Below are 56,033 nucleotides of genomic sequence, written 5' to 3'. Positions count from 1 at the left end.
CGAAGATCGCGAAGCCGACCGGGCTGGTGTCGATCGCATCGAGCGCCTGGTGCGACGAGGCCAGCGTGCCGTTCTCGGCGCCCAGGAACAGCTCGCGGCTGCCGCTGCCCGGGGCCAGGCGGCGGATCACCATCAGGTCGTACCAGGAGGTGTCGCCGAACTGCGAGGGCAGCTGGGTGTTGAGCAGGTCGCTGACATGCAGGTCCACCAGCGGCGCGCCCACCCAGCGCTGCAGCGCGCCTTGCAGTTCGGCCAGGTGGACCTCGAACTGGCGCCGCCCGGCGCCAATCCACAGAAAACCTTCGGTGGGCAGCACCGACGGCAGCGCCTGCAGCTCCTGCAGACGGTCGGCGGTGACGTGGAAGATGCGCATCAGCCCTGCTTCAGCAGGCGCGCGGCATCGAGGGCGAAGTAGCTCAGCACGCCGTCAGCGCCGGCGCGCTTGAAGGCCAGCAACGCCTCCATCATGACCTTGTCGTGGTCCAGCCAGCCGTTCTGCGCGGCGGCCTTGATCATCGCGTACTCGCCGCTGACCTGGTAGGCGAAGGTGGGCATGCGGAACTCGTCCTTGACCCGGCGCACGATGTCCAGGTAGGGCAGGCCGGGCTTGACCATCACCATGTCGGCGCCTTCGGCGATGTCCAGCGCCACCTCGCGCAGCGCCTCGTTGCTGTTGGCCGGGTCCATCTGGTAGGTCTTCTTGTCGCTCTTGCCCAGGTTGGCGGCCGAGCCCACGGCGTCGCGGAAAGGGCCGTAGAAGGCGCTGGCGTACTTGGCGCTGTAGGCCATGATCCGGGTGTGGATGCGGCCGCGGGCCTCCAGCGCGTCGCGGATGGCGCCGATGCGGCCGTCCATCATGTCGCTGGGCGCGACGATGTCCACGCCGGCCTCGGCCTGCACCAGCGCCTGCTCGCACAGCACGGCCACGGTCTCGTCGTTCAGGATGTAGCCGGTGTCATCCAGCAGGCCGTCCTGGCCGTGGCTGGTGAACGGGTCCAGCGCCACGTCGGTCAGCACGCCCAGCTCCGGGAAGCGCGATTTCAGTGCCCGCACCGCGCGCGGCACCAGGCCCTCGGGGTTGGTGGCCTCGCGGCCGTTCGGGTCCTTCAGCGAGGGGTCGATCACCGGGAACAGCGCCATCACCGGCACGCCCAGCGCCAGGCACTGCTCGGCCTGGGCGAACAGGCGGTCGACGCTCATGCGCTGCACGCCGGGCATGCTGGCCACGTCCTGCACCTGGTTCTGGCCGTCGAGCACGAAGACCGGCAGGATCAGGTCGGCCGGGGTGAGGAGGTGCTCACGCACCATCGCACGGCTGAAGGCATCACGGCGCAGGCGGCGCGGACGGGCGGCCGGGAAACTGGGCAGGCTCATGGGACGGCAGAAAAAAACGCAGGATGCCGAAGATGCAACAGCCCGCGGGGGTTCGTGGAGCCCCTATGGTACAGACGCGACGCCTGGTGTTAAAGTTCGCATTGAGCGTGGCCTGCGAGGGTCATGCTCCCTGCTTTTCCTCCCTGAGCAGGTGCCTTCACGTGATGACAGCGTCAAGGCTTTCAAGCCCCGGCCCACGGCCGGGGCTCTTTCTTATGGGCCGCCGGATAATGCGGCGCATGAGCTACCTCTGGGTCAAGGCCTTCCACATCGTCTTCGTGGCCAGCTGGTTCGCCGGGCTGTTCTACCTGCCGCGGATCTTCGTCAATCTGGCCATGGTGCCGCACGACAGCCACGCCGAGCGCGAGCGGCTGCTGCTGATGGCGCGCAAGCTGCAGCGCTTCATGATGGTCCTGATGATCCCGGCGATCGTGCTGGGCACGGTGCTGTGGCTGGGCTACGGCATCGGGCGCGGCCCGGGCAGCGGCTGGATGCACCTGAAGCTGCTGCTGGTGGTGGGCGTGCTGGTCTACCAGGAGGTCTGCCGGCGGCTGCTGAAGGATTTCGAGGCGCTGGCCAACCGCCGCAGCGACCGCTGGTACCGCGTGTTCAACGAGGTGACGGTGCTGCTGTTCATCGCCATCGTCGTGCTGGTGGTGGTCAAGCCCTGAGGGGCCGGGGCGGGTGGTGGCGCGTCGCACCGATGGCCGCTCGGCGGCCGCGCTGGCCCTGGCCCTGACCGGCCTGATCGTCTACGCCAGCCTGTATCCGTTCACCGGCTGGCAGTGGCCGCTGGGGTCGTCGCTGCTGGACCTGCTGGTCCTGCCGCTGCCGCGCCGGGCACCGCCCTTCGACATCTGGGCCAATCTGCTGGGCTACGCGCCGCTGGGCGCGTTGCTGGTGCTGGCGCTGCGCGGCCGGGGCAGGGCCACGCTGGGCACGGTGCTGCAGGCGGCGCTGGCCTGCGCGGCGCTGTCCTACACGATGGAGACGGCCCAGCACCTGATCCCGGGCCGCTTTCCGTCGCTGCTGGACCTGGCCCTGAACAGCGCCGGCGGCCTGCTGGGGGCGCTGCTCGCGGTGCTGCTGCTGGCCACCGGCTGGCCGGGCCACTGGCAGAGCTGGCGCCAGCGCTGGTTCATCGGCGGCGATGCGCCGCTCGGGCTGCTGCTGGCCTGGCCGCTGGGTCTGCTGTTTCCGGCGCCCTTCCCGATGGGGCTGGGCCTGGGCTGGGAGCGCATCCAGGACGGTCTGGTCGGGCTGCTGCTGGACGTCGACTGGGCGCAGGAGGCGCTGGAATGGATCAGTGACGTGCCGGCGCCCATCGAGCGGCCAGTGGCGGTGGTCTCGGGCCTGGGCATGGTGCTGGGCCTGCTCGCGCCCTGCCTGATCGCCTGCGCGGTCACCGCGCCCGGCTGGCGGCGGTTGCTGCTGTTCGGCGGCGCGGTGGCGCTGGGGCTGGCGACGACCACGCTGTCGGCGGCGCTGAACTTCGGCCCGGCCCATGCGCTGGGCTGGTTGGGCCCCGAGGTGTTTCCGGCGATGGTGGCGGTGGGCGTGCTGCTGCTGTTGCTGGCGCCGCTGGGCGCGCGCCTGGCCGCCGGCCTGGGCGTGGTGGTGCTGGTCGGCCTGGTGGTGCTGGTGGCCCAGGTGCCGGCCGACCCGTACTTCGCCGACAGCCTGCAGGCCTGGGAGCAGGGCCGCTTCATCCGCTTCCACGGTCTGGCGCAGTGGATCGGCTGGTTCTGGCCCTACCTGGCCCTGGGCTGGCTGCTGCACCGGCTGGCCGCCCAGGACTGAGCAGGCCACTGCCTACAATCCTGCCATGAGCTACTACAAGCACCATCTGTTCTTCTGCCTGAACCAGCGCGAGCCGGGGCAGGACTGCTGCGCCAACCAGGGCGCGCAGGCGGCCTTCGACCACTGCAAGCAGGCGGTCAAGGCGGCCGGCCTGGCCGGGCCGGGTGGGGTGCGGGTGAACAAGGCGGGTTGTCTGGACCGCTGTGCCGGCGGTCCGGTCGCGGTGGTCTACCCCGAGGCGGTCTGGTACACCTTCGTCGACAACGCCGACATCGACGAGATCGTCGAGTCGCACCTGAAGAACGGCCGCCCGGTCGAGCGGCTGCAACTGCCGCCCACGGTGGGCCGCTGATGAACGCCCACACCCGCCGGCTGCTGATGGCCGGCCCGGCCGGGGCGATCGCCCTGGCGATCGACGACCCGGCCGCCGCGCCACGCGGCGTGGCGGTGATCTGCCACCCGCACCCGCAGCATGGCGGCACCATGGACAACAAGGTGGCCCAGACGCTGGCCCGCGCCTTCGTGCAGCTGGGCTACCGGTCGGTGCGCTTCAATTTCCGCGGTGTCGGCGGCTCCGAAGGCGCCTGGGACGAGGGCCGCGGCGAGATCGACGACGCGCTGGCGGTGATCGCCCAGCAGCGCGACCCGGCCCTGCCGCTGGCGCTGGCGGGTTTTTCGTTTGGCGCCTATGTGGCCTCCCAGGCCGCAGCACGCCTGGCCGACAGCCAGCCGGTCGAACGCCTGGTGCTGGTGGGCCCGGCCACACAGAATTTCCAGGTGGCACCGGTGGCGCCGGGAACCCTGGTGATCCACGGCGAGTCCGACGAAGTGGTGCCGCTGGCCGCCACCCTCGAATGGGCCCGGCCCCAGTCGATGCCGGTGGTGGTGGTGCCGGGCGTCGGCCACTTCTTCCACGGCCAGCTCGCGCTGCTCAAGTCCATCGTCACCGACGCCTGGCACCGCTGAGCGGTGCTGCTTCCGCTGTGTGTTCCTGTTGACGCGGCCGCCAGGCCGCGCTCCTGCCTGATTCCCATGAAACGACTGCTGTCCCTGCTCCTGTCCACCCTGTTGCTGGCCGCATCCGCGGCGCGGGCCCAGAGCCCGCAGCCCCCTGAGGTGGCGGCGCGCGGCTACCTGCTGCTCGACATGAGCGCCCGCCAGGTGCTGGCCGAGCGCAATGCCGATGCGCCGGCCGAGCCGGCCTCGCTGACCAAGCTGATGACCGCCTACGTGGTGTTCCAGGCGCTGAAGGACCGCAAGATCGCGCTGGACCAGCGCCTGCCGGTCAGCGAACGCGCCTGGGCCGAGCGCAAGGGCGGCGGCTCGCTGATGTTCATCGACCCCAAGATGACGCCCACGGTGGACGAGCTGCTCAAGGGGATGATCGTGCAGTCGGGCAACGACGCCGCGGTGGCGCTGGCCGAAGGGGTGTCGGGCACGCTGGAGAACTTCGTTGCCCAGATGAACCGCCAGGCCGAGGCCTGGGGCCTGAAGAACACCGCGTTCAAGAACGTCACCGGCCTGACCGAGGCGGGCCACCGCAGCACCGCGCGCGAGCTGGCCGAGATCGCCCAGCATGTGATCCGCGACTTCCCCGAGCGGCATGCGGCCTACTACGCGATGAAGGACTACAGCTTCAACAACATCCGCCAGCCCAACCGCAATCTGCTGCTGGCGCGCGACCCGTCGGTGGATGGCATGAAGACCGGCTTCACCGAGGCGGCCGGCTACTGCCTGATCGCCACCGCACAGCGCGACTTCCCCGGCGGCAAGCGCCGCCTGCTGTCGGTGGTGATGGGCGCCGATTCCATGCAGGCGCGCGCCAACGAGAGCCAGAAGCTGCTCAACTGGGGCTACACCGCGTTTGATGCGGTGCGCCTGTTCGAGGCCGGCAAGCCGGTGCAGACGGTGCCGGTCTGGAAGGGCACGCGCAACACCGTGGACCTGGGTGTCGATGGCGCGCTGGTGGTGGCCGTGCCCAAGGGCGAAGCCGAGCACCTGCGCACCGCGGTCGAGCGCATCGATCCGCTGGTGGCGCCGCTGGCCAAGGGCCAGCGCGTGGCCACGCTGAAGGTCAGCACGGTGGGCGGCACGCCGGTGGCGGCCGTGCCGCTGCTGGTGCAGGACGAGGTGCCGCAGGCCGGGCTGCTGGGCCGGGCCTGGGACGCCCTGCGGCTGTGGATCAAGTGAACCCACCGGCGTGGACCGCGCAGCATCGAATCGGAGTAACCTGAGTGCCACGGAGGACGCCATGACCGCTTCACTGCCTGATCTCCTGTGCGACCTCAACGGCACGATCCAGCCGCTGGCCGAGGCCAAGGTGTCGGTGATGGACCGCGGCTTCCTGTTCGGCGACGGCGTGTACGAGGCGATGCCGGTCTACGGCCGGCGCCTGTTCCGCTTCGACCAGCACATGGCGCGGCTGGCGCGCAACCTGGACAAGCTGCGCATCCCCGCGCCGCTGGACCGCGATGGCTGGCTGGCGCGCATCCGCCGCCTGATCGACGCCCAGGCCGCCGACGACCAGATCGTCTACCTGCAGGTCACGCGCGGCGTGGCGATGCGCGACCACGTGATGCTGCCGGGCCTGACGCCCACGGTGTTTCTCTTCAGCCAGCCGATGCGCCCGGTCCCGGCCGAGCAGCGCCACCACGGCGTGGCCTGCGTCACCGCACGCGACCTGCGCTGGGCGCGCGGCGACATCAAGAGCATTTCCCTGCTGGGCAATGTGATGGCGCGCCAGGTGTCGGCCGATGCCGGCGCCGCCGAGACCCTGCTGCTGCGCGACGGCGAGCCCGGCGGCCCCTGGCTCACCGAAGGCGCCTCCAGCAACGCCTGGATCGTGCACGAGGGCGCGCTGCTGGGCCCGCCAATGGACGGCCATGTGCTGGAGGGCATCCGCGTGGCCCTGCTGCGCGAGCTGTGCGAGGAGGAGGGCATCGCCTTCAACCTGCGCCCGCTCAGCGAGGCCGACCTGCGCGCCGCCGACGAGGTGCTGCTCAGCTCCACCGGCAAGGAGGTGCTGGCCGTGACCCGCATCGACGGCGAGCCGGTGGGCCACGGCGCGCTGCGCGGCAAGCCGGGCCCGGTCTACGCGCGCCTGTTTGAGGCCTACCAGCGCGCCAAGCGCGAGCAATCCATCTGAGGAGCCCCGCGTGGCCGAGATCCCGCCCGAGCAATCGCTGATCGAGTACCCCAGTGCCTTCCCGATCAAGGTGATGGGCGCGCATGTCGAGGGCTTCACCGAAGCCATCGTCGCGGTGGCGATGCAGTTCGACCCCGGCTTCGACGCCGCCACGGTGGAGGCCCGCCCCAGCAAGGGCGGCAACTACCTGGGCCTGACGATCACCGTGACCGCCACCAGCCGCGAGCAGCTGGATGAGCTCTACCGCACGCTGAGCACGCACCCGATGGTCAAGGTGGTGCTGTAGCACCCGCCGCGGTGTCGGCGGCGTCCATCGCCTTGAGCTTCCAGGGCGCGGCCTCGTCACCCTGGCGGGCGGCGGCCTCGTACCAGTAGCGTGCCAGCCGCAGGTCCTGCGGCACGCCGTCGCCCTTCTCGTACATCGTGGCCAGGATGTACTGCGCGCCTACATCGCCCGCGGCAGCGGCGCGGCGGTACCAGCGGGCGGCCTCGGCGGCGTCGCTCGGCGTGCCGCGGCCCATCCAGTGCGCGGTGCCGGCGGCGACCTGGGCTTCCACGCTGCCGGCCTCGCCGGCGGCCTCCCAGGCCTGCAGGGCCTTGGGCAGGTCGCGCGCGCCCAGGCGGCCGGATTCATAGAGCTCGCCCAGCGCCGCCATTGAGGTGACGAAACCCTTGCCGGCGGCGGCCAGCAGCCAGCGTTCGGCCTCGCGCACGCTGGCGGGTCGGGCCTCGCCGCGCAGGTGCATCACCGCCAGGTCGTGCATCGCCGCGGGCACGCCGGCACGCGCCAGCGTGGTGAAGCGGGCCTGGGCGGCCGCCCAGTCGCCTTGGGCGTAGACCTTCAGCGCCTGCTGCAGCGCGGTCTCGCCGGGACGGGCCAGCACGGGCGGCACGGCCACCAGGCACAGGGTGACAGCAAGGATCAGCGGGCGCATGGCGCGACCATAGCGCGAAAGCGATGACCCGGCGCGCGGCGCGGCTGGCGGGCGTCGGGGACAATCGGGTCATGTCCGACGCCGCCGCCTCCGCACCGCCCGCGATGCAGCTGCGCGACTGGGGCCTGGTGCCCTACGCGCAGACTTTCGACGCGATGCGCGCCTTCACCGAGGCGCGCCAGGCCGACACGCCGGATGAGCTGTGGCTGGTCGAGCACCCGCCGGTCTTCACCCAGGGCGTGGCCGGCAAGCCCGAGCACCTGCTGATGCCCGGCGACATCCCGGTGGTGCAGACCAACCGCGGCGGCCAGGTCACCTACCACGGCCCGGGCCAGGTGGTGATCTACCCGCTGGTGGACCTCAAGCGCCTGGGCATCTACGTCAAGGAATACGTCTTCCGCCTGGAGGCCGCGGTGATCCAGACGCTGGAGGCGCTGGGCGTGGTGGGCTTTCGGGTCAGCGGCGCACCGGGCATCTACGTGCGCCTGGCCGACCCCTTCCACGCCGGCGCGCCCGCCGGCCCCAGCCAGGACCCGTTCGCCGGCCTGGGCAAGATCGCTGCGCTGGGCATCAAGGTGGCCGGGCACTGCACCTACCACGGGGTGTCGCTGAACGTGGCCATGGACCTGCAGCCCTTCGAGCGCATCAACCCCTGCGGGTACGCGGGCTTGCGCACGGTCGACCTCGCTACACTGGGCGTGCGCGCCGAGCCGCGCGATGTCGCCGCCTTGCTGGCCGAGCGCCTTGCGGCCCACCTGAGCCGCTGATCCTCTTCCCTCCTCACGCGCCTGCTGTTTGCCATGGCCACCGACAAGACCACCCACGAAGCCAAGACCGGCGCCGACTACGACGCCACCGCCAAGCAGAAGGCCCAGGCCAAGACCGCGCGCATCCCGATCAAGGTGGTGCAGGCCGAGGTGCTGAAGAAGCCCGACTGGATCCGCGTCAAGGCCGGCTCGCCAACCACCCGCTTCTACGAGATCAAGCAGATCCTGCGCGAGCACAAGCTGCACACGGTCTGTGAAGAGGCCTCGTGCCCGAACATCGGCGAGTGCTTCGGCCACGGCACGGCCACCTTCATGATCATGGGTGACAAGTGCACCCGGCGCTGCCCCTTCTGCGACGTCGGCCACGGCCGTCCCGATCCGCTGGATGTGGATGAGCCGCTGAACCTGGCCAAGACCATCGCCGCGCTGAAGCTGAAGTACGTGGTGATCACCAGCGTCGACCGCGACGACCTGCGCGACGGCGGCGCCGGCCACTACGTGGAGTGCATCCGCCAGGTGCGCGAACATTCGCCCGCCACCCGCATCGAGGTGCTGGTGCCCGATTTCCGCGGCCGCGACGAGCGCGCGCTGGAGATCCTGAAGGCTGCGCCGCCCGATGTGATGAACCACAACCTGGAGACCGTGCCGCGCCTGTACAAGCAGGCCCGCCCCGGCAGCGACTACGCCTTCAGCCTGAACCTGCTGAAGAAGTTCAAGGCCCTGTTCCCGCACATCCCCACCAAGAGCGGCCTGATGGTCGGCCTGGGCGAGACCGACGAGGAAATCCTCGAGGTGATGCGCGACATGCGCGCCCACGACATCGACATGCTGACCATCGGCCAGTACCTGGCGCCCTCGGGCCACCACCTGCCGGTGACGCGCTATGTGCACCCCGACACGTTCAAGATGTTCGAGGCGCAGGCGCGCGAGATGGGCTTCAGCCACGCCGCCGTGGGTGCGCTGGTGCGCTCGAGCTACCACGCCGACCAGCAGGCGGCGCAGGCCGGCGTCGGCGCCTGATCAGGCCTTCAGCAGCTCGCCGATCAGGCGCTGGAAGTCGGCGAAATCCGGCTCACCCACGTACTTCTTGACCACCGCGCCCGACTTGTCGACCAGGAAGCTGGTGGGCGTCAGGCGCACATCGCCGAAGGCCTTGGCGATCGCGCCGTCGCGGTCGTGGGTGACGCCGAACGGCAGCTGGCGGCTCTGGGCGAAATTGGCCACGAACTCCGGGTTGTCGTAGTTCATCGCCACGGCCAGCATCTCGTAGCCCTGGCTGTTGAATTTGTTGAAGGTCTCGACCATCTGCGGCATTTCCTTGACGCAGGTGGTGCAGCTGGTGGCCCAGAAGTTGACCAGCATGACCTTGCCCTGGCGGGCCTGGGCGAACTGCTGGGTGCGGCCGCCCAGCAACGTGAACGCGAAGTCCGGCGCCGTTTCGCGGCCGGCGCAGGCGGCCAGCGCCCACGGGGCGACCGCGGCGGTTGCCAGCCAGCGGGCGGACAGCGCAAGATGGTGGCGTCGATTCATGGAGGACCTCGCAATGCAGCGTCGAGAGTTTACGGCCGCCGGAGCGGCCTTCCTGGGCCTGGGCCTGGCGCCCCTGGCGCAGGCCGGGTTGCTCAGCCAGGCTGATGCGTCCATGGGCGTGAAGACCGCGCTGGAGCGCGGCGCCCTGGCGGCGGTGGGCCTGCTGGGCCAGGACGGCGGCTTCATGAAGAATCCCAAGGTCCACATCCCGCTGCCCGGCGTGCTGGAAGACGCCGCCAAGCTGGCCAAGTTCACCGGACAGCAGGCCAAGGTGGACGCGCTGGTGGCGGCGATGAACCGGGCCGCCGAACTGGCCGTGCCTGAAGCCAAGGAGATGCTGGTCTCGGCCGCGCGCGCGATCACGGTGCAGGACGCCGTGAAGATCGTCCGCGGCGGTGATACCTCAGTGACCGATTACTTCGCCGGCAAGACGCGCCAGCCCTTGACCACCAAGTTCCTGCCCATCGTCACGCGGGCCACCGAGCAGGTGTCGCTGGCCGACAAGTACAACGCGCTGGCCGGGAAGGCCTCGGGGCTGGGCCTGGTCAAGAAGGAAGATGCCAACCTGCAGAGCTACGTCACGCGCAAGGCGCTGGACGGCCTGTACCTGATCATCGGCGAGGAAGAGCGCAAGATCCGCCAGGACCCGGTGGGCACCGGCAGCGACATCCTGCGCAAGGTCTTCGGCGGCTGAGGCCCGCCGCCGCGCAGCCCTTGCGGGCGGCGTTCAGGCGGTGCGCGACAGCTCGAAGAGCAGCGCCGACGGCAGCGATTCCTGCACCGCGTTGCGCCCGACGCTGGCGCGGCGCTGGTCGTTGTCGCTGCTGAGCTGGAAGCCGTCGCCTTCCTCGGCGATCTCGATGAAGACGAAGTTCGGCACCTCGCCCAGGATGCCTTCGCACAGGCGCTGGAAGCGGTCGCCGGCCAGCGCCGACTCGTAGACGATGGCGTGCGGCAGGGCGTCGCGCACGAATTCCTCGGCCTCGTCCACCGAGTTGACGAAGTCCACCAGCAGGCCCATGTGGCGCGTGGCCTCGCGCACGTCGTTGCGCAGGTCGCGGCGTGCCGCGACGACCAGCACGTGGCTGCCCGCCAGTGGTTTGGAGTTCTCGGAGGCGGCGAAGCCGGGGTCGATCTCGACCGCGCTGACGCCTTCGAGCTGGTCGCTGACGGTGCGCGGGAACTCGATGGTCAGCACGCAGTCACGCGGGCCATCTACACGGTCCACGCCCAGCTGCAGCGTGCGGGCGATCTGCTGCACCAGGCGCCAGCTCATGGTGTCGAGCAAGGCGACGTGGTCGGTGCGGGCCACCACCTCCTCGGGAACGGCGTGTTCGCTGACGTGGTCGAAGCGGCAGACCAGCAGCGCATGGGCCGGCCAGGACTTCAGCTCGACGCGCAGCTCCAGCGTGCTGCGGCTGAGTTCGAGCGACCAGTCCATCACCGCCTGGGCCAGCGCGTGCAGCAGCGTGGCATCGGCGATCACGTCCACCGGCCGCAGCGACTGGCGGATCTGCAGGTTGCGGGCCGAGGCCTCGCGGCCGCGCTGGACCAGGATCTCGCGCATCAGCGTGGTCAGGCTGAGCTGCTCGGGCACCTGGCGGATGCGGCCCGAGGCGTAGCGCGCCATCTGCTGCCCGATCATGCCGGCACGGCGGGCGCGGTCGATCTCGTCGCGCAGGGCCTTCAGGCCGGCGCGGTCGATCTTGCCGGTGGTGGCCAGGGCGGTCACGCGCTCCAGGGCGCTGGTGAGGGACTGGCCGATGTCGCTGCCGATCTGGCTGATCAGCTCACGCCAGTACGGGTCGTCGGACGGCCGGGGGGCTTCCTGGGGCAGGCGGTCGGCAGACATGGGGTGGGGCAGTCGATCAGGGGCGTTCATGGGCCGCTCCGGACAGAGGCACCCTCCGTCCTGCGGGCAGGCCGGATGGTGACACAGATTGGGCAGGGAGCGCCGGCGTCCGGTCTGGCGGGGTCGTCCGCAACGGGCGGGGGGCTCGGGAGGTGTGCATGCTCGCCGGTGGCGGCCGAGCCGTCCATCCCTGCCCTTGGGGGCACGCCGGACCCCTAGAATGGCCCCAACCACCGGTTACCCTGCCTCCATGCCCCAGCTGCTGCTCCTGGCCCACGCCCCGCTTGCCTCGGCCTTGCGCTCGGTGGCGGCGCACGTCTTTGCCGAGCACCTGGACCAGGTATCGGCGCTGGACGTGCCGGCCGGCTGGTCGGACACCGAGGTCGAGGCGGCGCTGCGCCCGCTGCTGCCGCCCGGGCAGCCGACCCTGATCCTCACCGATGTCTTCGGCGCCACGCCCTGCAACACCGCGGCCCGCGTGGCCGATGGCGTCACGCAGCGGGTGGTGGCCGGCGTCAACGTGCCAATGCTCTGGCGCGCCATGGCCTACCGCAACGAGGCACTGGACACGCTGGTGGCGCGCGCCCTGTCCGGCGGCGGCCAGGGCGTGATGCCGGTGTCCTCGCACCGGCCCCAGACCCAGTCACAGGACCTCTCGCCCGCCTATGCAGCAAGTCACGCTCACCATCAGCAATAAGCTCGGCCTGCATGCGCGGGCCTCGGCCAAGCTCACCAAGCTGGCGGGCGGTTTCCAGTGCGACGTCTTCATGACCCGCAACGGCCGCCGCGTGAACGCCAAGAGCATCATGGGCGTCATGATGCTGGCGGCCGGTCAGGGCGCCGAGGTGGAACTGGAGACCAGCGGCCCCGACGAGCAGCAGGCGCTGGACGCGATCCAGGCGCTGGTCAACGACAAGTTCGGCGAGGGCAGCTGAGGCCCCGGCTGCTTCGGCGGCTGTCTCAGCCGGCGCGCAGGAAGTGGCGCCGGTAGCGCGCGGGCAGGTCGGCGAGCTGCAGCATCACCGGCAGGTCGGCGGTGTTGAAGTCGGGGTCCCAGGCGGGCGCGCCCAGGATGCGCGCCCCGCAGCGCAGGTAGCCCTTGAGCAGCGCGGGGGGCTCGGCGTCCAGCGTGGTGTCGAGCTGCTCCACCGGCAGGGGCAGGCGGGGCGTCAGCCGGAAGGCGGGCTCGGACAGGTACTGCGCCTGCAGACGCGTCCAGAGGCTGGCGGCATGGTGACCCCCGTCGTTCATCGTGACGCTGGCGCAGCCGATCATCGCCTCCAGGCGGTTGCGCTCCATGAACGCCGCCAGCTCGGCCCACAGCGCCATGATCACGGCCCCGCTGCGGTGCTCGGGATGGACGCAGGAGCGGCCCAGCTCCACCAGGCGCGGTCGCCAGGCCTGCAGGGGGGCGAGGTCGAATTCGCTGTCGCTGTACAGACCGCCGGCCCGCAGCGCCGCGGCCGGGGTGAGCACGCGGTAGGTGCCGATCACCTCCGCCGGGCGACCTTCCGTGCCAGGCAGGCGCACCAGCAGGTGCTCGCAGTGCTCGTCGAAGCGGTCGATGTCGTGGTCCGCGCCCAGGTGCGGCGTCGGCGGCAGGCTGGCGCCCATCTCGTCCACGAACACGCGCCAGCGCAGGCGCTGGGCGGCCAGGACCTCGTCCTGATGCCGCGCCCAGACCACCTCCAGCACCGGCTCTTCCAGGGCGCGTCGCGGCTGCGCCGGCGCCACCGGCGGGCGGCGCCTCAGCGGCGATTCGAGCAATTGCATCAGCGGCTGCGTGGGCGAGGGCAGTTCCTTCATCGGGCTTCTCCGTGGTTGCCTCGCATCGTGGCGAGCGCCGGTGTCGCGACGTTGACGGTCTGTTGACGAAGCGGTGACAGGTGGTGAAACCCGGGCTGTGCCGGGCAGTGGCGCTGCTACAGTCCCACGGCATGAGCATCCAGATCTTCGGCCTGCCCGTCTCGCGCGGTGTGGCCATCGGCCGGGCGGTGCTGGTGGCGTCCAGCCGTGTCGACGTGGCGCACTACTTCATTGACGCTTCGCAGGTCGAGGCTGAAGTCGCCCGCCTGCGCCGTGCCCGCGATGAAGTGGCGGCGGAGCTGATCGCCCTCAAGCAGGAGGTGCCGGAGGAGGCCCATGCCGAGCTGGTGGCGCTGCTGGACGTGCACCTGATGCTGCTGCACGACGAGATGCTGGCCGACGCCACCAAGCAGTGGATCACTGAGCGCCACTACAACGCGGAGTGGGCGATGTCGGCGCAGCTGGAGGTGCTGGCGCGGCAGTTCGACGAGATGGAGGACGACTACCTGCGCGAGCGCAAGGCCGACCTGGAGCAGGTGGTCGAGCGCATGCTCAAGGCCATGTCGCGCTCGGCCCGCGAGGACGACGACGCGCCGGTGGGCAGCCTGGGTACGCGCGACTTCGGCGGCGAGGATCCGCTGGTGCTGGTGGCCAACGACATCGCGCCGGCCGACATGATCCAGTTCAAGCGCAGTGTCTTCACCGGCTTCGTCACCGACGTGGGCGGGCGGACCTCGCACACCGCGATCGTGGCGCGCAGCATGGACATCCCGGCGGTGGTCGGCACGCGCGAGGGCAGCCGACTGGTGCGCCAGGACGACTGGGTCATCATCGACGGCGACGAGGGCGTGCTGATCGTCGACCCGTCGCCGATCGTGCTGGAGGAATACCGCTTCCGCCAGCGCCAGGGCGAACTGGAGCGTGCCCGGCTGGACCGGCTGCGCCACAAGCCCTCGGTCACGCTGGACGGCGTCAACATCGAGCTGCTGGCCAACATCGAGCTGCCTGCCGATGCGCCGGCCGCCATCGCTGCTGGCGCAGTGGGCGTGGGCCTGTTCCGCAGCGAGTTCCTGTTCATGAACCGTGGCGGCCACCTGCCGGACGAGGAAGAGCAGTACCGCGCCTACCGTGCGGTGGTCGAGGCGATGAATGGCCTGCCGGTGACGATCCGCACGATCGACATCGGTGCCGACAAGCCGCTGGACCGGATGTCGGCCCATTCGACCGAGCACCAGACCAACCCGGCCCTGGGCCTGCGGGCGATCCGCTGGAGCCTGGCGGAGCCCGAGATGTTCGGCGCCCAGCTGCGCGCCATCCTGCGCGCCAGCGCGCACGGCAAGGTGCGCCTGCTGATCCCCATGGTCGCCCACCCCCAGGAAGCCCTGCGCGTGCGCGAGGCGCTGTCAGTGGCGCAGCAGCAGCTGGACGCGCAGGGACAGCCCTACTCCCAGGTGGAGCTGGGCGCGATGATCGAGGTGCCGGCTGCCGCGCTGATCCTGCCGTCGCTCCTGCGCCACTTCGACTTCGTCTCGATCGGCACCAACGACCTGATCCAGTACACGCTGGCGATTGACCGCGCCGATGAGGCGGTGTCTCACCTGTATGACCCCTGGCACCCGGCGGTGCTGCAGCTCATCGCCAGCACCATCGCCCAGGCCCGGGCGCACGGCAAGGCGGTGTCGGTGTGCGGCGAGATGGCCGGTGACCCGGCCTTCACCGAGCTGCTGCTGGCCATGGGCCTGACCAGCTTCTCGATGCACCCGGCGCAGATCGCCTCGATCAAGCAGCGGGTCCTGCGGGCCGATGCCCGCCTGCTGCAGACGCGGCTGCCGCAGGTCCTGGCGCACGAGCAGCCGCAGGACGCCTGCGCCCAGTGGCTGGCGACGTCGGCCGCCCGCTGAGCCGGCGCGCCGCGCCAACGCCTTTTTTGCAGTTCACAGCGAACAAGGCTTGCAAGCTGGAAAAAAGCTGTGCTACAGTCGAGGGCTTCGCTGCACAGCACTGATGTGCGGCGAAGAAGAAGCGATACCCGCTGACGGCGCCAACCGCAAGGAGCGCGACGACAGCAGGCAGTCGGGAAGAAAGACCAAGCACTTGACAAGGTTATTTCTTCATGACAGAATCTCGCTTCTTTGCTGATGACTGATCGGCAAACGCCGCAAGGCAATGTTCTTTAACAGTTAACAGCCGATAAGCGTGGGTGTTTGAAGGCGAGTGCCAAGAGTCGAAAGGCTCGAGGTTGAAAGACCTTTAAACGCTCATGGAAGTGAAGTTCACTTCAATTCTTTGAGCAAATTCAAGATCGAACTATAGAGTTTGATCCTGGCTCAGATTGAACGCTGGCGGCATGCCTTACACATGCAAGTCGAACGGTAACGCGGGGCAACCTGGCGACGAGTGGCGAACGGGTGAGTAATGCATCGGAACGTGCCCAGTAGTGGGGGATAGCCCGGCGAAAGCCGGATTAATACCGCATACGACCTACGGGTGAAAGGGGGGGATCGCAAGACCTCTCGCTATTGGAGCGGCCGATGTCAGATTAGGTAGTTGGTGGGGTAAAGGCCTACCAAGCCGACGATCTGTAGCTGGTCTGAGAGGACGACCAGCCACACTGGGACTGAGACACGGCCCAGACTCCTACGGGAGGCAGCAGTGGGGAATTTTGGACAATGGGCGCAAGCCTGATCCAGCCATGCCGCGTGCGGGAAGAAGGCCTTCGGGTTGTAAACCGCTTTTGTCAGGGAAGAAATCTTCTGGGTTAATACCTCGGGAGGATGACGGTACCTGAAGAATAAGCACCGGCTAACTACGTGCCAGCAGCCGCGGTAATACGTAGGGTGCAAGCGTTAATCGGAATTACTGGGCGTAAAGCGTGCGCAGGCGGTTTTGTAAGACAGAGGTGAAATCCCCGGGCTCAACCTGGGAACTGCCTTTGTGACTGCAAGGCTTGAGTGCGGCAGAGGGGGATGGAATTCCGCGTGTAGCAGTGAAATGCGTAGATATGCGGAGGAACACCGATGGCGAAGGCAATCCCCTGGGCCTGCACTGACGCTCATGCACGAAAGCGTGGGGAGCAAACAGGATTAGATACCCTGGTAGTCCACGCCCTAAACGATGTCAACTGGTTGTTGGGAAGGTTCCTTCTCAGTAACGTAGCTAACGCGTGAAGTTGACCGCCTGGGGAGTACGGCCGCAAGGTTGAAACTCAAAGGAATTGACGGGGACCCGCACAAGCGGTGGATGATGTGGTTTAATTCGATGCAACGCGAAAAACCTTACCTACCCTTGACATGGCAGGAATCCTGAAGAGATTTGGGAGTGCTCGAAAGAGAACCTGCACACAGGTGCTGCATGGCCGTCGTCAGCTCGTGTCGTGAGATGTTGGGTTAAGTCCCGCAACGAGCGCAACCCTTGTCATTAGTTGCTACGAAAGGGCACTCTAATGAGACTGCCGGTGACAAACCGGAGGAAGGTGGGGATGACGTCAGGTCCTCATGGCCCTTATGGGTAGGGCTACACACGTCATACAATGGCCGGTACAGAGGGCTGCCAACCCGCGAGGGGGAGCCAATCCCAGAAAACCGGTCGTAGTCCGGATCGCAGTCTGCAACTCGACTGCGTGAAGTCGGAATCGCTAGTAATCGCGGATCAGCATGTCGCGGTGAATACGTTCCCGGGTCTTGTACACACCGCCCGTCACACCATGGGAGCGGGTTCTGCCAGAAGTAGTTAGCCTAACCGCAAGGAGGGCGATTACCACGGCAGGGTTCGTGACTGGGGTGAAGTCGTAACAAGGTAGCCGTATCGGAAGGTGCGGCTGGATCACCTCCTTTCTGGAAAAAGCACTCAAATTCTTGCACCCACACTTATCGGCTGTGAAACACAACAGTGAGTGAGCGTGAGCCTGGTGAGCGTTGAGAGATGGCCTTGGTAGGGTATGTCTAGCAAGCCAGGAGCAGCGCTTGGAGCCAGGCTTGCGCACTTTAAGGATGCGTGGGTCTGTAGCTCAGTCGGTTAGAGCACCGTCTTGATAAGGCGGGGGTCGTTGGTTCGAATCCAACCAGACCCACCAACGATGCCTGGTAAGGGTGTTGGGGGATTAGCTCAGCTGGGAGAGCACCTGCTTTGCAAGCAGGGGGTCGTCGGTTCGATCCCGTCATCCTCCACCAACGTCTCACTCGCGCTGTTCGGTGCAAGCCAAAGATTCTTCTGGGATTTTTGGTTTGTCATCGAAAGATGGCTGTTGTTCTTTAACAATTCAAAGAGTCGAATCAGCGTTGTCGACGGAAAGCTCGATCGGGGGTAAAGGCCTGGTCAGCACCGTGCCGTCGGCAACATATGATTGCGTCACCAGACTTCAGCTCGAGATATCGAGTTGTAGAACGGCATAACGCGAATACTCAAATATCAGCTCATCTAGCGTTGATGAGTTGATCCGGTCCTTGTGCCCGACGTCTTATCAGCGACGTCAAAGTTATAGGGTCAAGTGACTAAGTGCATGTGGTGGATGCCTTGGCGATTACAGGCGACGAAGGACGTGATAGCCTGCGATAAGCTTCGGGGAGCTGGCAAATAAGCTTTGATCCGGAGATTTCCGAATGGGGAAACCCACCCTTAGGGGTATCGCATGATGAATACATAGTCATGCGAGGCGAACCGGGTGAACTGAAACATCTCAGTAGCTCGAGGAATAGACATCAACCGAGATTCCGAAAGTAGTGGCGAGCGAAATCGGAACAGCCTGTGCTCTTTAGCCATCGATTTATCAGAACGGTCTGGAAAGTCCGGCCATAGCGGGTGATAGCCCCGTATGAGAAAAATCGGTGGTGGAACTAGGTGCACGACAAGTAGGGCGGGACACGTGAAATCCTGTCTGAAGATGGGGGGACCATCCTCCAAGGCTAAATACTCGTAATCGACCGATAGCGAACTAGTACCGTGAGGGAAAGGCGAAAAGAACCCCGGGAGGGGAGTGAAATAGATCCTGAAACCGCATGCATACAAAAAGTCGGAGCCCTTAGGGGTGACGGCGTACCTTTTGTATAATGGGTCAGCGACTTACATTCAGTGGCGAGGTTAACCGAATAGGGTAGCCGAAGAGAAATCGAGTCCGAATAGGGCGTCTAGTCGCTGGGTGTAGACCCGAAACCAGGTGATCTATCCATGGCCAGGATGAAGGTGCGGTAACACGCACTGGAGGTCCGAACCGACTAGTGTTGCAAAACTAGCGGATGAGCTGTGGATAGGGGTGAAAGGCTAAACAAACCTGGAGATAGCTGGTTCTCTCCGAAAACTATTTAGGTAGTGCCTCAAGTATTACCATCGGGGGTAGAGCACTGTTTAGGCTAGGGGGTCATGGCGACTTACCAAACCTATGCAAACTCCGAATACCGATGAGTACAGCTTGGGAGACAGTGCACCGGGTGCTAACGTCCGGACACAAGAGGGAAACAACCCAGACCGCCAGCTAAGGTCCCCAAAATTGGCTAAGTGGGAAACGAAGTGGGAAGGCTAAAACAGTCAGGATGTTGGCTTAGAAGCAGCCACCATTTAAAGAAAGCGTAATAGCTCACTGATCGAGTCGTCCTGCGCGGAAGATGTAACGGGGCTAAGCCAGTTACCGAAGCTGCGGGTGCATCGCAAGATGCGCGGTAGGAGAGCGTTCTGTAAGCCTGCGAAGGTGAACCGTGAGGTTTGCTGGAGGTATCAGAAGTGCGAATGCTGACATGAGTAGCGTTAAAGGGGGTGAAAAGCCCCCTCGCCGTAAGCGCAAGGTTTCCTACGCAACGTTCATCGGCGTAGGGTGAGTCGGCCCCTAAGGCGAGGCAGAGATGCGTAGCTGATGGGAAACAGGTCAATATTCCTGTACCGATCTATAGTGCGATGTGGGGACGGAGAAGGTTAGCTCAGCCGGGTGTTGGATGTCCCGGTTCAAGCATGTAGTCGTGGCCCTTAGGCAAATCCGGGGGTCTTAGATGAGGTGTGATAACGAGTCTGCTTGCAGACGAAGTGAGTGATACCCTGCTTCCAGGAAAAGCCACTAAGCTTCAGCTATAGACGACCGTACCGCAAACCGACACTGGTGCGCGTGATGAGTATTCTCAGGCGCTTGAGAGAACTCTGGAGAAGGAACTCGGCAAATTGACACCGTAACTTCGGAAGAAGGTGTGCCTTTAGTAGGTGAAGTTGTACAAACGAAGCCCAATGAGGCCGCAGAGAATCGGTGGCTGCGACTGTTTATTAAAAACACAGCACTCTGCAAAGACGAAAGTCGACGTATAGGGTGTGACGCCTGCCCGGTGCTGGAAGATTAAATGATGGGGTGCAAGCTCTTGATTGAAGTCCCAGTAAACGGCGGCCGTAACTATAACGGTCCTAAGGTAGCGAAATTCCTTGTCGGGTAAGTTCCGACCTGCACGAATGGCGTAACGATGGCCACACTGTCTCCTCCAGAGACTCAGCGAAGTTGAAATGTTTGTGATGATGCAATCTCCCCGCGGAAAGACGGAAAGACCCCATGAACCTTTACTGTAGCTTTACATTGGACTTTGAACAGATCTGTGTAGGATAGGTGGGAGGCTTTGAAACCTGGTCGCTAGATCAGGTGGAGCCGACGTTGAAATACCACCCTGGTGTGTTTGAGGTTCTAACCTTGACCCGTTATCCGGGTTGGGGACAGTGTATGGTGGGCAGTTTGACTGGGGCGGTCTCCTCCCAAAGCGTAACGGAGGAGTTCGAAGGTACGCTAGGCACGGTCGGAAATCGTGCTGATAGTGCATTGGCATAAGCGTGCTTGACTGCGAGACTGACAAGTCGAGCAGGTACGAAAGTAGGACAAAGTGATCCGGTGGTTCTGTATGGAAGGGCCATCGCTCAACGGATAAAAGGTACTCTGGGGATAACAGGCTGATACCGCCCAAGAGTTCATATCGACGGCGGTGTTTGGCACCTCGATGTCGGCTCATCTCATCCTGGGGCTGTAGCCGGTCCCAAGGGTATGGCTGTTCGCCATTTAAAGAGGTACGTGAGCTGGGTTTAAAACGTCGTGAGACAGTTTGGTCCCTATCTTCCGTGGGCGCTGCAAGATTGAGAGAGCCTGCTCCTAGTACGAGAGGACCGGAGTGGACGCACCGCTGGTGTATCGGTTGTCATGCCAATGGCATTGCCGAGTAGCTAAGTGCGGAAGAGATAACCGCTGAAAGCATCTAAGCGGGAAACTCGTCTCAAGATGAGTCTTGCCGGGGCCTTGAGCCCCCTGAAGAGTCGTTCGAGACCAGGACGTTGATAGGCTGGGTGTGGAAGCGCAGTAATGCGTTAAGCTAACCAGTACTAATTGCTCGTGAGGCTTGACCCTATAACTTTGATGTACACTGCCTACGCAGTCGTCAAAGGATCGGTTGAGTATTTAAGTTATACCGTTCAAGTCGGTAGACGCAATCATCTGATTCATGACTCTTTGAATTGGCTTGGCCGCCACACTCTTCCCAGAGCGCGCGCCAGGCAACAAGTTAAGCCTGATGACCATAGCGAGTTGGTCCCACCCCTTCCCATCCCGAACAGGACCGTGAAACGACTCAGCGCCGATGATAGTGCGGATTCCCGTGTGAAAGTAGGACATCGTCAGGCTAATATCCGAGTAAAACGCCCGGGAATGCCCGGGCGTTTTTATCTCTGAAAGATGAGTTCTGTGCTATGATCTCATCTTTCAGCGATAAGCTGGATTGATCGAAAGATCACTGCTCTTTAACAGTTAACAGCCGATAAGCGTGGGTGTTTGAAGGCGAGTGCCAAGAGTCGAAAGGCTCGAGGTTGAAAGACCTTTAAACGCTCATGGAAGTGAAGTTCACTTCAATTCTTTGAGCAAATTCAAGATCGAACTATAGAGTTTGATCCTGGCTCAGATTGAACGCTGGCGGCATGCCTTACACATGCAAGTCGAACGGTAACGCGGGGCAACCTGGCGACGAGTGGCGAACGGGTGAGTAATGCATCGGAACGTGCCCAGTAGTGGGGGATAGCCCGGCGAAAGCCGGATTAATACCGCATACGACCTACGGGTGAAAGGGGGGGATCGCAAGACCTCTCGCTATTGGAGCGGCCGATGTCAGATTAGGTAGTTGGTGGGGTAAAGGCCTACCAAGCCGACGATCTGTAGCTGGTCTGAGAGGACGACCAGCCACACTGGGACTGAGACACGGCCCAGACTCCTACGGGAGGCAGCAGTGGGGAATTTTGGACAATGGGCGCAAGCCTGATCCAGCCATGCCGCGTGCGGGAAGAAGGCCTTCGGGTTGTAAACCGCTTTTGTCAGGGAAGAAATCTTCTGGGTTAATACCTCGGGAGGATGACGGTACCTGAAGAATAAGCACCGGCTAACTACGTGCCAGCAGCCGCGGTAATACGTAGGGTGCAAGCGTTAATCGGAATTACTGGGCGTAAAGCGTGCGCAGGCGGTTTTGTAAGACAGAGGTGAAATCCCCGGGCTCAACCTGGGAACTGCCTTTGTGACTGCAAGGCTTGAGTGCGGCAGAGGGGGATGGAATTCCGCGTGTAGCAGTGAAATGCGTAGATATGCGGAGGAACACCGATGGCGAAGGCAATCCCCTGGGCCTGCACTGACGCTCATGCACGAAAGCGTGGGGAGCAAACAGGATTAGATACCCTGGTAGTCCACGCCCTAAACGATGTCAACTGGTTGTTGGGAAGGTTCCTTCTCAGTAACGTAGCTAACGCGTGAAGTTGACCGCCTGGGGAGTACGGCCGCAAGGTTGAAACTCAAAGGAATTGACGGGGACCCGCACAAGCGGTGGATGATGTGGTTTAATTCGATGCAACGCGAAAAACCTTACCTACCCTTGACATGGCAGGAATCCTGAAGAGATTTGGGAGTGCTCGAAAGAGAACCTGCACACAGGTGCTGCATGGCCGTCGTCAGCTCGTGTCGTGAGATGTTGGGTTAAGTCCCGCAACGAGCGCAACCCTTGTCATTAGTTGCTACGAAAGGGCACTCTAATGAGACTGCCGGTGACAAACCGGAGGAAGGTGGGGATGACGTCAGGTCCTCATGGCCCTTATGGGTAGGGCTACACACGTCATACAATGGCCGGTACAGAGGGCTGCCAACCCGCGAGGGGGAGCCAATCCCAGAAAACCGGTCGTAGTCCGGATCGCAGTCTGCAACTCGACTGCGTGAAGTCGGAATCGCTAGTAATCGCGGATCAGCATGTCGCGGTGAATACGTTCCCGGGTCTTGTACACACCGCCCGTCACACCATGGGAGCGGGTTCTGCCAGAAGTAGTTAGCCTAACCGCAAGGAGGGCGATTACCACGGCAGGGTTCGTGACTGGGGTGAAGTCGTAACAAGGTAGCCGTATCGGAAGGTGCGGCTGGATCACCTCCTTTCTGGAAAAAGCACTCAAATTCTTGCACCCACACTTATCGGCTGTGAAACACAACAGTGAGTGAGCGTGAGCCTGGTGAGCGTTGAGAGATGGCCTTGGTAGGGTATGTCTAGCAAGCCAGGAGCAGCGCTTGGAGCCAGGCTTGCGCACTTTAAGGATGCGTGGGTCTGTAGCTCAGTCGGTTAGAGCACCGTCTTGATAAGGCGGGGGTCGTTGGTTCGAATCCAACCAGACCCACCAACGATGCCTGGTAAGGGTGTTGGGGGATTAGCTCAGCTGGGAGAGCACCTGCTTTGCAAGCAGGGGGTCGTCGGTTCGATCCCGTCATCCTCCACCAACGTCTCACTCGCGCTGTTCGGTGCAAGCCAAAGATTCTTCTGGGATTTTTGGTTTGTCATCGAAAGATGGCTGTTGTTCTTTAACAATTCAAAGAGTCGAATCAGCGTTGTCGACGGAAAGCTCGATCGGGGGTAAAGGCCTGGTCAGCACCGTGCCGTCGGCAACATATGATTGCGTCACCAGACTTCAGCTCGAGATATCGAGTTGTAGAACGGCATAACGCGAATACTCAAATATCAGCTCATCTAGCGTTGATGAGTTGATCCGGTCCTTGTGCCCGACGTCTTATCAGCGACGTCAAAGTTATAGGGTCAAGTGACTAAGTGCATGTGGTGGATGCCTTGGCGATTACAGGCGACGAAGGACGTGATAGCCTGCGATAAGCTTCGGGGAGCTGGCAAATAAGCTTTGATCCGGAGATTTCCGAATGGGGAAACCCACCCTTAGGGGTATCGCATGATGAATACATAGTCATGCGAGGCGAACCGGGTGAACTGAAACATCTCAGTAGCTCGAGGAATAGACATCAACCGAGATTCCGAAAGTAGTGGCGAGCGAAATCGGAACAGCCTGTGCTCTTTAGCCATCGATTTATCAGAACGGTCTGGAAAGTCCGGCCATAGCGGGTGATAGCCCCGTATGAGAAAAATCGGTGGTGGAACTAGGTGCACGACAAGTAGGGCGGGACACGTGAAATCCTGTCTGAAGATGGGGGGACCATCCTCCAAGGCTAAATACTCGTAATCGACCGATAGCGAACTAGTACCGTGAGGGAAAGGCGAAAAGAACCCCGGGAGGGGAGTGAAATAGATCCTGAAACCGCATGCATACAAAAAGTCGGAGCCCTTAGGGGTGACGGCGTACCTTTTGTATAATGGGTCAGCGACTTACATTCAGTGGCGAGGTTAACCGAATAGGGTAGCCGAAGAGAAATCGAGTCCGAATAGGGCGTCTAGTCGCTGGGTGTAGACCCGAAACCAGGTGATCTATCCATGGCCAGGATGAAGGTGCGGTAACACGCACTGGAGGTCCGAACCGACTAGTGTTGCAAAACTAGCGGATGAGCTGTGGATAGGGGTGAAAGGCTAAACAAACCTGGAGATAGCTGGTTCTCTCCGAAAACTATTTAGGTAGTGCCTCAAGTATTACCATCGGGGGTAGAGCACTGTTTAGGCTAGGGGGTCATGGCGACTTACCAAACCTATGCAAACTCCGAATACCGATGAGTACAGCTTGGGAGACAGTGCACCGGGTGCTAACGTCCGGACACAAGAGGGAAACAACCCAGACCGCCAGCTAAGGTCCCCAAAATTGGCTAAGTGGGAAACGAAGTGGGAAGGCTAAAACAGTCAGGATGTTGGCTTAGAAGCAGCCACCATTTAAAGAAAGCGTAATAGCTCACTGATCGAGTCGTCCTGCGCGGAAGATGTAACGGGGCTAAGCCAGTTACCGAAGCTGCGGGTGCATCGCAAGATGCGCGGTAGGAGAGCGTTCTGTAAGCCTGCGAAGGTGAACCGTGAGGTTTGCTGGAGGTATCAGAAGTGCGAATGCTGACATGAGTAGCGTTAAAGGGGGTGAAAAGCCCCCTCGCCGTAAGCGCAAGGTTTCCTACGCAACGTTCATCGGCGTAGGGTGAGTCGGCCCCTAAGGCGAGGCAGAGATGCGTAGCTGATGGGAAACAGGTCAATATTCCTGTACCGATCTATAGTGCGATGTGGGGACGGAGAAGGTTAGCTCAGCCGGGTGTTGGATGTCCCGGTTCAAGCATGTAGTCGTGGCCCTTAGGCAAATCCGGGGGTCTTAGATGAGGTGTGATAACGAGTCTGCTTGCAGACGAAGTGAGTGATACCCTGCTTCCAGGAAAAGCCACTAAGCTTCAGCTATAGACGACCGTACCGCAAACCGACACTGGTGCGCGTGATGAGTATTCTCAGGCGCTTGAGAGAACTCTGGAGAAGGAACTCGGCAAATTGACACCGTAACTTCGGAAGAAGGTGTGCCTTTAGTAGGTGAAGTTGTACAAACGAAGCCCAATGAGGCCGCAGAGAATCGGTGGCTGCGACTGTTTATTAAAAACACAGCACTCTGCAAAGACGAAAGTCGACGTATAGGGTGTGACGCCTGCCCGGTGCTGGAAGATTAAATGATGGGGTGCAAGCTCTTGATTGAAGTCCCAGTAAACGGCGGCCGTAACTATAACGGTCCTAAGGTAGCGAAATTCCTTGTCGGGTAAGTTCCGACCTGCACGAATGGCGTAACGATGGCCACACTGTCTCCTCCAGAGACTCAGCGAAGTTGAAATGTTTGTGATGATGCAATCTCCCCGCGGAAAGACGGAAAGACCCCATGAACCTTTACTGTAGCTTTACATTGGACTTTGAACAGATCTGTGTAGGATAGGTGGGAGGCTTTGAAACCTGGTCGCTAGATCAGGTGGAGCCGACGTTGAAATACCACCCTGGTGTGTTTGAGGTTCTAACCTTGACCCGTTATCCGGGTTGGGGACAGTGTATGGTGGGCAGTTTGACTGGGGCGGTCTCCTCCCAAAGCGTAACGGAGGAGTTCGAAGGTACGCTAGGCACGGTCGGAAATCGTGCTGATAGTGCATTGGCATAAGCGTGCTTGACTGCGAGACTGACAAGTCGAGCAGGTACGAAAGTAGGACAAAGTGATCCGGTGGTTCTGTATGGAAGGGCCATCGCTCAACGGATAAAAGGTACTCTGGGGATAACAGGCTGATACCGCCCAAGAGTTCATATCGACGGCGGTGTTTGGCACCTCGATGTCGGCTCATCTCATCCTGGGGCTGTAGCCGGTCCCAAGGGTATGGCTGTTCGCCATTTAAAGAGGTACGTGAGCTGGGTTTAAAACGTCGTGAGACAGTTTGGTCCCTATCTTCCGTGGGCGCTGCAAGATTGAGAGAGCCTGCTCCTAGTACGAGAGGACCGGAGTGGACGCACCGCTGGTGTATCGGTTGTCATGCCAATGGCATTGCCGAGTAGCTAAGTGCGGAAGAGATAACCGCTGAAAGCATCTAAGCGGGAAACTCGTCTCAAGATGAGTCTTGCCGGGGCCTTGAGCCCCCTGAAGAGTCGTTCGAGACCAGGACGTTGATAGGCTGGGTGTGGAAGCGCAGTAATGCGTTAAGCTAACCAGTACTAATTGCTCGTGAGGCTTGACCCTATAACTTTGATGTACACTGCCTACGCAGTCGTCAAAGGATCGGTTGAGTATTTAAGTTATACCGTTCAAGTCGGTAGACGCAATCATCTGATTCATGACTCTTTGAATTGGCTTGGCCGCCACACTCTTCCCAGAGCGCGCGCCAGGCAACAAGTTAAGCCTGATGACCATAGCGAGTTGGTCCCACCCCTTCCCATCCCGAACAGGACCGTGAAACGACTCAGCGCCGATGATAGTGCGGATTCCCGTGTGAAAGTAGGACATCGTCAGGCTAATATCCGAAAGGCCCGGTTGCAGTAGCAGCCGGGCCTTTTTCTTTTGGGCTTCTCGTTCTGGTGCTCTGGAGAACCTCAGCCCTTCAGGATGAGACGGACGGCCCGCTCGATCGCTGCGTCACCGCCTTCGCTGGCCGTCAGCCTGGGTGTGACGGGCCAGTCGGCAAGGGCTGTCAAACCGGGCAGACGACCAGCACGGATGTGCGCTTCCTCAAGCTGCACCTGGTCCAACGGAAGCGACAGGCGTCGGGCGACATGCCAGCTGTTCTCGAACTGGTCATAGGCGCTCGGGAAACTCCACTGTCGGACGCCCGCGCCCAAGCCCTCCGCACAGGCGCCGATGCCGCCGTGGTGCAGCCAGCCGGCAACCCGCGGCAGTGTGTCGCGCAGGTCCACCCAGGGGCGGATCAGCCCCAGCCCGCCGAACGGCGCGGGTGCGGAACCGGGCAACAGCAACAGCGTGGGATAACCCAGCGCGTCCAGCCGCTCGGCGCATGCCTGAAACGCCGACGCGCGGTGGTGGTGGCTGGAACCTGCATAGATGACCAACCGGGGCTGTGTGACGGCCTGGCCGAGCCAATGCTCCAGGCCAGGATCCCCTGGCATGGGCACCTGAGGGCGGAACAGCGGAAAGCCCACGCAGTGTGTTGGCACCGGCAGGTCGTCAGCCGCAGGACTGAAGGCTTCGGGGTAGAGCCCGATCACCTGGTGCGGCGAATGGAGCCAGCGCTCGAACACCGGCTCCTTCAGCGCGGGCAAGCCCCGCTGTTTCCGCCAGCCGTCGATGAATGGCGCAGCCATCGGCTGCAACTTCCAGCGATCCAATAACTGCCATGCCGCGCGCCGCCAGGTGCGTGGCCACCAGCCGGGAACGCGCCAGGCGCCCAGGAACAGCGGGTCGCCGAGATGCCGCAGGCCGTTGGGCGCTGTGTGCGCGGTGATCAATCGATACGGCAGCCGGTCGACGGCCAGGCGGGCGCCCAGCACCAGGGGTGAGGCGAGTACGCGCAGCGTGTGCGGATGCGAGCTGGACTCGCGCTCCAGCACGGCGACCGTAGCATCCACCGAACGCACCGCCAAATGCCGCCAAAGAACGCCAAAACCGCGTATCGGATGCCAAAGATCCGGGTGCGAGGCGGCGCGTTCATGGTCATGGGCACTCAGGATCGGCTCGAATTCAAGGCCTTCCGCCTCGACTGCTGCCCGGTGCGGCTCCGAGGACAGGAACAGCACCGAATGTCCCCGCTGTTTCAACGCCCGCGCCAGCGCCAGGAAGGGATGCAGGTCGCCCACCGAACCCAGCGTGGCCACCAGGACACGATTCATCGCCGGATGCCGCCAAAACACTCGAACTGCCGGAAGTCCGCCACACCGTCCCGATGGGCAAAGCGCTCCTGCAAGGACCGCGGACCGGCGGTGATCGCGAAATAGTCGTACTCCCCAACGACCTCGCTGGCCATCAGGTACTGGAAGTGGCAGCGGTACTTGTCGTGCCGGATCCGCTCGTAGCTGGCAGGGGTGAACAGTTGGGCGAAGCGCGGGTTCAGTCGCTTGGCGCCGGGGGATCCCGGCGGCAACGGCAGGCCTTCGCAGGGGTCGACCAACGCGTAGCAGCAGCCGTCAGCGGGGGCGCTGACGTCCAGCCAATGCAGCTGTGCCGATGAGCCCACCGCCACCAGTTCGTCGCGGTAGGCCTGGGCCTGAGGTTGCTGGCTCAAGGTGGCGCCGCACTGACCGAGCGTCATCAGCGACAGACGCGCGGCCGCCCCGGCCGGCACCTGAGCCAGCGCACGCGCGGCCACGCTCACCGCGAGCATCGCGCCAGAGGAGTGACCGACCAGCAGCACTTCGTCGTGCGCCGGATCCTGCAGCGCCGCCGCCAGGTGCGCCGCGAAATGGTCGAGGCGGGCCTCCAGCTCCGGCGTCTGGCCCCGCCCCTGTCGCACGAGGCAGGCCAGGCTGCGCATCAGCCAGGCCATCTGCGTGCGCCGCTCGGCCTCGACGCCCAGCGCCACCAGACCCGGCACCGCCAGCAGCAGCCACAGGCCGGTGGCCAGCGGCCAACCCGCCCCCCACAGGCCTGCGGCCAGCACGCCCACCACGCCCAGCAGCAGCACCCAGATGAGCATCGCCAGACCCGGGCCCGCCAGTGCCAGGAACGCGGGCCAGGAGCGGCGCCAGCTGTACCACATCACGCCGTCGCGCCAGCACTGCCAACTGGCCCACAGCGTGGTGCGCAGCAGCGCCCAGCGGCTGCGTGGCCAGCGGGCGCGGACGATGTCGTCCCAGCGCAGGAACTCGTAGCGGGTGCGGACCGACTGGCCGTCGATGCGGGCGTCCACCTCCCAGCCGGCGATGTGCTCGCCCAGCCGCTGCCGACGCCCCACGCTGATCTCGTGCCCGCTCACCGCGGCCTGGCGCGCGGCCTCGGTGGCGTAGAGCTGGTGGTAATGGGCCGGCCCCTGCGGGTCGAAGCCCCCGATGTAGCAGACCAGCCGACGCCGCACGGGGGTGTCCGCCGCCATCACAGGATCGTCTGCTTGTGCAGGCCCTTGGCCAGCATCAGGTCGACCATGGGCTGTTCACGCTTGTTGGCGCGCTGGCAGTGGTCCTTCTGGATCTTGTCGGTGACCCAGATGATCACCCGCGCCCAGCGCCTGTCGCGGGCCCGCCAGGCGTGCGAGGACACCGACTCCCAGGCATAGCCGTCGAACAGCGTGGCGTTGACGAAATGGTCCAGCGCGCGCACGCCGGCGCGGCCGCGCGAGCTGGGGCCGAACAGGCCCACCCACCACAGCAGCAGGTAGCCCAGCAGGGCCATGGGCACCAGGGCCGTCATCACCAGAAAGCCGGCAGCGCGTTCCTTCATGCGGGCGCGTTCCTCGGAAAGACCTTCAGCACGATGCCATTGTCCGCGCGAATCGTCAGCCGGCCCACCGGCTCGGGCACGTGTCCGGGCGACGGCTCGAAGCGAAAATGCGCGGCCAGCGTGGCCAGCACCAGGGTGGCCTCCTGCAGTGCGAAGGTGGCGCCGATGCACACCCGCGGCCCCATGCCGAAGGGCAGGTAGGCGCGGCGCTGCGACTCGCGCGCCGACGGTTCGTCCCCCTCGGCCTGATCGCCGAAGCGGTCGGGATCGAACTCGTCGGGCCGCGCCCACAAGGCGCGGTGGCGGTGGATCAGCCAGGGCGACACCACCACCGAGGCGCCGGCCTCCACGGTCTTGTCGCGCATCGCGCAGCGCTGGGCCGATTGCCGGGCCAGGAAGCCCACCGGCGGGAAGAGCCGCAGCGTCTCGCGGAAGACATTGCGCGCCAGCGGCAGGTCCTTCAGCACCCCCGGGTCCTGTCGCAGCGCCGCCAGGCGCGGCACCGCCTCGTCGTGCAGGCGTTGCTGCACCGAAGGGTCGTGGGCCAGCAGGTGCAGCGACCAGGACAGCGCACTGGCCGAGGTCTCATGCCCCGCCAGAAAGAGCATCGCCACCTGATCGACCAATTCCTCGAAGCTGAAGCCCTGGCCCGTGCGTTCGTCGCGCACGCGCAGCAGGCTGGCCAGCAGGTCGTCGCCGGCCTCGGGATCGTCGTTCTCGCCGCGCGCCAGCGCGGCCTGGTAGGCCAGGTAGCGCGGCTGGATCAGCGCCACCAGCAGCGTGCGGATCTCCTCGGCGGCGCGCCGGCTGCGCCGCACCTGCCACCAGGGCCGCAGCCAGCGCAGGCCGAAGAAGGCCGGCATCATCAGCCGAGGTGCCAGTGCCTGGTAGCGTCCGAAGGCCTCGAAGATGCGCAGCGCATCGCCGCCGTCCAGCGGCTGCGACAAGATGGTGCGCAGGATGATGTCGGCGGCGACATGGGTCATCTCCACCTCGACGTCATGCGTCGTGCCGCCGGGCAGCGCAGACAGGCGCTGCACCATCGCATCGGCGGCGTCCTGCATGCGCGAGAACACCCGCTGCACCCGGGCACCTTCGAACGACGGGTCCATCAACTCGCGCTGACGGCGCCAGGTGTCGCCGTTGGTGGTGAAGATGCTGTCGCCCAGCAGCGGTCTCAGCGCATCGCCCAGCATCTCGTGCTTGGGGAAGCCGGCCGCCTCGTCCACCATCACGCGGCGCACCAGGGCCGGCTCGTTGACCATGTACAGGTCCACGCCGGGCAGGTGGACCTCGCCCATCTTCATCGTGTAGCTGCGCGCATAGAGGCTGTCGAGCCAGGAGCGGCGCTTGCCGAAGAACATGGCCCAGGCCGACGGGCGCTGCTCGGCGGGGGGCGGGTAGTGGGGGCAGAAGCGGCTCATGATCGGGCGGGCGCAGGGGACCGCTCGGCCAGCGTCAGCGGGCCGGCCATCCAGACCACCGGATCGTAGCCGCCGCTGTGCTGCGGCGCGCGCAGGTACTGCTGATGCATCTCATGCCGGTGTGAACGAAGCCGCTGGTAGGTGGCCGCGTCCAGGGTCTGGTGAAAGCGCGGTGAATAGCGCGCCAGCCGGGCGCGCCCAGGCGTCAGCCAGGGCGCCACCCGCGCAAAGGCCGCCCAGTCGCCGGGCGCGGCGATGTCGTGCCAGGTCAGCGGCGGGTGGTCGGCCAGGCGCGCCAGATCATCGCGGAACCAGCCGGCATCGCGCACCCAGGCCAGCACCGGCGTGCAGTGGCCCAGCGTCAGCAGCGCCACCTGCGGCCCGCGCTGGCCCAGCCAGGGGGCCTTGCGCAGCGCGCGGGCCATCACCATGGCCGCCATCTGCGTGCCGGTGGAGTGGCCCACCACCAGCAGCTCGCGGGCCTGGCCGTCGGTGGCGCGCTGCACCAGCTCATCGGCCAGCTGGTCAATGCGCGCCTGGATGCCCGGCACCTCGTCACGCGCCACCCGCCAGGTGAAGCCGTACAGGCGCAGCAGCCAGTCGGCGTCCAGCCGCACCTCCAGCTGGCGCCAGGTCCACAGCCACAGCGGCAGCGCCAGCGCCACCCCCAGCACCGCTGCCCCTGCCGACACCGCCAGCGCGGCCAGCGCTGCCCACAGCACGCCCAGCCCCAGGCCGATCAGCAGCGGCAGCATCGCCAGCCAGAAGGCCGGGCGGGCGAAGCGCCAGATCGGCCAGAAGGCGCCGTGGTGGAAGGCGCGCGCATAGACCACCCAGCGGTCGCGCCACGCAGCGCCCCAGCCGCGCGGCCAGGCGGCGCGGACGATGTCGTCCCAGCGCATCACATGGTGGCGGGTGTGCACCGACACGCCGTCGGGCTGCGTCCAGTGCACATCCCAGGCGTCCAGCAGCGGCGAGACGCGCTGGCGCGGGCCGATCTGCACGGTCTCGCCCGCGGGGGTCACCGGGTGATCGGCCACGGCTTGCGCGCAGGTGCGGTGGTCGCGTGAGGGCCCGCGGGGATCGAATCCCCCCAGGAAGAACACCTCGCGCCGCCACGTCATGCGCTGATTGTCACCGCGCCAACGGCCGTCGACACCTCAGCGCGAGGGCGCGACCGCCCAATGCAGCACGCCATCATGGTCGGCGAGCAGCCCGTCATCAAGCAGGCTGTCCACCAGCTCCCGGCCCCAGGCCGGCGGCTCGGCACCGCTGCCCCGGGCCATGGCCACGAACACCGGCGTGTTCGGCAGCCACGCCAGCAGTTCGGCGCGCGGGCGGTGGCGGTGCTCCATCATGTGGAACATCAGCAGCGCACGCGCGGCGTGGCGCAGGTGGCGCTGCGGGTCGCGGCGGAAGGCGGCCAGCCGGCGGCGGCTGGCCGCCAGGGCGGCGCCCACGTCCTCGAAGGCCGGGCCATGGCCGGGCACCACCACGCGCGGCGCCAGCCGCTCGATCAGCGCCAGTGTGGCCTCGGTGGGGCCGAAGCCGTCCTGGCCTTCCAGCTCGGGGAAGATGATCGCCAGGCGGTCCTCCCACAGCGCGTCGCCGGCGATCAGCGTGCGGGTCTGGGGTTCGAACAGCATCACCGCGTCCGGGTCGTGGCCGGGGGCGGCATGCACCTGCCAATACGCCGGCCCCAGCCGCAGGGTGGCGCCGGGCACCAACGCGCCATCCACGCGGAAGGGCGGGCACTGCTGGCCGGTGTAGCGGTAGCTCAGGCGCGCCTCGTCCCAGCTGCGGACGATGTCCACGCTGCCCTGCGGCACCCACACCTGCACGGCCGGGTCTCGCGTCTGCAGCAGCGCGTTGCCGCCGCAGTGGTCCGAGTGCAGATGGGTGTTGACGATGCGGCCCAGCGTCTCACCGGCCAGCGCGTGGTCGATCAGCGCCTGCGACATCGCGCCGTGGCGGCTGTAGCCGGTGTCCACCACGGTGGCCGGCGCGCCATCGCAGCCGGCGAACACCGTGTGGTTGGCCGACAGCCAGTCGCGCTGCAGCAGCTGCGCGCCCAGCTCGGCCGGCAAGGGGCTCATCGATGCCCTCAGGCGCTGGGGCTGCGCAGCTCGCGGCGCAGCACCTTGCCGACGTTGGACTTGGGCAGCTCGTCGCGGAACTCGATGTACTTGGGCCGCTTGTAGGCGGTGAAGTTCTCGTTGCAGTAGCGTGCCACGTCGTCCTCGTCCAGCGTCGCGTCCTTGCGCACGACGAAGAGCTTGACCGCCTCGCCCGACTTGGCATCGGGCACACCCACCGCGGCGCATTCCAGCACGCCCGGATGCAGGTTCACCACCTGCTCGATCTCGGTGGGATAGACGTTGAAGCCCGAGACCAGCACCATGTCCTTCTTGCGGTCGACGATGCGCACATAGCCGCGCTCGTCCATGATGCCCACGTCGCCGCTCTTGAAGAAGCCGTCGTCGGTCATGACCTTGGCGGTCTCGTCGGGGCGGTTCCAGTAGCCGGCCATCACCTGCGGGCCGCGGATGCAGATCTCGCCGGGCTGGCCCAGCGGCAGGTCGCGGCCGTCATCGTCGCGAATGGCGATGTCGGTGGACGGGATCGGCAGGCCGATGGTGCCGGTGAACTCGGTCAGGTCCAGGCGGTTGCTGGTGGCCACCGGCGAGGTCTCCGACAGGCCGTAGCCCTCGACCACCGGGCAGCCGGTGATCTTCAGCCACTTCTCGGCGGTGGCCTGCTGCACCGCCATGCCGCCGCCGTTCGAGACCTTCAGCTCGGAGAAGTCCAGCCGCGCGAAGGCCGGGTCATTGGCCAGCGCGTTGAACAGCGTGTTGACCGCCGGGAACATGTTCACCTTGTGCTCGGACAGCGTGGCGATCAGGCCGGGGATGTCGCGCGGGTTGGGGATCAGCAGGTTCATCATGCCCAGCCGCGCGCCCATCATGTAGCAGATCGTCAGCGCGAAGATGTGGTACAGCGGCAGCGCACACACCACGGTCAGCGGCTTGTTGCCCAGCTGGTCGAGCATGGGCTTGAACCAGGCCTCGGTCTGCAGGATGTTGGCCACCACATTGCGGTGCAGCAGCGTGGCGCCCTTGCTGACGCCGGTGGTGCCGCCGGTGTACTGCAGGAAGGCGACATCCTCGGGCCCCACCTCCACGCGCCGCAGGCTCATGCGGCTGCCCTCGGCCAGCGCCATGTTGAAGCGGGTGACCGTGCGGTCCGCGTCCAGCGGCAGGCGGAACTCGGGCACCATCTTCTTCAGGTGGCGCACCGCGAAGTTGATGAACTGGCCCTTCCAGAAGCCCAGCAGGTCGCCCATCGCGCACAGCACCACGGTCTTCACCGGCGTGTCGTCGATGACCTCCTCCAGCGTGTGGGCGAAGTTCTCCAGCACGATGATCGCGCTGGCCCCCGAGTCCTTCAGCTGGTGCTCCAGCTCACGCGCGGTGTAGAGCGGGTTGACGTTCACCACCACGCAGCCGGCACGCAGGATGGCGCCGATGGCCACCATGTACTGCGGCAGGTTGGGCATCATCACCGCGACGCGGTCGCCCTTGGCCAGGCCGCGCGACTGCAGCCAGGCGGCCAGCGTGGCCGACATCTCGTCGAGCTGCTCGAAGCGCAGCCGCACGCCCATGCAGGCCGCGGCATCACGCCGGGCGTGCTTGCGCCAGGCCTCGCCCAGCAGGTCCACCAGCGAGGCATAGCCGCTGCAGTCGACGGTGGCCGGGACGCCCTCGGCGTAATGCTGCAGCCAGGGTTGGGGAACGGGTCTCTGGGCGGTCATGGGCAAGAGGGTCACAAGAGCAAGCCGATCAAGCCGGCGATGGTCCGATGCCGAGGGCGTGCCGGGCTACGGTAGTTGTCCTATCACCTCGGCGACACCTGCGTCGGCGGCTGTCGCCACCGCGACAGCGTCGGGCGCAAACAGGCGGTTCATCAGTGCGCCCTCGCGCTGCTGCACGCGCGCCAGGAAGTCCTGGGCGCCGCGCATGGCTGCAAAGGTGTCGAAGCCGCGCTCCAGGAACTGCTGCAGCGCGCCCAGGCCGGCGGAGCGCGCCGGGCCGCGCATCAGGCGCAGGCTCTGGCGCAGCAGCGGGCGGCGGGTGTAGCGATCGAGCTGCGCGCCCAGGTCCAGCACCCGTGCCAGCTGCTGGCGGCGCTCCTCGGCCGCCCCCACCTGCTGCCAGGCCTGGACATAGGCGCGGCGGTCTGGCGCATCGCTGGGCAGCGCCCGCGCCATGCGGCTGTCCAGCGACTCGGTCAGCGCATGCAAGGCGACCAGAGACTGCACCGTCTCGACGATTTCCTGCGGGAACAGGCGCACCAGCGCCGGCACGATGCGGGCGAACTGGGCGTCGCGGTCGGCAAAGTCCTGCGGGCCGTAGAGGTCTTCCAGGAAGAAGCGCGCGGCCGGCCCGTAGCGGGCGTCGGCCAGCAGGTCGGCGTGGGTACAGGCAAAGCGCGCCTGCTGGTAGCGCTTGAGCGCCACCACCCGGCCCGCCAGCGCCGGATCATGCAGGCGCGCCTGGCGCTCGGCCTCGACGCGCCCGAGTTCGCGCAGGATGCTGTCCTGGTCCGCTGCCATGCTCAGAGCTTACCCTGATGGCCCGGCGCCGTTAGTGGTCCCGCTCTACGGCGGGCACCGTCGCGGTGCCACACTCGCCGGATGCAACGTCGCACCCTGCTGACCCTGGGCCTGGTGTCCGGCACGGCCCTGGCCGTGGCCGGTGCCGGCGCTGCCGTGTGGACACCCGGCTGGCGCGAGGGCCGCCTGAGCCAACCGGCGCGCGTGCTGTTTGCCAGCGTGGCGCGCGCGGTGCTGGAGGGCGTGTTGCCGCAGGACCCCGCCGTGCAGGCGGTGGCCTTGAAGGGCCACCTCGACCGCCTGGACACCCTGATCGCCGGCCTGCAGCCGGCCACCCGGGCCGAGCTGTCGGACCTGCTGGCGCTGCTGTGCACCGCCCCCGGCCGCTGGGCGCTGGCGGGTCTGGGCCCAGCCTGGTCCGAGGCCCCGATGGCCGACGTGCAGTCGGCGCTGCAGGCGATGCGCGTGTCCGGCAGCGCCGTGCGCCGGCAGGTCTACCAGGCGCTGCGCGACCTCAGCAACGGCGCCTGGTTTGCCGACGCCGGCAGCTGGGAACTCCTGGGCTACCCCGGCCCCTTCCGTCTGTGATGGCGCCTGCGATGGCGTCTGTGAGTGTGACTGTGACCGCCCTGCCTCCGATCAGCAACCAGGCCCTGCTGCCCGACCAGCGCCAGGCCATTCCCGACCCGGTGCGCGCCGGCCTGGCGCGCGGCTGGAAGGTCTTCGGCGGGCCGCACCAGGCGCTGCCCGAGCAGCTCAGCTGCGATGTGCTGGTGATCGGCAGCGGCGCCGGCGGCGGCGTCACCGCGGAGATCCTGACCCGTGCCGGGCTGGACGTGGTGATCGTCGAGGAAGGCCCGCTGCGCAGCAGCACTGACTTCCATCAGCTCGAGGCCGAGGCCTACCCCGAGCTCTACCAGGAAAGCGCCAGCCGCAAGACCGCCGACAAGGCGATCAACATCCTGCAGGGCCGCTGCGTGGGCGGCTCCACCACCGTCAACTGGACCAGCTCGTTTCGCACGCCGCCGGACACCCTGGCCTTCTGGCGCCAGCACCACGGCCTGTCGGAGCTGAGCGCCGAGGCCCTGGCGCCCTGGTTCGAGGAGGCCGAGCGCCGGCTGCACATCGGCGACTGGCTGACGCCACCCAACCTCAACAACGAGCTGCTGCGCACCGGCGCGCAGAAGCTGGGCATCGAGGCCCACGGCATCCGGCGCAATGTGCGCGGCTGCTGGAACCTGGGCTCTTGCGGCATGGGCTGCCCCACCAATGCCAAGCAGTCGATGCTGGTGACCACGCTGCCGGCCGCGCTGAACGCCGGCGCCCGGCTGCTGGTGCAGACCCGTGCACTGCGCCTGGTGCACGACGGCAGCCGCGTCAGCGCGGTGGAGTGCGCCGCGATGAAGCCCGATGGCCGACCGGCCGAGCGGCTGCTGCGCGTGCAGGCCCGCCACGTGGTGCTCAGCGGCGGCGCGATCAACTCGCCCGCGCTGCTGCTGCGCTCGGGCGCGCCCGACCCGCATGGCCGGCTGGGGCGGCGCACCTTCCTGCACCCGGTGGTGCTGTCGGCCGCGGTGTTCGACCAGCCGGTGCAGGGCTGGCAAGGCGCCCCGCAGACGATCTACACCGACCACTTCCTGCACACCCAGCCGATCGACGGCCCGATCGGCTTCAAGCTCGAGGCGCCGCCGCTGCACCCGCTGGTCTTCAGCGGCACGCTGTGCGGCTTCGGCCAGTCGCAGACCGCGCTGCTGCGGCAGTTCCCGAACACCCACACGCTGCTGGCCCTGCTGCGCGACGGCTTCCACCCCGAATCGCCCGGCGGCCAGGTGCGCCTGAAGGGCGACGGCACGCCCGAGCTGGACTACCCGCTCAACGCCTTCGTGATGGACGGCGCCCGCCGCGCCTTGCTGGCCATGGCCGAGATCCAGTTCGCCGCCGGCGCCCGGCAGGTGCTGCCAGTGCACGAACAGGCCGGTCTGGTCAGCCGCTGGGCCGACGCGAAGTCGATGATCGAGCGCCTGCCGATGGAGCCGCTGCTCACGCGCGTGGTCAGTGCCCATGTGATGGGCGGCTGCGCGCTGTCGGGCGACGCCAGTGGCGGCGTGCTGCGCCCCGATGGCCGGCACTGGCAGCTGGCCAACCTGTCGGTGCACGACGGCTCGGTCTTTCCCACCAGCATCGGCGCGAACCCGCAGCTGTCGATCTACGGCCTGGTCAACCGCCTGGCCACCGCGCTGGCGCCGGCGCTGGGCGGCCGCGCGGTGCGCTGGCTCGACAGCTGATGCTGGCCTGGATCCAACGCCTGCTGGCGCTGGCCTGGCTGGCGGCGCTGCTGGGCCTGCCGGCGCGCGCCGTGTTGCAGGGCGCGGGCCTGTTGCCGGCGCTGGGCTGGGCGGCGGTGGTGCTGGGAGCGCACGCGCTGTGGCTGGCGCTGACCGTCGCGATGGCCGCACTGGCCAACCGCGGCGATGCGTCGCCGCGGGCCTCGTGGCGCCAGTGGCTGCAGGCCTGGTGGGGTGAGGTGCTGACCGCGCCGCGCGTCTTCTTCTGGCGCCAGCCCTTTCGCACCCACGCCGAGCCGGACCGGCCCGACCTGGGCGCGCCCGGCCAGCCCGGCGTGGTGCTGCTGCATGGCTTTTTCTGCAACCGCGCGCTGTGGAACCCCTGGATGGCGCGGCTGCGCGCCGAGCGCATCGCCTTTGTCGCGCCCAGCCTGGAGCCGGTCTTCGGCTCGATCGACGACGCCGTGCCGCTGCTCGAGGCCGCGGTGCAGCGGCTGGAGCGCGCCACGGGCGTGGCGCCGCTGATCGTGGCGCACAGCATGGGCGGCCTGGTCACCCGCGCCTGGCTGCGCCAGGCCCAGGCCGACGGCCGGGTGCGGGCGGTGCTGACGATCGGCACGCCGCACGGCGGCACGGCGCTGGCACGGCTGGCGATGAGCGAGAACGGCCGTCAGATGCAGCGAGGCGGCGGCTGGCTGGCCACCTTGTCGGCGGCCGAGCCGGCCGAACGCGCGGCGCGCTTTCACTGCATCTTCGGACACTGCGACAACATCGTGTTCCCGGCCAGCACCGCGGTGCTGCCGGGCGCGGCCGAGGTGCTGCACCTGCCGGCCACGGCCCATGTGGACCTGGTGGACCACCCGGCCAGCTGGGCGCTGGCGAAACGGCTGCTTCAGTCCTGATCGATGTCGTGCAGCAGCGCGGCCGTGGGCTCCAGGCCCATGTTCAGCAGCTGCGCGATGTCGCGCACATCGTCGGGGATGGCGGCGTTGTCCCAGCCGGTGGCGGTATGCCGCGCCAGGCGGATCGCCAGCATCACGTTGCGCACCTGCGAGGCTTCCTCGTGGCGGTCGTCGGTGATGTGCACCAGCAGCTCGGGCAGCCGCCAGGCGCGCATCAACGCCTGCTGCAACTCCACCAGCGTGGTGCCCATCAGCTCGCGCTGCACCGCGCTGCTGCGCAGCGTGGGGTCGGCGCGCTGGCGACGGCGCATCTCCAGCGCCAGCGTCGGCGCGTGCAGCCACAGCAGCATTTCGGCGAAGTCGTGCAGCAGCGCGGCCTCTTCGATCACCTGGGCGTCGTGGTCCATGCGGTGCACCGCGAAGCCGATGGCGAAGCGGCTGGCGCGGTGGGCGCGGGCGATCACCGCCTGCAGGCCGGCCAGGGCCTCGGGCTGGTCGGCCAGGTGCTGCTCGACGCTCGGCTGCGGGCCGAAGGTGTTGAAGAAGGGCGTGATGCCCAGCAGCACCAGCGCCTGGCCGACGGTTTCCACGTCGGTGAGTCGGCGGCTGCGGTGGTGGCCGGCGATGTGCGCCAGCACCTTCAATGACATCAGCGGATCGGCGCCAATGACGTCGACCAGCATGCGGACATCGACGTCATCCTCGATCGCCCGCAGCGCCTCCAGGGCGTCGGCGGTGCGCTGCATCACGGGGATCTCGGCCAGCTGCAGGTAACGCAGCCAGCCCGGCAGGTCGCGGGGCAGGCGGCGGGTGGTGGCGCTGACGAGGGTGTCCATGGGGAAGAGGGCAGCGGCCACGCGGCCGCTGCGCTGTCGGGGATATCGGCCCGTCACCGGCCGGACTTGAGTCCGGCCGGCGCGGGGCGATCACAGACGGCTGACGTCGAGGTGGCCGACGTACTGGCCATCGACGTACAGCGCGCCTTCCGGGGCGCCGGCCTCGGCGTGGAATTCCACCAGAGGCAGGGTCTGCGGCAGTGCGGCCCGTGCAGGGACGGGTCGCGCCAGCGCGTCAGCGGTGTGGCGCATCCAGGCACCGGCACGGCGCAGGGCGCGGGCAGCGACACGGCGCAGGGCGGGCACCGGTGCGGGTGCGGGCGCCCAGGGGCCGGGGGCGGGGGTCGAGAAAGCGGGGCGATGCATGATGGTGCTCTCCTCGGTGCGCGGCGCCCTGGGTGTGGTGGACGGCGCGCGGGGGTGGATTCACGGGCTGCGCCAGTCGGGCGGCGCGGCGAGTTCCTGACGGAGTTCCTGGCGGGCCTGCTGCCGCTGGCCGGAGGCCGGTCGGCGGTGCGCGCCAGCCTGGCGTCGCAGGGCAGGGGCCACGAACGGATTGCGTGGACGCGGTGCGGACAGTCGTGTCTTCATGGGTTTCTCCTGGCAAGGACCGGGCGTGGCGGGTGGGGTCCCGCGGCCGACCGGTGTCGGTCAATCAGGGCGTGCGTTGCGCGGATCGGACCCGCCAAATGCACCGCGGCCCGGGAGGTCTTCACCTGCCCGGGCCGCTGGGATTCAGCGGGGTGTCGTCAGCCTGGACAGGTCAGACGGGGCGGGCGGGCGCGGTACACGCCGACGGTCAGGGCTGCGAATGCAGCCGGGGAACGCAGGGCGTTTCGGTTGAGTTGCATGGTCAGTCCTTCGTCGGGTGGGTCGGCCGGCGGTACAGCGTGTGCCGGGGCGGGGATCGAGTCTGGGGTGTCTCGATGGGTTCGCATGATAAACACTTGATTATCTTGCGCAAGGCTTTTTTATCAGTGCGAACCCTGATGTGGCGTCGGTGCATCCCTCGCCTTGGGGAGGCCGCGGTACAAGCCGGCCATGAACCACTTGCTGCTCACCACCGACGGCCGCGCTTGGACCGAGGTCGAGGCGCGGCTGCGGCACTACCTGCCCGGCCTGGACTGCGCGCTGTGGCCCACCGGGCCGACCCAGGCGCTGCTGCGCGCGCCGCTGCGGCGCGCGCTGGCCATCGAGTACCCGTCGATCGGCGTGGGCCCGCTGCTGCAGGTGATGGGCGTGGCGCGCACCGACGAGCTCGACGACGAGACCGCCGCCCGCCTGGTGGCGCTGCGCGACACCGCGCTGTTGCCGCCGCGTGCCGCGTCAGTGGCACGCCGCGGTGCCGCGCCGGACTGGCACCTGCAGGCGCTGCGTGCGCCGCAGGCCTGGGCCCTGCTGGGCGGGCCGGGCGCCATCGACTGGCGTGACGTCCGCGTGGGCCATCCCGACACCGGCTACGTGGCGCACCCGGCCTTTGGTTTTGGCCAGCCCGGCGGACCCTGGGTCGACACTGGACAGGCGCGCACGCTGATCGCTGCCGTGGACACCGGCGTGCCGGTGGATGAACCCGGCGGCGGCATCGATCCGCTCAGCGGCATCTCGGCCAGCCATGGCACGCGGGTGGGCACCACCATCGCGGGGCACGCGCCGCAGGACGGCTTCTTCGGCGTGGCGCCGAAGGTGCCGCTGGTGCCGGTGCGCATCACCGACAGCGTCTGGATCAACCATGCGCAGGACGCCTTTGCGCAGGCCGTGGACCACCTGGTGCGGGTGGCCCGCGTCTCGGTGATCAACTGCAGCCTGGGCTGCTTCGCCAGCGCGGTGCGGCCCGAGCTGCGCGCTGCGCTCAACCAGGCCTACGAGGCGGGCGTGATCCTGTGCTGCGCCGCGGGCAATATCGTCAACGACGTGGTGCCGCCGGCCGCGCTGCCTCGCAGCATCGCGGCCGGTGGCGTGACGAGCGAGGACCGGCCCTGGTCCGGCAGCGCCTACGGCCCCGAGACCGACTGGTCGGCCCCGGCCGCAGGCCTGCGCCGCGCCGATGTGCGGCGCGGTGGCCGCCTGGGCTATGCCGACGGCGGCGACGGCACCTCGTACGCGGCGGCGATCAGCTCGGCCGCGGCGGCCTTGTGGCTCGCGCGCCATGGCGCGGCGCTGGACGCGGCCTACCCGCAGCCCTGGCAGCGGGTCGAGGCCTTCCGCCACTGTGCGCGCGCCAGCGCCCGCGTGCCGGCGCTGTGGAACGCCGGCGCCTTCGGCAGCGGCATCCTGGACCTCGAGGCGCTGCTGCAGTGTCCGCTGCCACAGGCCGCCGCGCTGACCAAAGCGCCTGCGGCTTGACGGTCGGCGCCAACGGCTCCGGTGGGGGAGGCTTCCGTTCAGATCAACGACCCCGTCAGCTCCAGGGTACTGTCTGGCGGCAATCGCAGCTGGGCATCCTCGGGTAAGGGGTCGCGCACGCCATCGAGTTCGATACACCAGGCCTCCCGGCCAAACTCATCCTGGCTGCGGGTGCTGGTCAAGGTTTGCGCAGCGCTGTCCGGCCGCAGCCATTCAAAGCCTGATCGCGCGTGGACATGACACACGCGCAATGCGTTCACCGTCGGTGTGATCCAGCGGGCATACCAAGGCAGTAGACTGGCCCGCGCCGCGCGCCCTCCCTCGACAATCGACCGCACATCGGCCGGGCGCAGCTCGGGGTGATGCCAGACCGGCACCAGGTCGATGTCCAGGGCGACCGACTTGCGGGCCCGGTTGGCCGTCATGACCGCGTTGTGCTGCAAGGCCTGCGGGTCGATCGGGATCACGAAGCGCCCCAGGCTGTCCAGCGGCAGCCGCAGCACGGTTTCATCCCACTCGAGCGTGACGCGAAGGGGGGGCGCAGAGGGCGGTGCCCGATCGCGCAGACGGGCACTCAGCGCCACCGTGCCGCCCGACTGTTCCCGCACCTTCAGGGCAGCCGCGTGGGCCTTGGCATAGGGATAGTCCAGCGGGGCCTTCACGCCGATCACATCGATGAGCTGAGGCTCAGCGCTGGATTGGGCCAGGGTGCCGGCGTGCCAAGACAAGGCGGCAAGCAGTGCAATGATCGGCCGGGCGACAGAGCACTGGCCAGGGTCCGGTGAATCGTGGTTCATGGACTGGTCTCCAGGTGCATGAAGAGAGGTTTCCTGAGGACACATTGGATCGCGTTGATTACGGTGTACGTGGCACAGACCAACAGCACTCCTCGGCGATCGCAAGCCAGATGCCGGGCCGACTGGAACTCCTCCAGGAACCGACCGAACATGGACTGCAGGACCGTTGCCAACGCCAACGTGGCGAGGGGCAAGCCCTCCGATGACGGTCGGTACCTGCGCGCCAGGTGGGCCGCAGCGACAGCTTGAACAAGTCGCGCAGCCGCCAGTAGCCGTCGGACATCCGAATGGTTATCGGCATGGGCATGAAGACGAATACTGCGCTGAGCAATGCCTGCATGTCGGCGAGCCGGATCCGCTCGTCGGGAAAGGTCCGCAGTAGCGGGACGAACCACGAATGGGCGATCGAGCCGCCGTGTCGACCATCGCAGTGTCCGTTGGTCAGCCACCATGTGGGTAGCCTATGCGCAGTGCCTCAGCGATGAAAGGACGCAGCCGCTGTTGTTCTCGCTCTCTTCCGAGGTACGCAACACATCGTGATGGAATCGAGCCCTCGCTTGCGGCGAGCAGGCCACTCAGGTCTGTCTAGCGACGTCGCGACAGCCGGTAACGCGTGAGGACGCCGACAAGATACAGGCACGCTTGAGACCCGGGGTCCGATTGACGCCGGCCCGCGGGATGAGTCGAGCATGGACCTGTTCGCCTGACTTTGCCCAGAATGCAGCTTCTGCCAGGCGCGCTCGGCGGGCACGGACGGCCGCGTCAGGTCCCTGGCCGGTCGACAGTCATGTGCGTTCGCCAAAGGCCTGAGGCCACGTCATGCCCGGACGCCGGAGGGGCGGCTTGATCACGGGTGCTTACCACGGCGTCGCGGGGGCTGCGCCCGTCGAATGCAGGACGCACTCGATGACACAGCAGACCTGATCAACAATCGGCCGCGCCGAACGCTGAACTGGCGCTGCCCATCAGGCTGAGTCCACGACTCCGCCACCGCGTGCTGGGTGTGGTCATTCGGCATGGGGACCGTCAAGTCCAGGCGATCACGCCCAGCCCAGCAAGCGCTTGGCGTTCTCCTTCAGGATCAGCGGCTGCACCTTCTCCTTGAAGCCGGCCTCCTTGAAGTCGGCCATCCAGCGCTCGGGCGTGATCAGCGGGTAGTCGCTGCCGAAGAGCATGCGGTCCTTCAGCAGCGTGTTGGCGTACTGCACCAGTTGCGCCGGGAAGTACTTCGGGCTCCAGCCCGACAGGTCGATCCAGACGTTGGGCTTGTGCAGCGCCAGGCTCAGCGCCTCGTCCTGCCAGGGCCAGCTGGGGTGGGCGATGACGATCTGGATGTCGGGGAAGTCGATCGCCACGTCCTCCAGCAGCATCGGGTTGCTGTTCTGCAGGCGCAGGCCGCCGCCGCAGCGCATGCCGCTGCCGATGCCGCTGTGGCCGCTGTGGAAGATGGCCGGCAGCTTGTGCTCGGCGATCACCTCATAGAGCGGCCAGGCCATCTTGTCGTAGGGCAGGAAGCCTTGCACCGTGGGGTGGAACTTGAAGCCCTTGACGCCGTGCTCCTCGATCAGCCGGCGGGCCTCGCGCGCGCCCATCTTGCCCTTGTGCGGGTCGATGCTGGCGAAGGCCACCATCATGTCGCTGTTCTTCTGCGCGGCCTCGCAGATCTCCTCGTTGGGGATGCGGCGGCGGCCCAGCTGGCTCTCGCTGTCCACCGTGAACATCACCAGGCCGATCTTCTTCTCGCGGTAGTAGGCCACCGTCTCGTCGATGGTGGGCCGGCGGTTCGAGCCGAAGTACTTGTCCGCGGCGCGGTCGTACTCCTCGCCGTAGTTGTCGAACGGGTTCCAGCACGACACCTCGGCGTGCGTGTGGATGTCGATCGCAATCAGTTCTTCGTGCTTCATCAGGGCCTCGGGGAGTCGGCGAATTGGTTAATTATCAGAACTAAATCGGCGCAAAGCAAGGTGAGCACTCGGGAATTTCCCAGGTGAGTGGGTGCTCATCCGGGAAAACACCCACCCCATCAGCGGCCTCAATTTAGTTAAATGCCATAACGAAATCGACCCACGCCATGCCATGAGCACCGAGTTCACCCCCGCCACCGGCCTGCTGGCCACGCTGGACCTGCTGCGCGTCGAGCAGTCCGGCCCGGTCACCCACATCCGGCTGAACCGCCCGTCCAAGCGCAACGCCATCAACGATGGCCTGATCGCGCAGCTGCACACCGCCATCGTCAACCTGCCCGCCGAGACGCGCGCGGTGGTGGTCAGCGGCGAGGGCGACCACTTCTGCGCCGGCCTGGACCTGTCCGAGCTGGTCGAGCGCGACACCCACGCCGCCATCCTGCACTCGCGCGGCTGGCATGCCTGCTTCGATGCCTTCCAGTTCGGCAAGGTGCCGGTGATCGCGGTGCTGCACGGCGCGGTGGTCGGCGGCGGCCTGGAACTGGCCGCGGCCTGCCACATCCGCGTGGCCGAGGACTCGGCCTACTTCGGTCTGCCCGAGGGCCAGCGCGGCATCTTCGTTGGTGGCGGCGGCTCGGTGCGCGTGCCGCGCCTGATCGGCACCGCCCGCATGACCGACATGATGCTCACCGGCCGCGTCTTCGACGCCGACCAGGGCGAGCGCTACGGCGCCGTCAACTACCGCGTGGCCGATGGCGCCGGCCTGGCCAAGGGCGTGGAGCTGGCGCGCAAGATCGCCGGCAATGCGCCGATGACCGCCTTCGCCGTGATGCACGCGCTGCCGCGCATCGCCGAGATGAGCCCCTCCGAGGGTCTGTTCGCCGAGTCGCTGATGGCCTCGGCCGCCAGCAATACGGTGGAAGCCCAGAGCCGGCTGCGCGCCTTCCTGGAAGGCCGTGCGGGCAAGGTGGTCAAGGAATGAGCGCGCCCGCGCGTTATCGCCACGCCGACGTCGGCGGCTGCGTGGCGGCCACGCTGGAAACGCGTGCCGACGGCTGCCGCCTGCTGCGCTCCACCGACGAGCTGCGCTGGTTCCCCGACCGCCTGACCGACGCGCTGGAACAGTGGGCCGCCGAAGCCCCGGACCGCACCCTGGTGGCCAAGCGCGACCCGCGCGCACCGTGGAATGGCGACTGGCGCCGCGTCAGCTATGCCGAGTTCCTGCAGCGCATCCAGGCCGTGGGCCAGGCGCTGATCGAGCGCGGCCTGTCGGTCGAGCGGCCGCTGGCCATCCTGTCGGACAACGACATCGAGTACCTGACGCTGGCCTTCGGCGCGATGTGGGTGGGCGTGCCCTATGTGCCCATTTCCTCGGCCTACTCGCTGATCAGCAGCGACTACGGCAAGCTGCGCCACATCCTGGACACGGTGACGCCGGGCATGGTGTTCGCGTCCTCGGCGGCCTACGCCAAGGCGATCCAGGCGGTGGTGCCGGCCGATGTGCATGTGGTGCTGACCGAGGGCACCGTCGAGGGCCGCGAGACGCTCAGCGTCGAGCAGCTGCTGGCCACCGTGCCCGGCGACGCGGCCGCGGCGGCGCACGCCCAGGTCGGGCCCGACACGATCGCCAAGTTCCTGTTCACCTCGGGGTCGACCAAGGCGCCCAAGGGCGTGATCAACACCAACCGGATGATCTGCGCCAACCAGCAGATGATCCACCAGTGCCTGAACTTCCTGGCCACCGAGCCGCCGGTGCTGGTCGACTGGCTGCCCTGGAACCACACCTTCGGCGGCAACCACAACGTGGGCATCGTCGTCTACAACGGCGGCACGCTCTACATCGACGGCGGCAAGCCCACGCCCAAGGGCATGGCCGAGACGCTGCGCAACCTGCGCGAGATCTCGCCCACGGTGTACTTCAACGTGCCCAAGGGCTTTGAAGAGATCGCCGCCGCGATGGACACCGACCCGGCGCTGCGCAAGAGCCTGTTCGCCCGCGTCAAGGCCTTCATGTTCGCCGGCGCCGGCCTCAGCCAGGCGGTGTGGGACAAGCTGGAAGCCCACGCCGAGGCCGAGATCGGCGAGCGCATCCGCATCATCACCGGCCTGGGCATGACCGAGACCGCGCCCTCGTGCACCTTTGCCGTCGGCACCGATGTGCGCTCGGGCCACATCGGCCTGCCAGTGCCCGGCGTCGAGGTCAAGCTGGTGCCGCCCGAGCCGGGTGATGTGGCCGGCAAGACCGAGATCCGCTTCCGCGGCCCCAACGTGATGCCGGGCTACTGGCGTGCGCCCGAGCAGACCAACGAGGCCTTCGACGAGGAAGGCTTCTACAAGACCGGCGACGCGGTCAAGTTCGTCGATCCCGCCGACCACAACAAGGGCCTGCTGTTCGACGGCCGCACCGCCGAGGACTTCAAGCTCAGCACCGGCACCTTCGTCAGCGTCGGTCCGCTGCGCGCCAAGGTGATCGCCGAGGGCCACCCCTGCATCCAGGATGCGGTGGTCACCGGCCTGAACCGCGACGAGATCGGGCTGCTGGTCTTCCCGCGCATCGACGAGGTGCGCAAGCTGGCCGGCCTGCACGACGGCGTGCCCTTCCCGGACGTGCTGCATCAGCCGGTGGTGCGCGCCTTCTTCCAGGGCGTGGCCGACCGCCTGTGGGCCGCCGGCACCGGCAGTGCCAACCGCCCGGCGCGCATGCACGTGCTGGCCGAGCCGGCGCAGATCGACAAGGGCGAGATCACCGACAAGGGCTCGATCAACCAGCGCGCGGTGCTGGCGGCCCGCGCCCCGCTGGTCGAAGCGCTTTACGAGGGCCGCGACAGCGACCCCTTCCTGATCGTTCCGAAAAAATGACCACCCCCACGCTCCCTTCCGGTCGCTGCCCCCCAAGGGGGCTCCGGCAGTGGACTGGCCAAGCCAGATCCACGCCGGCCCTCGAACAAGGCGCCGGCCCCCAGGAAGCGATGGATCAAGCAAAGGCGATCTTCTGATGGACATTCAAGGACAAGCTGCCGTCGTCACCGGCGGCGGATCGGGCCTCGGCGAGGCGGTGGCGCGTGAGCTGGCCCGCCTGGGCGCCCAGGTCACCGTGCTCGACGTCAACGAGGCCGGCGCGCAGCGCGTGGCCGCCGAGATCGGCGGGCTGGGCCTGAAGTGCGACATCACCGACGAGGCCAGCGTCACCGCCGCACTGGACGCTGCCGAGGCCGCGCATGGGACCGCGCGCATCGTCATGAACATCGCCGGCATCGGCACCGCCAAGCGCGTGATCCAGCGCGACGGCTCGCCCGCACCGTTGGCCGACTTCGAGCGCGTGGTGAAGGTCAACCTGATCGGCACCTACAACGTCACCCGCCTGGCCGCCGCGCGCATCGCCAAGGCCGAGCCGCTGGCCGATGGCGAGCGCGGCGTGGTGGTCAACACCGCTTCGGTGGCGGCCTTTGACGGCCAGGTGGGCCAGCAGGCCTATTCCGCCAGCAAGGGCGGCGTGGTCGGCATGACGCTGCCGATGGCGCGCGACCTGGCGCAGTTCGGCATCCGCTGCTGCACCATCGCGCCGGGCCTGTTCGCCACGCCGCTGATGAAGGAGCTGCCCGAGGAAGTGCAGAACTCCCTGGCCGCCTCGATCCCGTTCCCGAAGCGCTTGGGAAAACCCGAAGAGTTCGCGGCCCTGGCCGCCCATATCGTCGGCAACACGCACCTGAACGGCGAAGTCATTCGCCTGGACGGCGCCCTGCGGATGGCACCGCGCTGACGCCTCCCGTCGATCCCCTCGCCACCAACAGCCCCCTGGAGACACACCGCCATGAAGAAGTTCTCTCGCACCGTCCTGGCCGCTGCCGCGCTGGCCTTCAGCGCCACCGCCGCACTGGCTGACATCACGATCGGCGTCAGCCTGCCGCTGACCGGTCCGGCCTCGGGCCTGGGCATTCCGATGGGCAACCAGATCAAGCTGTGGCCCAAGACCATCGCGGGCGAGAAGCTCAACGTGATCGTGCTGGACGACGCCACCGACCCGACCAAGGGCGTCAACAACGCCAAGCGCTTCGTCACCGAGGACAAGGTCGACATCATCATGGGCTCGGCTGCCACGCCGGTGGTGATCCCGATGGCCGAGGTGGCCTTCGAATCGCAGACGCCGCAGTTCATGTTCTCGCCCGGCGTGCTGCAGGCCGGCAAGGACGCCTGGTCCTTCCGCCTGCCGCAGGGCGGCGCGGTGATGGCCCACGCCATCGTCACCCACATGAAGAAGCTGGGCGTCAAGACGGTGGGCTTCCTCGGCTACACCGACGCCTACGGCGAGAGCTGGCTGAAGGACTTCCAGGACCAGACCGCCGCGCTGGGCGGCCCCAAGGTCATTGCCACCGAGCGTTTCGCCCGCAGCGACACCAGCGTCACCGCGCAGGCCCTGAAGCTGACCTCGGCCAACCCGGATGCGATGCTGATCGTGGCCTCCGGCTCCGGCGCCGCGATGCCCCACAAGGCGATCGTCGAGCGCGGCTTCAAGGGCAAGATCTACCAGACCCACGCCGCAGCCAGCCGCGACCTGATGCGCGTGGGCGGCAAGGACGTCGAAGGCGCCTTCGTGGTCTCGGGCCCGGCGGTGATCCCCGAGCAGCTGCCGGCCGACCACCCGTCCAAGGCCGTGGCCCAGAAGTTCGTCGACCAGTACGAAGCCGCCTACGGCAAGGGCCAGCGCAACCAGTTCGCCGGCCACGCCTACGACGCGATCATCGTGCTCGAGAAGGTGGTGCCGGTCGCGCTGAAGAAGGGCAAGCCGGGCACCAAGGAGTTCCGCGCCGCGCTGCGTGACGCCGTCGAGCAGATGGGCCGCACCGTGGTCGCCCACGGCGTGCTGAACTACACCAAGGACAACCACTGGGGCTTCACCACCGAGACCGGCGTGATCCTCAAGGTCGTCAACGGCGACTGGAAGGTCGAGTAAGACCTCCCGGCGGGTGCGGCGCGTGCCGCACCCGCCACCTGCCCTGCTGGCCTCTGACCCGGACCCATCCCATGGACTTCTCGATCGCGAGCATCCTGGCGCTCGATGGCGTGACCAACGGCGCGGTGTATGCGCTGCTGGCGCTGGCCACCGTGCTGCTGTTTGCCGTCACCCGCGTGATCTTCATCCCGCAGGGTGAGTTCGTCGCCTTCGGCGCGCTGACCCTGGCCATGCTGCAGGCCGGGCAGGTGCCCGGCACCGTGTGGTTCCTGCTGATCCTGGCTGGCGCCGCGGCCCTGAGTGACATCGTCACCGGCCTGCGCCACGGGCGTGCGCCGGCCAAGGTGCTGCTGCAGGCGGTCAAGGGGCTGGCCTACCCGGTGGCGATCGCGCTGCTGGTGTGGTGGGCGGCGCCGCGCCAGCTGCCGCTGATGGCCCAGGCCGCGCTGACGCTGGCCCTGGTCACGCCCTTCGGCGGGCTGATCTACCGACTGGCCTATGAATCGCTGGCCGATGCCTCGGTGCTGGTGCTGCTGATCGTCTCGGTGGGCGTGCACTTCGCGCTGGTCGGGCTGGGCCTGTACTTCTTCGGCGCCGAGGGCTTTCGCAACCCGCCGTTCTGGGATGAGCGCTTCAGCCTGGGCCCGGTCAACCTGAGCGGCCAGACGCTGATCATCTTCCTGGTCTCGATCGCGCTGATCGTGATGCTGTGGCTGTTCTTCGAGCGCTCGCTGTGGGGCAAGGCGCTGCGCGCCACCGCGGTGAACCGCCTGGGCGCGCGGCTGATGGGCATCTCGTCGACCAGCGCCGGCCGGCTGTCATTCACGATGGCCGCGTTCATCGGTGCGCTGTCGGGTCTGCTGATCGGGCCGACCACCACCATCTTCTACGACTCGGGCTTCCTGATCGGCCTCAAGGGCTTCGTCGCCGCGGTGTTCGCCGGCCTGTCCAGCTACCCGCTGGCGCTGGTGGGTGCCACGCTGGTGGGCCTGCTCGAGAGCTTCGGCTCCTTCTGGGCCAGTGCCTTCAAGGAGGTGATCGTCTTCTCGTCGATCCTGCCGGTGCTGCTGTGGCGCTCGCTGCGCGACCCGCACGGGGAAGAACACTGACATGAATCCGCGCTTCCTGTTTCCCGCGTTCTGCGCGCTGATGCTGCTGATCCCGGCGCTGCCGGTGTCGGACTTCTGGATCACGCAGCTCAACTACATCGGCATCTACGCGATGGTCTCGCTGGGCCTGGTGCTGCTGACCGGCGTGGCCGGCCTGACCAGCTTCGGCCAGGCGGCCTTCGTTGGCGTGGGCGCCTATGCCTCGGCCTACCTGTCGACCACGGCGGCGGTGTCGCCCTGGATCGCCCTGTTCGTGGGCCTGGGCCTGGCGGTGGTGGTGGCCGTGGTGCTGGGCTTCATCACGCTGCGCATGTCGGGCCACTACCTGCCGCTGGCCACCATCGCCTGGGGCCTGTCGCTGAACTACACCATGGCCAACATGGAGTTCCTGGGCAAGTACGACGGCATCATGGGCATCCCGCCGCTGGAGTTCTTCGGCATCAGCCTGGCCGGTGGCCGCGCCATGTATGTGCTGATCTGGGTGATCGCGCTGCTGTCGGCGGTGGCCGTGCTGCGCCTGCTGGATTCGCGCACCGGCCGCGCCATCCGCGCGCTCAAGAGCGGCGCCACGATGCCCGAGGCGATGGGCATCTCCACCTTCCAGTACAAGCTGCTGGCCTTCGTGCTGGCGGCGATGCTGGCCTCGGTGGCGGGCTGGCTGTTCGCGCACTTCCAGCGCACCGTCAGCCCCACGCCCTTCAGCATGAGCAAGGGCATCGAGTTCCTGTTCATGGCGGTGCTGGGCGGCGTGGGCCATGTCTGGGGCGCCTTCACCGGCGCCGCGGTGGTCAAGCTGGTCGAGGACGAACTGCAGGTGCTGCTGCCCAAGCTGATCGGCACCAGCGGCAACTTCGAGACCATCGTCTTCGGCATCGTGCTGATCCTGGTGCTGAAGTACGCGCCGGACGGCCTGTGGACCTTCGTCAAGGGCTGGGTGCCCACCCGTCAGCGCGTGCGCGACTGGGGCGACGCCCAGGCGCTGGCCGCGCGCGAGCACCCCACCCGCGGTGAGCTGCTGCTGGACGTGAAGGCGGTGCGCAAGGAGTTCGGCGGCCTGGTGGCGGTCAACGATGTCAGCTTCACGCTGCGCGGCGGCGACATCATGGGCCTGCTGGGCCCCAATGGCGCCGGCAAGTCCACCACCTTCAACCTGATCACCGGCGTGCTGGGCCTGACCCGCGGCGAGGTGGTCTTCCGCGGCCGCAACATCGCCGGCCTGTCCTCGCGTCAGATCGCCCGCCTGGGCGTGAGCCGCACCTTTCAGCACGTCAAGATGGTGCCGGACATGACGGTGCTGGAGAACGTCGCGCTGGGCGGCTACCTGCGCTCCAAGGCGGGCCCCTTCGGCGCGATGCTGCGCCTGGACCGCGACGAGGAGCGCCGCCTCTTCGCCGAGGCCGAGAAGCAGCTTGCCCGCATCGGCATGGCCGACAAGATGCACGAGCTGGCCGGCAACCTGGCGCTGGGCCCGCAGCGCCTGATGGAGATTGCCCGCGCGCTGTGCACCGACCCGTCGCTGCTGCTGCTCGATGAGCCCGCCGCCGGCCTGCGCCTGAAGGAGAAGCAGGCGCTGGCCGAGGTGCTGCGCCAGCTCAAGGCCGAGGGCCTGACCATCCTGCTGGTCGAGCACGACATGGACTTCGTCATGGGCCTGGTCGACCACATCACGGTGATGGAGTTCGGCACCAAGCTGATGTCGGGCACGCCGGCCGAGGTGCAGGCCAGCCCCGAGGTCCGCGCCGCCTATCTGGGCACGGAGCATTGAACATGACGCCCCCGATCTCACAGTCGTTCGATACCCCCCAAGGGGGCCACGGCCTCCTTGGGACGGCCCGGCGGAGTCCGACATGAGCCAGAATATTCTTTCCGTGCAAGGCCTGCACGCCGGCTACGGCAAGGCCGAGGTGCTCTCCGGCCTGAACCTGGCGCTGCCCCAGGGCAGCGTGGTCACCGTCATCGGCCCCAACGGCGCCGGCAAGTCCACCACCCTGAATGCGCTGATGGGCGTGCTGCCCAGCAAGGGCCAGATCGTCTTCGACGGTCAGGACGTGGGCGACCTGACGCTGGAAGAGCGCGTCATGGCCGGCCTGGCCCTGGTGCCCGAGAAGCGCGAGCTGTTCGGCACCATGGCCGTGGAAGACAACCTGGTGCTGGGCGGCTTCAAGCCGATGCGCCAGGGCGTGGCCGGCTGGAAAAGCACGCTCGACGAGGTCTACACCATCTTCCCGCGCCTGAAGGAGCGCCGCACCCAGCTGGCCGGCACGCTCAGCGGCGGCGAGCGCCAGATGCTGGCGGTGGCCCGCGCACTGATGAGCCGCCCCAAGGTGCTGATGCTCGACGAGCCCAGCCTGGGCCTGGCGCCGCTGGTGGTGCGCGAGATCTTCAGGACCATCACCCAGTTGCGCAGCACCGGCGTGAGCATCCTGCTGATCGAGCAGAACGCCCGCGCCGCGCTGGAGGTGGCCGACTACGGCTACGTCCTGGAGACCGGATCGATCGCACTGGAAGGGCCCGCCGCCGACCTGGCCACCGACCCGCGCGTCATCGACACCTACCTCGGCGCCGCCAAGAAGCATTGAGACTGACGGCCCCGTCGGGCCTCCGGTGCACGCCGGAGCGCCCCCGGCGTGGGCCCACCGCACCAAGGAGCCCGCCATGTGGCGTTACGACCCCCCGCTGCGCGACATGCGCTTCGTCATCGACGAGGTGCTGGGCGCCCCCGCCGCCTGGCCGGCGATGGCCGGCTTCGAGGAACTCGACAGCGACATGTCGGCCGCGGTGCTGGAGGAGGCCGGCCGTTTCGCCGCCGAGATCCTGGCGCCCACCAACGGCCCGGGCGACCTGGAAGGCTGCACCTGGCAGGACGGCGAGGTGCGCACCCCCGCGGGCTACAAGGCCGCCTACCAGGCCTTTGTCGACGGCGGCTGGCCGGCGCTGGCCTGCGACCCCGCCTGCGGCGGCCAGGGCCTGCCGCAGCTGCTGAACGCGGCGCTGTTCGAGATGCTGGTCTCGGCCAACCACGCCTGGACGATGTACCCCGGCCTGCTGCATGGCGCGTATGAAGTGCTGCACCAGCACGCCCAGGGCTGGCTGCGCGACACCTACCTGCCCAAGGTCACCAGCGGCGAGTGGCTCAGCACCATGTGCCTGACCGAATCGCATGCCGGCTCGGACCTGGGTCTGCTGCGCACCCGCGCCGTGCCCCAGGCCGATGGTTCCTACGCCATCACCGGCAACAAGATCTTCATCTCGGGCGGCGACCAGGACATGACGCCCAACATCGTGCACCTGGTGCTGGCACGGCTGCCCGATGCACCGCCCGGCACCAAGGGCATCTCGCTGTTCCTGTGCCCGAAGTTCCTGCCCGATGGCACGCGCAACGCCGCACGCTGCGACAGCATCGAGAAGAAGATGGGACTGAAGGGCAGCGCCACCAGCGTGATGAGCTTCGACGGCGCCACCGGCTGGCTGCTGGGCGAGCCGCACCGCGGCCTGCAGGCCATGTTCCTGATGATGAACGCCGCGCGCCTGCATGTGGCGATGCAGGGCCTGGGCCACCTGGAAGCCGCCACGCAGAACGCGCTGAGCTACGCGGCCGAGCGGGTGCAGTCGCGCTCACCCAGCAAACCCGCCGGCGCCCCCGCTGCCGCGGCCGACGCGATCATCCACCACCCCAGCCTGCGCCGCCAGCTGTGGACCCTGCAGGCCCGCACCGAAGCCGCCCGCGTGCTGTGCTACTGGACCGCCCAGGCCCTGGACGACGAGCAGGCCCACGCCGATCCCGCCGCTCGGGCCGCCGCCGGTGCCCGCGCCACGCTGCTGACGCCCGTGCTCAAGGCCATGATGACCGACTACGGCCACTACGGCGCCGACCGCGCGCTGGGCATCTGGGGCGGCCATGGCTACATCCATGAATATGGCATCGAGCAGTTGGTGCGCGACAGTCGCATCGCGCTGATCTACGAGGGCACCAACGAGATCCAGGCGATCGACCTGGTGCTGCGCAAGCTGATGCCCGATGGCGGCGCCAAGCTGCGCGAGTTGCTCGACTGGGCCGCCGCGCAGTGCGAGGGCTCGGCCCATGCCGCCGCCGCGCGCGCCCAGTTGCAGGCCGTGGCCGAGGCCGTGAGCGCGCTGCAGGCCGACGCTGCGGCTGATCCCGAACTGCCCTTCCGCGCCGCTGACGACCTGCTCTTCGCCGTGGGCGAAGCCCTGCTGGGCGCCGCCTGGGCGCGCACCGATGCCGTGGCCGCCGCCGCCCTGGCCACCGGTCGCGGCGACGCCGCCTTCTACCAGCGCAAGCAGCAGCTGGCGCGCTTTCACTTCGACTGGCTGGCCGGCGAGCTGACCCACCGCCTGCGCGGCGTGGCGGCCGCCCGCGCGCCGCTGCCCTTCCTGGCCTGAGAGGCTGAGATGGCACTCGCCGACGCTCCCGCGACCGACGACGACGGCCCCGCGCCGCGGGCGTCCAGCCGTGCCGCAGCGCTCGACCAGTCGGCGCTGATGCACCTGATGGGCTACGCCGCCACGCGTGCCTCGGTGACGCTGAAGAAGCACTTCCATCGCCACATGGGACCGCTGAAACTCAAGGCGGTGGAGTTCTCGATCCTGGCGCTGGTGCACACCAACGACGAGGTCAACCAGAAGCAGCTGGGCCAGGCGCTGGATGTGTCGGCGCCCAACCTGGCCGTCACGCTGGACCGCATGGTCGAGCGCGGCTGGGTGCGCCGTGAACGCAGCGAGCGCGACCGCCGCGCCCAGCTGATCCGCCTGACGCCCGAGGGCCAGGTCCTGATCCGCAAGGCGCTGAAGGTCTCGCACCAGATGGAGGTCGAGCCGCTGAAGGTGCTCAGCGCCGCCGAGCAGGCGCTGCTGAAGGAACTGCTGCACCGCGTCGCGCGCAGCTGAACGCGGCGCCGCTTGGGCTACCCTTGCGGCCCATGAGCAAGGCCTTCACCAAGGAAAGCGACGCTGACGACGACGAGGACGGCGCCGGCCTGCCGCCGCTGCCCGCAGGCGGCAAGAACTACATCACGCCGCAGGGCTACGCGCGGCTGCGCGCCGAGCTGCTGAACCTGATCGACGTCGAGCGCCCGAAGGTGGTGGAGGTGGTCCACTGGGCCGCCAGCAACGGCGACCGCAGCGAGAACGGCGACTACCTCTACGGCAAGAAGCGCCTGCGCGAGATCGACCGCCGCATCCGCTTCCTGACCAAGCGCCTGGACATTGCCGAAGTGGCCGACCCCAGCGCCCACCACGGCAGCGACCAGATCTTCTTCGGCGCCACCGTGACCTACGCCACCAGTCGCGGCGAGGAGCGCACCATCACGATCAAGGGCATCGACGAGGCCGACCACCTGGCCGGCGAGGTCAGCTGGATCTCACCCATTGCCCGGGCGCTGCTGAAGGCACGCGAGGGGGATGAGGTGGTGCTGCCCACGCCGGGGGGGACTGAGACGCTGGAGGTGATCGAGGTGAGCTACCCCCCAAAGGACGGCTGAGTGGCGACTTGCTGCGGCGGATTCAACCGATCGATGCAACACACTATGACCGCCTGGCGGAAGGAGTGTTGCGATGAAGCAGCGACCTCGGA

46 protein-coding genes, 4 tRNA genes and 6 rRNA genes (1 of these 56 running past the window's edge) are annotated in these 56,033 nt (G+C 66.9%); 37 read left to right on the top strand and 19 right to left on the bottom strand.

Annotation, left to right across the window (positions count from 1 at the left end; genetic code table 11):
- Both KAK03_RS19975 and hemB read right to left on the bottom strand, forming a co-directional pair.
- Positions 1-373, bottom strand: partial view of a magnesium transporter CorA family protein gene (locus KAK03_RS19975; protein ID WP_210856464.1) — the 5' portion only. Its footprint begins 728 nt before the window's first position; only the first 373 of its 1,101 coding nucleotides appear in the window; it begins with the start codon at positions 371-373; the stop codon falls past the left edge of the window.
- Positions 373-1,374, bottom strand: coding sequence for a porphobilinogen synthase (gene hemB / locus KAK03_RS19970; protein ID WP_210856463.1), 1,002 nt, complete (start codon positions 1,372-1,374; stop codon positions 373-375). Before hemB ends, KAK03_RS19975 begins: the two co-directional genes overlap by 1 nt.
- Before the next feature lie 239 nt (positions 1,375-1,613).
- Between hemB and KAK03_RS19965 the strand changes: the two genes are divergently transcribed.
- The 7 genes from KAK03_RS19965 (at position 1,614) to KAK03_RS19935 (ending at position 6,605) form a co-directional block, all read left to right on the top strand.
- Positions 1,614-2,045, top strand: coding sequence for a CopD family protein (locus KAK03_RS19965; protein ID WP_210856462.1), 432 nt, complete (start codon positions 1,614-1,616; stop codon positions 2,043-2,045).
- Between the two features lie 16 nt (positions 2,046-2,061).
- Positions 2,062-3,174, top strand: coding sequence for a VanZ family protein (locus tag KAK03_RS19960; RefSeq protein ID WP_210856461.1), 1,113 nt, complete (start codon positions 2,062-2,064; stop codon positions 3,172-3,174).
- Between the two features lie 25 nt (positions 3,175-3,199).
- The gene (locus KAK03_RS19955; RefSeq protein ID WP_210856460.1) at positions 3,200-3,526 is read left to right on the top strand and encodes a (2Fe-2S) ferredoxin domain-containing protein; all 327 of its coding nucleotides are present in this window, start codon (positions 3,200-3,202) and stop codon (positions 3,524-3,526) included.
- A complete protein-coding gene (locus KAK03_RS19950; protein ID WP_210856459.1) occupies positions 3,526-4,140 on the top strand; it encodes an alpha/beta hydrolase in 615 nt (204 codons plus the stop codon). Before KAK03_RS19955 ends, KAK03_RS19950 begins: the two co-directional genes overlap by 1 nt.
- Before the next feature lie 66 nt (positions 4,141-4,206).
- The gene (locus KAK03_RS19945) at positions 4,207-5,364 is read left to right on the top strand and encodes a D-alanyl-D-alanine carboxypeptidase family protein (RefSeq protein ID WP_210856458.1); all 1,158 of its coding nucleotides are present in this window, start codon (positions 4,207-4,209) and stop codon (positions 5,362-5,364) included.
- 61 nt (positions 5,365-5,425) lie between these two features.
- On the top strand, positions 5,426-6,319 hold the full coding sequence (locus KAK03_RS19940) for a D-amino acid aminotransferase (RefSeq protein WP_210856457.1): 894 nt from the start codon (positions 5,426-5,428) through the stop codon (positions 6,317-6,319).
- Positions 6,320-6,329: 10 nt separating this feature from the next.
- Positions 6,330-6,605 (top strand): DUF493 family protein, encoded by a 276-nt coding sequence (locus KAK03_RS19935; RefSeq protein ID WP_210856456.1) that lies wholly within the window; start codon positions 6,330-6,332, stop codon positions 6,603-6,605.
- Here KAK03_RS19935 and KAK03_RS19930 read toward each other — a convergent pair.
- The gene (locus KAK03_RS19930) at positions 6,589-7,254 is read right to left on the bottom strand and encodes a tetratricopeptide repeat protein (RefSeq protein ID WP_210856455.1); all 666 of its coding nucleotides are present in this window, start codon (positions 7,252-7,254) and stop codon (positions 6,589-6,591) included. The two genes, KAK03_RS19935 and KAK03_RS19930, sit on opposite strands and share 17 nt — an antisense overlap.
- 104 nt (positions 7,255-7,358) lie before the next feature.
- On the opposite strand from KAK03_RS19930, the gene lipB reads away from it, so the two are divergent.
- Positions 7,359-8,021, top strand: coding sequence for a lipoyl(octanoyl) transferase LipB (gene lipB, locus KAK03_RS19925; RefSeq protein WP_210856501.1), 663 nt, complete (start codon positions 7,359-7,361; stop codon positions 8,019-8,021).
- A gap of 33 nt (positions 8,022-8,054) precedes the next feature.
- Positions 8,055-9,041: a lipoyl synthase gene (gene lipA / locus KAK03_RS19920; protein ID WP_210856454.1), complete on the top strand. Its 987-nt coding sequence runs from the start codon at positions 8,055-8,057 to the stop codon at positions 9,039-9,041.
- Here lipA and KAK03_RS19915 read toward each other — a convergent pair whose 3' ends face one another.
- Complete coding sequence (locus KAK03_RS19915; RefSeq protein ID WP_210856453.1) at positions 9,042-9,551, bottom strand: peroxiredoxin family protein; 510 nt, start codon at positions 9,549-9,551, stop codon at positions 9,042-9,044.
- Positions 9,552-9,564: 13 nt separating this feature from the next.
- On the opposite strand from KAK03_RS19915, the gene KAK03_RS19910 reads away from it, so the two are divergent.
- Positions 9,565-10,245 (top strand): DUF4197 domain-containing protein, encoded by a 681-nt coding sequence (locus KAK03_RS19910; protein WP_210856452.1) that lies wholly within the window; start codon positions 9,565-9,567, stop codon positions 10,243-10,245.
- 33 nt (positions 10,246-10,278) lie between these two features.
- Here KAK03_RS19910 and KAK03_RS19905 read toward each other — a convergent pair whose 3' ends face one another.
- Positions 10,279-11,403, bottom strand: coding sequence for a hypothetical protein (locus KAK03_RS19905; protein ID WP_247661303.1), 1,125 nt, complete (start codon positions 11,401-11,403; stop codon positions 10,279-10,281).
- Between the two features lie 250 nt (positions 11,404-11,653).
- Between KAK03_RS19905 and KAK03_RS19900 the strand changes: the two genes are divergently transcribed.
- Together KAK03_RS19900 and KAK03_RS19895 are read left to right on the top strand one after the other, a co-directional pair.
- A complete protein-coding gene (locus KAK03_RS19900; RefSeq protein ID WP_210856450.1) occupies positions 11,654-12,100 on the top strand; it encodes a PTS sugar transporter subunit IIA in 447 nt (148 codons plus the stop codon).
- Positions 12,069-12,338, top strand: coding sequence for an HPr family phosphocarrier protein (locus tag KAK03_RS19895; protein ID WP_210856449.1), 270 nt, complete (start codon positions 12,069-12,071; stop codon positions 12,336-12,338). The genes KAK03_RS19900 and KAK03_RS19895 overlap by 32 nt, the downstream gene beginning before the upstream one ends.
- Positions 12,339-12,363: 25 nt before the next feature.
- Here KAK03_RS19895 and KAK03_RS19890 read toward each other — a convergent pair whose 3' ends face one another.
- Positions 12,364-13,209, bottom strand: coding sequence for a GNAT family N-acetyltransferase (locus tag KAK03_RS19890; protein WP_210856448.1), 846 nt, complete (start codon positions 13,207-13,209; stop codon positions 12,364-12,366).
- Between the two features lie 131 nt (positions 13,210-13,340).
- Here KAK03_RS19890 and ptsP point away from each other — a divergent pair, with 131 nt between their 5' ends.
- The 11 genes from ptsP to rrf (KAK03_RS19835) all read left to right on the top strand — a co-directional run bounded on the left by ptsP (position 13,341) and on the right by rrf (KAK03_RS19835) (position 26,405).
- Positions 13,341-15,110 (top strand): phosphoenolpyruvate--protein phosphotransferase, encoded by a 1,770-nt coding sequence (ptsP, locus tag KAK03_RS19885; RefSeq protein WP_210856447.1) that lies wholly within the window; start codon positions 13,341-13,343, stop codon positions 15,108-15,110.
- Between the two features lie 403 nt (positions 15,111-15,513).
- Positions 15,514-17,042 (top strand): 16S ribosomal RNA (locus KAK03_RS19880).
- 162 nt (positions 17,043-17,204) lie between these two features.
- Positions 17,205-17,281, top strand: a tRNA-Ile gene (locus tag KAK03_RS19875).
- A gap of 21 nt (positions 17,282-17,302) precedes the next feature.
- Positions 17,303-17,378 (top strand) — tRNA-Ala (locus tag KAK03_RS19870).
- 311 nt (positions 17,379-17,689) lie between these two features.
- A 23S ribosomal RNA gene (locus KAK03_RS19865) occupies positions 17,690-20,563 on the top strand.
- 159 nt (positions 20,564-20,722) lie between these two features.
- Positions 20,723-20,835, top strand: a 5S ribosomal RNA gene (gene rrf, locus KAK03_RS19860).
- Positions 20,836-21,083: 248 nt separating this feature from the next.
- Positions 21,084-22,612: ribosomal RNA gene (locus KAK03_RS19855) — 16S ribosomal RNA — on the top strand.
- 162 nt (positions 22,613-22,774) lie between these two features.
- Positions 22,775-22,851: transfer RNA gene (locus tag KAK03_RS19850), tRNA-Ile, on the top strand.
- A 21-nt stretch (positions 22,852-22,872) separates the two neighbouring features.
- Positions 22,873-22,948: transfer RNA gene (locus KAK03_RS19845), tRNA-Ala, on the top strand.
- 311 nt (positions 22,949-23,259) lie between these two features.
- Positions 23,260-26,133, top strand: a 23S ribosomal RNA gene (locus tag KAK03_RS19840).
- Between the two features lie 159 nt (positions 26,134-26,292).
- Positions 26,293-26,405 (top strand): 5S ribosomal RNA (gene rrf, locus KAK03_RS19835).
- The 16S, 23S and 5S rRNA genes sit together here with 4 tRNA genes alongside, the layout of an rRNA operon.
- A gap of 78 nt (positions 26,406-26,483) precedes the next feature.
- Here the strand turns inward: rrf (KAK03_RS19835) and KAK03_RS19830 are convergent.
- The 8 genes from KAK03_RS19830 to KAK03_RS19795 all read right to left on the bottom strand — a co-directional run bounded on the left by KAK03_RS19830 (position 26,484) and on the right by KAK03_RS19795 (position 35,313).
- Entirely contained in the window at positions 26,484-27,734 is a 1,251-nt protein-coding gene (locus KAK03_RS19830) for a glycosyltransferase (protein WP_210856446.1), read from the bottom strand.
- Positions 27,731-28,933: a hypothetical protein gene (locus tag KAK03_RS19825; RefSeq protein WP_210856445.1), complete on the bottom strand. Its 1,203-nt coding sequence runs from the start codon at positions 28,931-28,933 to the stop codon at positions 27,731-27,733. The genes KAK03_RS19830 and KAK03_RS19825 overlap by 4 nt, the downstream gene beginning before the upstream one ends.
- On the bottom strand, positions 28,933-29,277 hold the full coding sequence (locus KAK03_RS19820; RefSeq protein WP_210856444.1) for a hypothetical protein: 345 nt from the start codon (positions 29,275-29,277) through the stop codon (positions 28,933-28,935). Before KAK03_RS19820 ends, KAK03_RS19825 begins: the two co-directional genes overlap by 1 nt.
- Positions 29,274-30,701, bottom strand: coding sequence for a cytochrome P450 (locus tag KAK03_RS19815; RefSeq protein WP_210856443.1), 1,428 nt, complete (start codon positions 30,699-30,701; stop codon positions 29,274-29,276). Before KAK03_RS19815 ends, KAK03_RS19820 begins: the two co-directional genes overlap by 4 nt.
- A complete protein-coding gene (locus KAK03_RS19810) occupies positions 30,698-31,825 on the bottom strand; it encodes a hypothetical protein (protein ID WP_210856442.1) in 1,128 nt (375 codons plus the stop codon). The genes KAK03_RS19815 and KAK03_RS19810 overlap by 4 nt, the downstream gene beginning before the upstream one ends.
- Positions 31,826-31,861: 36 nt before the next feature.
- Positions 31,862-32,797: an MBL fold metallo-hydrolase gene (locus KAK03_RS19805; protein ID WP_210856441.1), complete on the bottom strand. Its 936-nt coding sequence runs from the start codon at positions 32,795-32,797 to the stop codon at positions 31,862-31,864.
- An 8-nt stretch (positions 32,798-32,805) separates the two neighbouring features.
- Positions 32,806-34,512, bottom strand: coding sequence for a long-chain-fatty-acid--CoA ligase (locus KAK03_RS19800; protein ID WP_210856440.1), 1,707 nt, complete (start codon positions 34,510-34,512; stop codon positions 32,806-32,808).
- Between the two features lie 66 nt (positions 34,513-34,578).
- Positions 34,579-35,313 (bottom strand): DUF8198 family protein, encoded by a 735-nt coding sequence (locus tag KAK03_RS19795; RefSeq protein ID WP_210856439.1) that lies wholly within the window; start codon positions 35,311-35,313, stop codon positions 34,579-34,581.
- Between the two features lie 81 nt (positions 35,314-35,394).
- Here KAK03_RS19795 and KAK03_RS19790 point away from each other — a divergent pair, with 81 nt between their 5' ends.
- Genes KAK03_RS19790 through KAK03_RS19780 form a run of 3 tightly spaced genes read left to right on the top strand, consistent with a single transcriptional unit; the run spans position 35,395 to position 38,500 of the window.
- Positions 35,395-35,901 carry a hypothetical protein gene (locus tag KAK03_RS19790; protein WP_210856438.1) on the top strand — a complete coding sequence of 169 codons (507 nt, stop codon included), beginning with the start codon at positions 35,395-35,397 and terminating at the stop codon, positions 35,899-35,901.
- Positions 35,902-35,942: 41 nt separating this feature from the next.
- Positions 35,943-37,598, top strand: a complete 1,656-nt coding sequence (locus tag KAK03_RS19785) for a GMC family oxidoreductase (protein ID WP_247661304.1) — start codon at positions 35,943-35,945, stop codon at positions 37,596-37,598.
- Complete coding sequence (locus KAK03_RS19780; protein WP_210856436.1) at positions 37,598-38,500, top strand: esterase/lipase family protein; 903 nt, start codon at positions 37,598-37,600, stop codon at positions 38,498-38,500. Before KAK03_RS19785 ends, KAK03_RS19780 begins: the two co-directional genes overlap by 1 nt.
- Here KAK03_RS19780 and KAK03_RS19775 read toward each other — a convergent pair.
- From KAK03_RS19775 to KAK03_RS19765, 3 genes are all read right to left on the bottom strand, one after another.
- Positions 38,491-39,336 carry an HDOD domain-containing protein gene (locus tag KAK03_RS19775; RefSeq protein WP_210856435.1) on the bottom strand — a complete coding sequence of 282 codons (846 nt, stop codon included), beginning with the start codon at positions 39,334-39,336 and terminating at the stop codon, positions 38,491-38,493. The genes KAK03_RS19780 and KAK03_RS19775 overlap by 10 nt on opposite strands.
- Before the next feature lie 90 nt (positions 39,337-39,426).
- Positions 39,427-39,702 (bottom strand): hypothetical protein, encoded by a 276-nt coding sequence (locus KAK03_RS19770; protein WP_210856434.1) that lies wholly within the window; start codon positions 39,700-39,702, stop codon positions 39,427-39,429.
- Positions 39,703-39,762: 60 nt separating this feature from the next.
- Positions 39,763-39,927 (bottom strand): hypothetical protein, encoded by a 165-nt coding sequence (locus KAK03_RS19765; protein ID WP_210856433.1) that lies wholly within the window; start codon positions 39,925-39,927, stop codon positions 39,763-39,765.
- A gap of 450 nt (positions 39,928-40,377) precedes the next feature.
- Here KAK03_RS19765 and KAK03_RS19760 point away from each other — a divergent pair, with 450 nt between their 5' ends.
- Complete coding sequence (locus KAK03_RS19760) at positions 40,378-41,679, top strand: S8 family peptidase (protein ID WP_210856432.1); 1,302 nt, start codon at positions 40,378-40,380, stop codon at positions 41,677-41,679.
- A 38-nt stretch (positions 41,680-41,717) separates the two neighbouring features.
- Here KAK03_RS19760 and KAK03_RS19755 read toward each other — a convergent pair whose 3' ends face one another.
- Positions 41,718-42,476, bottom strand: a complete 759-nt coding sequence (locus KAK03_RS19755) for a hypothetical protein (protein WP_210856431.1) — start codon at positions 42,474-42,476, stop codon at positions 41,718-41,720.
- A 1,040-nt stretch (positions 42,477-43,516) separates the two neighbouring features.
- Entirely contained in the window at positions 43,517-44,380 is an 864-nt protein-coding gene (locus tag KAK03_RS19750) for an amidohydrolase family protein (RefSeq protein ID WP_210856430.1), read from the bottom strand.
- A gap of 172 nt (positions 44,381-44,552) precedes the next feature.
- Between KAK03_RS19750 and KAK03_RS19745 the strand changes: the two genes are divergently transcribed.
- From KAK03_RS19745 to greB, 10 genes are all read left to right on the top strand, one after another.
- Entirely contained in the window at positions 44,553-45,362 is an 810-nt protein-coding gene (locus tag KAK03_RS19745; RefSeq protein ID WP_210856429.1) for a crotonase/enoyl-CoA hydratase family protein, read from the top strand.
- Positions 45,359-47,239: a feruloyl-CoA synthase gene (locus KAK03_RS19740; RefSeq protein ID WP_210856428.1), complete on the top strand. Its 1,881-nt coding sequence runs from the start codon at positions 45,359-45,361 to the stop codon at positions 47,237-47,239. The genes KAK03_RS19745 and KAK03_RS19740 overlap by 4 nt, the downstream gene beginning before the upstream one ends.
- 136 nt (positions 47,240-47,375) lie before the next feature.
- The gene (locus KAK03_RS19735; protein ID WP_210856427.1) at positions 47,376-48,140 is read left to right on the top strand and encodes an SDR family NAD(P)-dependent oxidoreductase; all 765 of its coding nucleotides are present in this window, start codon (positions 47,376-47,378) and stop codon (positions 48,138-48,140) included.
- Positions 48,141-48,191: 51 nt separating this feature from the next.
- Positions 48,192-49,331: an ABC transporter substrate-binding protein gene (locus tag KAK03_RS19730; protein WP_210856426.1), complete on the top strand. Its 1,140-nt coding sequence runs from the start codon at positions 48,192-48,194 to the stop codon at positions 49,329-49,331.
- 71 nt (positions 49,332-49,402) lie between these two features.
- Positions 49,403-50,440, top strand: a complete 1,038-nt coding sequence (locus KAK03_RS19725) for a branched-chain amino acid ABC transporter permease (protein ID WP_210856425.1) — start codon at positions 49,403-49,405, stop codon at positions 50,438-50,440.
- A 1-nt stretch (position 50,441) separates the two neighbouring features.
- Positions 50,442-52,205 (top strand): branched-chain amino acid ABC transporter ATP-binding protein/permease, encoded by a 1,764-nt coding sequence (locus tag KAK03_RS19720; protein WP_210856424.1) that lies wholly within the window; start codon positions 50,442-50,444, stop codon positions 52,203-52,205.
- Positions 52,206-52,287: 82 nt separating this feature from the next.
- Positions 52,288-53,019, top strand: a complete 732-nt coding sequence (locus KAK03_RS19715; RefSeq protein WP_210856423.1) for an ABC transporter ATP-binding protein — start codon at positions 52,288-52,290, stop codon at positions 53,017-53,019.
- A 76-nt stretch (positions 53,020-53,095) separates the two neighbouring features.
- Complete coding sequence (locus KAK03_RS19710) at positions 53,096-54,844, top strand: acyl-CoA dehydrogenase (protein ID WP_210856422.1); 1,749 nt, start codon at positions 53,096-53,098, stop codon at positions 54,842-54,844.
- Positions 54,845-54,853: 9 nt separating this feature from the next.
- Positions 54,854-55,348, top strand: a complete 495-nt coding sequence (locus tag KAK03_RS19705; RefSeq protein ID WP_210856421.1) for a MarR family winged helix-turn-helix transcriptional regulator — start codon at positions 54,854-54,856, stop codon at positions 55,346-55,348.
- A gap of 32 nt (positions 55,349-55,380) precedes the next feature.
- Positions 55,381-55,941 (top strand): transcription elongation factor GreB, encoded by a 561-nt coding sequence (greB, locus tag KAK03_RS19700; RefSeq protein ID WP_210856420.1) that lies wholly within the window; start codon positions 55,381-55,383, stop codon positions 55,939-55,941.
- The last annotated feature ends 92 nt before the right edge of the window (positions 55,942-56,033 follow it).

The sequence above is a fragment of the Ideonella alba genome, assembly GCF_018069845.1.
Lineage (GTDB): Bacteria > Pseudomonadota > Gammaproteobacteria > Burkholderiales > Burkholderiaceae_C > Ideonella > Ideonella alba.
Note: the sequence above shows the minus strand (reverse complement) of the source record. Positions and strands in the feature narration are given on the sequence as shown.

What these genes read in the sequence shown, in the direction of transcription:
- KAK03_RS19765 (WP_210856433.1), bottom strand. Translation starts at nt 39,927, where the DNA reads ATGAAGACACGACTGTCCGCACCGCGTCCACGCAATCCGTTCGTGGCC.
- KAK03_RS19825 (WP_210856445.1), bottom strand. Translation starts at nt 28,933, where the DNA reads ATGGCGGCGGACACCCCCGTGCGGCGTCGGCTGGTCTGCTACATCGGG.
- KAK03_RS19720 (WP_210856424.1), top strand. Translation starts at nt 50,442, where the DNA reads ATGAATCCGCGCTTCCTGTTTCCCGCGTTCTGCGCGCTGATGCTGCTG.
- KAK03_RS19805 (WP_210856441.1), bottom strand. Translation starts at nt 32,797, where the DNA reads ATGAGCCCCTTGCCGGCCGAGCTGGGCGCGCAGCTGCTGCAGCGCGAC.
- lipA (WP_210856454.1), top strand. Translation starts at nt 8,055, where the DNA reads ATGGCCACCGACAAGACCACCCACGAAGCCAAGACCGGCGCCGACTAC.
- KAK03_RS19905 (WP_247661303.1), bottom strand. Translation starts at nt 11,403, where the DNA reads ATGTCTGCCGACCGCCTGCCCCAGGAAGCCCCCCGGCCGTCCGACGAC.
- lipB (WP_210856501.1), top strand. Translation starts at nt 7,359, where the DNA reads ATGCAGCTGCGCGACTGGGGCCTGGTGCCCTACGCGCAGACTTTCGAC.
- KAK03_RS19910 (WP_210856452.1), top strand. Translation starts at nt 9,565, where the DNA reads ATGCAGCGTCGAGAGTTTACGGCCGCCGGAGCGGCCTTCCTGGGCCTG.
- KAK03_RS19760 (WP_210856432.1), top strand. Translation starts at nt 40,378, where the DNA reads ATGAACCACTTGCTGCTCACCACCGACGGCCGCGCTTGGACCGAGGTC.
- KAK03_RS19740 (WP_210856428.1), top strand. Translation starts at nt 45,359, where the DNA reads ATGAGCGCGCCCGCGCGTTATCGCCACGCCGACGTCGGCGGCTGCGTG.
- greB (WP_210856420.1), top strand. Translation starts at nt 55,381, where the DNA reads ATGAGCAAGGCCTTCACCAAGGAAAGCGACGCTGACGACGACGAGGAC.
- KAK03_RS19735 (WP_210856427.1), top strand. Translation starts at nt 47,376, where the DNA reads ATGGACATTCAAGGACAAGCTGCCGTCGTCACCGGCGGCGGATCGGGC.
- KAK03_RS19965 (WP_210856462.1), top strand. Translation starts at nt 1,614, where the DNA reads ATGAGCTACCTCTGGGTCAAGGCCTTCCACATCGTCTTCGTGGCCAGC.
- KAK03_RS19745 (WP_210856429.1), top strand. Translation starts at nt 44,553, where the DNA reads ATGAGCACCGAGTTCACCCCCGCCACCGGCCTGCTGGCCACGCTGGAC.
- KAK03_RS19820 (WP_210856444.1), bottom strand. Translation starts at nt 29,277, where the DNA reads ATGAAGGAACGCGCTGCCGGCTTTCTGGTGATGACGGCCCTGGTGCCC.
- KAK03_RS19895 (WP_210856449.1), top strand. Translation starts at nt 12,069, where the DNA reads ATGCAGCAAGTCACGCTCACCATCAGCAATAAGCTCGGCCTGCATGCG.
- KAK03_RS19830 (WP_210856446.1), bottom strand. Translation starts at nt 27,734, where the DNA reads ATGAATCGTGTCCTGGTGGCCACGCTGGGTTCGGTGGGCGACCTGCAT.
- KAK03_RS19945 (WP_210856458.1), top strand. Translation starts at nt 4,207, where the DNA reads ATGAAACGACTGCTGTCCCTGCTCCTGTCCACCCTGTTGCTGGCCGCA.
- KAK03_RS19950 (WP_210856459.1), top strand. Translation starts at nt 3,526, where the DNA reads ATGAACGCCCACACCCGCCGGCTGCTGATGGCCGGCCCGGCCGGGGCG.
- KAK03_RS19915 (WP_210856453.1), bottom strand. Translation starts at nt 9,551, where the DNA reads ATGAATCGACGCCACCATCTTGCGCTGTCCGCCCGCTGGCTGGCAACC.
- KAK03_RS19730 (WP_210856426.1), top strand. Translation starts at nt 48,192, where the DNA reads ATGAAGAAGTTCTCTCGCACCGTCCTGGCCGCTGCCGCGCTGGCCTTC.
- KAK03_RS19705 (WP_210856421.1), top strand. Translation starts at nt 54,854, where the DNA reads ATGGCACTCGCCGACGCTCCCGCGACCGACGACGACGGCCCCGCGCCG.
- KAK03_RS19810 (WP_210856442.1), bottom strand. Translation starts at nt 31,825, where the DNA reads ATGACGTGGCGGCGCGAGGTGTTCTTCCTGGGGGGATTCGATCCCCGC.
- KAK03_RS19790 (WP_210856438.1), top strand. Translation starts at nt 35,395, where the DNA reads ATGCAACGTCGCACCCTGCTGACCCTGGGCCTGGTGTCCGGCACGGCC.
- ptsP (WP_210856447.1), top strand. Translation starts at nt 13,341, where the DNA reads ATGAGCATCCAGATCTTCGGCCTGCCCGTCTCGCGCGGTGTGGCCATC.
- KAK03_RS19890 (WP_210856448.1), bottom strand. Translation starts at nt 13,209, where the DNA reads ATGAAGGAACTGCCCTCGCCCACGCAGCCGCTGATGCAATTGCTCGAA.
- KAK03_RS19940 (WP_210856457.1), top strand. Translation starts at nt 5,426, where the DNA reads ATGACCGCTTCACTGCCTGATCTCCTGTGCGACCTCAACGGCACGATC.
- KAK03_RS19800 (WP_210856440.1), bottom strand. Translation starts at nt 34,512, where the DNA reads ATGACCGCCCAGAGACCCGTTCCCCAACCCTGGCTGCAGCATTACGCC.
- KAK03_RS19955 (WP_210856460.1), top strand. Translation starts at nt 3,200, where the DNA reads ATGAGCTACTACAAGCACCATCTGTTCTTCTGCCTGAACCAGCGCGAG.
- KAK03_RS19715 (WP_210856423.1), top strand. Translation starts at nt 52,288, where the DNA reads ATGAGCCAGAATATTCTTTCCGTGCAAGGCCTGCACGCCGGCTACGGC.
- KAK03_RS19750 (WP_210856430.1), bottom strand. Translation starts at nt 44,380, where the DNA reads ATGAAGCACGAAGAACTGATTGCGATCGACATCCACACGCACGCCGAG.
- KAK03_RS19710 (WP_210856422.1), top strand. Translation starts at nt 53,096, where the DNA reads ATGTGGCGTTACGACCCCCCGCTGCGCGACATGCGCTTCGTCATCGAC.
- KAK03_RS19775 (WP_210856435.1), bottom strand. Translation starts at nt 39,336, where the DNA reads ATGGACACCCTCGTCAGCGCCACCACCCGCCGCCTGCCCCGCGACCTG.
- KAK03_RS19795 (WP_210856439.1), bottom strand. Translation starts at nt 35,313, where the DNA reads ATGGCAGCGGACCAGGACAGCATCCTGCGCGAACTCGGGCGCGTCGAG.
- KAK03_RS19780 (WP_210856436.1), top strand. Translation starts at nt 37,598, where the DNA reads ATGCTGGCCTGGATCCAACGCCTGCTGGCGCTGGCCTGGCTGGCGGCG.
- KAK03_RS19930 (WP_210856455.1), bottom strand. Translation starts at nt 7,254, where the DNA reads ATGCGCCCGCTGATCCTTGCTGTCACCCTGTGCCTGGTGGCCGTGCCG.
- hemB (WP_210856463.1), bottom strand. Translation starts at nt 1,374, where the DNA reads ATGAGCCTGCCCAGTTTCCCGGCCGCCCGTCCGCGCCGCCTGCGCCGT.
- KAK03_RS19725 (WP_210856425.1), top strand. Translation starts at nt 49,403, where the DNA reads ATGGACTTCTCGATCGCGAGCATCCTGGCGCTCGATGGCGTGACCAAC.
- KAK03_RS19900 (WP_210856450.1), top strand. Translation starts at nt 11,654, where the DNA reads ATGCCCCAGCTGCTGCTCCTGGCCCACGCCCCGCTTGCCTCGGCCTTG.
- KAK03_RS19755 (WP_210856431.1), bottom strand. Translation starts at nt 42,476, where the DNA reads ATGAACCACGATTCACCGGACCCTGGCCAGTGCTCTGTCGCCCGGCCG.
- KAK03_RS19770 (WP_210856434.1), bottom strand. Translation starts at nt 39,702, where the DNA reads ATGCATCGCCCCGCTTTCTCGACCCCCGCCCCCGGCCCCTGGGCGCCC.
- KAK03_RS19815 (WP_210856443.1), bottom strand. Translation starts at nt 30,701, where the DNA reads ATGAGCCGCTTCTGCCCCCACTACCCGCCCCCCGCCGAGCAGCGCCCG.